At 66.6% G+C, this 45,393-nt stretch carries 35 protein-coding genes and 2 pseudogenes; 24 read left to right on the top strand and 13 right to left on the bottom strand.

What is annotated here, in order from left to right; translation table 11 throughout:
• Positions 1-403 (bottom strand): helix-turn-helix domain-containing protein (locus VJT49_RS20985; protein ID WP_324166572.1); only part of this gene is annotated, 403 nt, incomplete at its 3' end.
• A gap of 227 nt (positions 404-630) precedes the next feature.
• The gene (locus VJT49_RS20980) at positions 631-948 is read right to left on the bottom strand and encodes a hypothetical protein (protein WP_324166571.1); all 318 of its coding nucleotides are present in this window, start codon (positions 946-948) and stop codon (positions 631-633) included.
• A gap of 279 nt (positions 949-1,227) precedes the next feature.
• Between VJT49_RS20980 and VJT49_RS20975 the strand changes: the two genes are divergently transcribed.
• Both VJT49_RS20975 and VJT49_RS35365 read left to right on the top strand, forming a co-directional pair.
• Complete coding sequence (locus VJT49_RS20975) at positions 1,228-2,868, top strand: GMC family oxidoreductase (RefSeq protein ID WP_324166570.1); 1,641 nt, start codon at positions 1,228-1,230, stop codon at positions 2,866-2,868.
• Positions 2,869-3,177: 309 nt separating this feature from the next.
• Positions 3,178-3,501: a nuclear transport factor 2 family protein gene (locus VJT49_RS35365; protein ID WP_414636046.1), complete on the top strand. Its 324-nt coding sequence runs from the start codon at positions 3,178-3,180 to the stop codon at positions 3,499-3,501.
• A gap of 46 nt (positions 3,502-3,547) precedes the next feature.
• On the opposite strand, the gene VJT49_RS20970 is transcribed toward VJT49_RS35365, so the two are convergent.
• Complete coding sequence (locus VJT49_RS20970; protein WP_324166569.1) at positions 3,548-5,338, bottom strand: sigma-54-dependent Fis family transcriptional regulator; 1,791 nt, start codon at positions 5,336-5,338, stop codon at positions 3,548-3,550.
• 186 nt (positions 5,339-5,524) lie between these two features.
• On the opposite strand from VJT49_RS20970, the gene VJT49_RS20965 reads away from it, so the two are divergent.
• The 8 genes from VJT49_RS20965 (at position 5,525) to groL (ending at position 14,470) form a co-directional block, all read left to right on the top strand.
• Positions 5,525-7,162, top strand: coding sequence for a methane monooxygenase (locus tag VJT49_RS20965; protein WP_324166568.1), 1,638 nt, complete (start codon positions 5,525-5,527; stop codon positions 7,160-7,162).
• A 150-nt stretch (positions 7,163-7,312) separates the two neighbouring features.
• Positions 7,313-8,362 carry a 2Fe-2S iron-sulfur cluster-binding protein gene (locus tag VJT49_RS20960; protein WP_324166567.1) on the top strand — a complete coding sequence of 350 codons (1,050 nt, stop codon included), beginning with the start codon at positions 7,313-7,315 and terminating at the stop codon, positions 8,360-8,362.
• A 78-nt stretch (positions 8,363-8,440) separates the two neighbouring features.
• A complete protein-coding gene (locus VJT49_RS20955; protein WP_324166566.1) occupies positions 8,441-9,553 on the top strand; it encodes an aromatic/alkene monooxygenase hydroxylase subunit beta in 1,113 nt (370 codons plus the stop codon).
• The gene (gene mimD / locus VJT49_RS20950; RefSeq protein WP_324166565.1) at positions 9,550-9,900 is read left to right on the top strand and encodes a propane 2-monooxygenase effector subunit MimD; all 351 of its coding nucleotides are present in this window, start codon (positions 9,550-9,552) and stop codon (positions 9,898-9,900) included. The genes VJT49_RS20955 and mimD overlap by 4 nt, the downstream gene beginning before the upstream one ends.
• 100 nt (positions 9,901-10,000) lie before the next feature.
• On the top strand, positions 10,001-11,014 hold the full coding sequence (locus VJT49_RS20945) for an amidohydrolase family protein (protein ID WP_324166564.1): 1,014 nt from the start codon (positions 10,001-10,003) through the stop codon (positions 11,012-11,014).
• On the top strand, positions 11,011-11,757 hold the full coding sequence (locus VJT49_RS20940) for an iron-sulfur cluster assembly protein (RefSeq protein WP_324166563.1): 747 nt from the start codon (positions 11,011-11,013) through the stop codon (positions 11,755-11,757). The genes VJT49_RS20945 and VJT49_RS20940 overlap by 4 nt, the downstream gene beginning before the upstream one ends.
• Entirely contained in the window at positions 11,754-12,779 is a 1,026-nt protein-coding gene (locus VJT49_RS20935; protein ID WP_324166562.1) for an NAD(P)-dependent alcohol dehydrogenase, read from the top strand. Before VJT49_RS20940 ends, VJT49_RS20935 begins: the two co-directional genes overlap by 4 nt.
• A gap of 41 nt (positions 12,780-12,820) precedes the next feature.
• The gene (groL, locus tag VJT49_RS20930) at positions 12,821-14,470 is read left to right on the top strand and encodes a chaperonin GroEL (RefSeq protein WP_324166561.1); all 1,650 of its coding nucleotides are present in this window, start codon (positions 12,821-12,823) and stop codon (positions 14,468-14,470) included.
• Positions 14,471-14,763: 293 nt separating this feature from the next.
• On the opposite strand, the gene VJT49_RS20925 is transcribed toward groL, so the two are convergent.
• On the bottom strand, positions 14,764-15,258 hold the full coding sequence (locus VJT49_RS20925; protein WP_324166560.1) for an enoyl-CoA hydratase/isomerase family protein: 495 nt from the start codon (positions 15,256-15,258) through the stop codon (positions 14,764-14,766).
• 203 nt (positions 15,259-15,461) lie between these two features.
• On the opposite strand from VJT49_RS20925, the gene VJT49_RS20920 reads away from it, so the two are divergent.
• On the top strand, positions 15,462-15,683 hold the full coding sequence (locus VJT49_RS20920; protein ID WP_324166559.1) for an MmoB/DmpM family protein: 222 nt from the start codon (positions 15,462-15,464) through the stop codon (positions 15,681-15,683).
• Positions 15,684-16,601: 918 nt separating this feature from the next.
• Here the strand turns inward: VJT49_RS20920 and VJT49_RS20915 are convergent.
• Positions 16,602-18,614: an FAD-dependent oxidoreductase gene (locus VJT49_RS20915; protein WP_324166557.1), complete on the bottom strand. Its 2,013-nt coding sequence runs from the start codon at positions 18,612-18,614 to the stop codon at positions 16,602-16,604.
• A 160-nt stretch (positions 18,615-18,774) separates the two neighbouring features.
• Between VJT49_RS20915 and VJT49_RS35360 the strand changes: the two are divergent.
• The 4 genes and pseudogenes from VJT49_RS35360 to VJT49_RS20900 form a co-directional block, all read left to right on the top strand.
• Positions 18,775-18,969 (top strand): annotated as a pseudogene (locus tag VJT49_RS35360) (helix-turn-helix domain-containing protein); the annotation flags it as partial.
• Positions 18,970-19,278: 309 nt separating this feature from the next.
• The gene (locus VJT49_RS20910; protein ID WP_324166556.1) at positions 19,279-20,340 is read left to right on the top strand and encodes a GntR family transcriptional regulator; all 1,062 of its coding nucleotides are present in this window, start codon (positions 19,279-19,281) and stop codon (positions 20,338-20,340) included.
• Positions 20,341-20,523: 183 nt separating this feature from the next.
• Positions 20,524-21,777 (top strand): aromatic ring-hydroxylating dioxygenase subunit alpha, encoded by a 1,254-nt coding sequence (locus VJT49_RS20905; protein WP_324166555.1) that lies wholly within the window; start codon positions 20,524-20,526, stop codon positions 21,775-21,777.
• Positions 21,774-22,862: a hybrid-cluster NAD(P)-dependent oxidoreductase gene (locus tag VJT49_RS20900; protein WP_324166554.1), complete on the top strand. Its 1,089-nt coding sequence runs from the start codon at positions 21,774-21,776 to the stop codon at positions 22,860-22,862. Before VJT49_RS20905 ends, VJT49_RS20900 begins: the two co-directional genes overlap by 4 nt.
• Before the next feature lie 72 nt (positions 22,863-22,934).
• Here VJT49_RS20900 and VJT49_RS20895 read toward each other — a convergent pair whose 3' ends face one another.
• Positions 22,935-23,717 (bottom strand): IclR family transcriptional regulator, encoded by a 783-nt coding sequence (locus VJT49_RS20895; RefSeq protein ID WP_324166553.1) that lies wholly within the window; start codon positions 23,715-23,717, stop codon positions 22,935-22,937.
• A 214-nt stretch (positions 23,718-23,931) separates the two neighbouring features.
• Between VJT49_RS20895 and VJT49_RS20890 the strand changes: the two genes are divergently transcribed.
• The 3 genes from VJT49_RS20890 to VJT49_RS20880 are packed head-to-tail and all read left to right on the top strand — an operon-like array spanning position 23,932 to position 27,004.
• Positions 23,932-25,179, top strand: coding sequence for a betaine/proline/choline family ABC transporter ATP-binding protein (locus VJT49_RS20890; protein WP_324166552.1), 1,248 nt, complete (start codon positions 23,932-23,934; stop codon positions 25,177-25,179).
• Complete coding sequence (locus tag VJT49_RS20885; RefSeq protein WP_324166551.1) at positions 25,172-26,077, top strand: proline/glycine betaine ABC transporter permease; 906 nt, start codon at positions 25,172-25,174, stop codon at positions 26,075-26,077. The genes VJT49_RS20890 and VJT49_RS20885 overlap by 8 nt, the downstream gene beginning before the upstream one ends.
• Before the next feature lie 18 nt (positions 26,078-26,095).
• Positions 26,096-27,004: a glycine betaine ABC transporter substrate-binding protein gene (locus tag VJT49_RS20880; RefSeq protein WP_324166550.1), complete on the top strand. Its 909-nt coding sequence runs from the start codon at positions 26,096-26,098 to the stop codon at positions 27,002-27,004.
• Between the two features lie 171 nt (positions 27,005-27,175).
• Here VJT49_RS20880 and VJT49_RS20875 read toward each other — a convergent pair whose 3' ends face one another.
• A complete protein-coding gene (locus VJT49_RS20875) occupies positions 27,176-27,418 on the bottom strand; it encodes an alpha/beta hydrolase fold domain-containing protein (RefSeq protein WP_324166549.1) in 243 nt (80 codons plus the stop codon).
• Between the two features lie 179 nt (positions 27,419-27,597).
• Here VJT49_RS20875 and VJT49_RS20870 point away from each other — a divergent pair, with 179 nt between their 5' ends.
• Positions 27,598-27,744: a hypothetical protein gene (locus VJT49_RS20870; RefSeq protein ID WP_324166548.1), complete on the top strand. Its 147-nt coding sequence runs from the start codon at positions 27,598-27,600 to the stop codon at positions 27,742-27,744.
• Positions 27,745-27,964: 220 nt separating this feature from the next.
• Positions 27,965-29,041: a sugar ABC transporter substrate-binding protein gene (locus tag VJT49_RS20865; protein ID WP_324166547.1), complete on the top strand. Its 1,077-nt coding sequence runs from the start codon at positions 27,965-27,967 to the stop codon at positions 29,039-29,041.
• A 177-nt stretch (positions 29,042-29,218) separates the two neighbouring features.
• Here VJT49_RS20865 and VJT49_RS20860 read toward each other — a convergent pair whose 3' ends face one another.
• Positions 29,219-29,911, bottom strand: coding sequence for an acetate uptake transporter (locus VJT49_RS20860; RefSeq protein WP_324166546.1), 693 nt, complete (start codon positions 29,909-29,911; stop codon positions 29,219-29,221).
• Between the two features lie 36 nt (positions 29,912-29,947).
• Positions 29,948-30,964 (bottom strand): alpha/beta fold hydrolase, encoded by a 1,017-nt coding sequence (locus VJT49_RS20855; protein WP_324166545.1) that lies wholly within the window; start codon positions 30,962-30,964, stop codon positions 29,948-29,950.
• 89 nt (positions 30,965-31,053) lie between these two features.
• Here VJT49_RS20855 and VJT49_RS35355 point away from each other — a divergent pair.
• A pseudogene (locus VJT49_RS35355) lies at positions 31,054-31,281 on the top strand (transcriptional regulator); the annotation flags it as partial.
• A gap of 28 nt (positions 31,282-31,309) precedes the next feature.
• On the opposite strand, the gene lnt reads toward VJT49_RS35355, so the two are convergent.
• On the bottom strand, positions 31,310-32,854 hold the full coding sequence (gene lnt, locus VJT49_RS20850) for an apolipoprotein N-acyltransferase (protein ID WP_324166544.1): 1,545 nt from the start codon (positions 32,852-32,854) through the stop codon (positions 31,310-31,312).
• 794 nt (positions 32,855-33,648) lie between these two features.
• Here lnt and fxsT point away from each other — a divergent pair.
• Together fxsT and VJT49_RS20840 are read left to right on the top strand one after the other, a co-directional pair.
• Positions 33,649-38,115: an FxSxx-COOH system tetratricopeptide repeat protein gene (gene fxsT / locus VJT49_RS20845; RefSeq protein ID WP_324166543.1), complete on the top strand. Its 4,467-nt coding sequence runs from the start codon at positions 33,649-33,651 to the stop codon at positions 38,113-38,115.
• 4 nt (positions 38,116-38,119) lie between these two features.
• The gene (locus VJT49_RS20840; protein WP_324166542.1) at positions 38,120-39,436 is read left to right on the top strand and encodes a TIR domain-containing protein; all 1,317 of its coding nucleotides are present in this window, start codon (positions 38,120-38,122) and stop codon (positions 39,434-39,436) included.
• On the opposite strand, the gene VJT49_RS20835 is transcribed toward VJT49_RS20840, so the two are convergent.
• Both VJT49_RS20835 and VJT49_RS20830 read right to left on the bottom strand, forming a co-directional pair.
• Positions 39,433-40,152 (bottom strand): GNAT family N-acetyltransferase, encoded by a 720-nt coding sequence (locus tag VJT49_RS20835; RefSeq protein WP_324166541.1) that lies wholly within the window; start codon positions 40,150-40,152, stop codon positions 39,433-39,435. The two genes, VJT49_RS20840 and VJT49_RS20835, sit on opposite strands and share 4 nt — an antisense overlap.
• 574 nt (positions 40,153-40,726) lie before the next feature.
• Positions 40,727-42,145: an IS1380 family transposase gene (locus tag VJT49_RS20830; RefSeq protein ID WP_324166577.1), complete on the bottom strand. Its 1,419-nt coding sequence runs from the start codon at positions 42,143-42,145 to the stop codon at positions 40,727-40,729.
• A 224-nt stretch (positions 42,146-42,369) separates the two neighbouring features.
• On the opposite strand from VJT49_RS20830, the gene VJT49_RS20825 reads away from it, so the two are divergent.
• Complete coding sequence (locus tag VJT49_RS20825) at positions 42,370-43,218, top strand: cytochrome P450 (RefSeq protein ID WP_324166540.1); 849 nt, start codon at positions 42,370-42,372, stop codon at positions 43,216-43,218.
• A gap of 158 nt (positions 43,219-43,376) precedes the next feature.
• Here the strand turns inward: VJT49_RS20825 and VJT49_RS20820 are convergent, their stop codons facing one another.
• Positions 43,377-45,179: an FAD-dependent monooxygenase gene (locus VJT49_RS20820; RefSeq protein WP_324166539.1), complete on the bottom strand. Its 1,803-nt coding sequence runs from the start codon at positions 45,177-45,179 to the stop codon at positions 43,377-43,379.
• Positions 45,180-45,393 lie beyond the last annotated feature (214 nt).

Raw genomic sequence — 45,393 nt, 5'->3', positions numbered from 1 at the left:
GCCGCAACGCCAGCTTCAACTGGGTGCGCGGCTCGCCGCGAGCCTGCGGGTACAACGTCTGGCAGATCGTCTCGTACGACACCCGCATAGTGTCGTCATCGGAGAACTCGATACGCAACCGTTCCCCGACCTGGCGTGGCGACCATTTCTTTCCCAACCTCTCGTTCACCGCGTCGTGCAAACGTGTATTCGACTCCAGAACCCGGGTTTTCGGGCGCGACCGGCATACGTCGGCACGACGCTGCGCGTGCATCGCCCGATACTTCTCCCGGCCCCCATTCCGTGCGACCTCACGAGAAACCACCGAATGGTCCCGCCCCAGCAACCGCCCGACCGCACGATACGACTCACCCTTCGCCAACTCCCGGGAAATAATCTCCCGATCCTCCGACGACAACTCCACACCCCGCACCCCAGCAAACCCTTCACCTGACAGAGCCAGAAAACCAGTGACATGATCCTAAAGAACCTGTCGTGCACTGATTATATGACTTGCCCTGTATCGGCGGCTGTTCAACCCGGAGCTGTATCTGCGTGCCTACGGGAAGATCTACCGCAACGATGGTGCCATGACTCCCGGTGTCAACACGGAGACGGTGGACGGTATGAGTCTGAAGAAGATCCAGACGATCATTGAGGCGCTGCGGTATGAGCGCTACCGATGGACCCCGGTCCTGGCCGAGAAGATCCAGGATCAGTGGTCAAATCGGGGATCAGATCCGCGCCCAGCGCATTCATGGAGGCGGTGTCGTGCCACAACCGCTCGATGTCTTCCAGCCGGGTGCCGCCGCAGGCCACGTTATAGATCAGGTTCAAAACATGATCGGACTCGTGGTACGGCAGGTGCACCTTCACCAACTCGAGATCGTCGTTGATCCGATCCACCAGGCCCAGCCTGACCACCAACCGGTGCCGCGCGGCGATCCCCCCGAAACAGGTCGCGTCCACGTTCCCACCCACCTCGTAGGACATTTTCTGTGAGCCGAGCATCGGCGTGGGCTGCACGGCCCAATGCACGGCCCGCGCGTGACGCGCCGCCAGCCGGCGCCGCCGACATGTCGCGTTCCGCCGACTCCGCACATGCGGTATCTTCTTCACCACAAAGGCCTTTCTTGTCCGGGCTGTGTCGAGGTCGCAAACCCAGACGGGATAAGGCCTTTGCCTACTCGGAGCCGATCCCACACGACCGACACACCTACTCGAGGCCCCTAGCTCGAAAGGACGCTGATGTCCAGGACAAACCAGAACACTTGGCAAGATCCGGAAGAAATCGCTCGCCGGGTGCGGGACGGAAGTCTCACTCGACGGAACCTGCTCAAGTTGTTCGGTGTGTCGGCGATGTCGGTCGCGCTGGCCTCGACCACGGGGACGGCAGGCGCGGCATCTCGCCGCTACGACTACGTCATCGTGGGAGCGGGCTCGGCCGGGTGCACGCTGGCCGCGCGACTGCTGGCGGACTCGCGGGCGAGTGTGCTGCTGATCGAGGCCGGTGGTACGAACGACCTGCCGGAGGTGCGGGACTTCACGAAGGCGGGCACGCTGACGGCGCCGGGCTCGACGCTCATCTGGCCATACCAGTCGGAGCCGCAGCAGGAGCTGTTGAACCAGCCGCAGTCGTTCGTGTGCGGGAAGCTCGAGGGCGGCAGCAGCTCGGTGAACGGGATGGTGTGGGTTCGGGGCAATCCGGCTGACTACGACAACTGGGCCGCCCAGGGCGCTATCGGCTGGGACTACGCGAGCGTGCGACCGTCGCTGGACGCGCTGACCGGGCCGATCAAGCCGTCGAGTGAGCTGACGCAGCGCAACCTGCTTTCCCAAGCCACGGTGAACGCGGCCGTCGACGCCGGCTACACGTTCAACCCCGACTACAACGGCGCGACCCAGTTCGGTGTCGCTTACACGCAGCTCAACGTGATGGGCAAGATTCGCCAGGATGCGTTCACCGCGTTCCTGACCCCGTACCTCACCGACCCGCGCCTGACGATCATGACGGATGCGGAGGTCGCGCGGCTGACGTTCGATCGCCGGAAAGCGATCGACGGTGTCGTCATCAACGCGGGTGGTCGCCAGTTCACGATCCGGGCCGACCGGGAGGTCATCGTCAGCGCGGGTACGGTCAACACCGCTCGTCTGCTTCAGCTGTCCGGCATCGGTGCGGCGTGCGATCTGGGACCACTCGGCATCCCGGTCGTCGCCGACCTGCCCGGCGTCGGAGCCAACCTGCACGACCACCTGATCTCCGTGACGTTGAAGAAGCTCCGCGTACCCGAACCCGCGTCGCACCTCACCGCGATGGACGTCAACATCTTCACCGGCAGGGGGCGGGTGCCAGGGACGCCCGCGTACGAGTTCCAGGTCTACTACACGCGCGACGGGTATCCGCCCTTTCCGGGAAACTCGACGTCGATCGGGGTGATGAACCTGCACCAGACCAGCCGAGGGTACGTCAGGCTGCGGTCGGCCGATCCCGCCATACCGCCGATCATCCAGCCGAATTTCCTGCGGACCAAGGAAGATCTCGAGACGCAGCTCGAGGGCTACAAGCTGGCCCTTGAATTGATGAACTCGAAGGGACTGCGCGACTGGGTGACCGACGACGGCGCCATCCCCGGCCCGGCTGTCGACACCAGGAAGGAGCTGATCAAAGCGGTGCGTACCTATTCCCAGGCCGATTTCCACGCGGTCGGCACCTGCCGGATGGGCATCGACGCGCACGCCGTCGTGGATCCCCAACTGCGCGTGCGCGGCGTCACCGGCCTGCGGCTGGCCAGCGCCGCGATCATGCCCAGCATCACGTCGGGCAACACCAACGCCCCGTCGATGATGATCGGCGACCGTTGCGGGCGGCTCATTCTGGGCCGCGCCTGACGCCGAGATTCAAGACCTACGTGGAGTACCCGAGCGGGCAGCTTTTCAAAGCCGCCCGCTCGGCCTTGGGACAGGCGTCGGGCGGCTGATTTCGACCGGCCACTCACTGCGCGACCCGTCAGCGAGACCGTCTTTAGTAGCCGACCACCTTCATGCCGGGGACTTTGCGTCTTCTCCATGCACCACAACAGCATCGGCGTGTCACCAGGCACTACTACCCACCGTCACCGGCGGTTACGCGGAAAGGATCAGTGCCTTTCGGTCGCTTGACGACCGCGGTGGGGGCGGACACCGCCGAGCGCGTCATCGCTGATTTCTGTCAGGCGTACAAACGCGTACGACGCCGCTTCGGCAGCGGCGCTCCATCGGGACGACGGCACTCATCTGGACATGGCGATTGGCTCGAGCCGTTCGGGCCGAGCGGCGAGGCGAGACGGGCTCCGGGAGTTCTTCGGGACCTTCGGGGATCTGAGCTGGACGGTGAAATCCGTGCACGTCGGCAAGGAGCATCACGCCGCCGTCTGCGTCATGCGCGGCTGGACTGACGCGACGGTCGATCACTCTCACCGGGGTCCATACCTTCGAGTTGGACGGGCGAGGTACTGGTCGAGACTCGCGGCTACTGGAGTCTGAACGAGTTCCGGCGACAGATTGCCGCGCCGGCTCGTGAGCGGCTGGATCAGTGGTGCGGAACTATCCCGAAGGCGCGGATCTTGCGGTAGATGGTGGCTCGTGACATGCCGAGGTCGGCGGCCGCCCGCTCCTTGTTACCCTGGTTGGCCGCAAGGCTGGCCACGATGGCATCGCGTTCGATCGTCTCCATCTGGGTGAGCTGGCGGCGAGTGAAGGTCCGGCATTCCACGGGGAGGTCGGTGACCTCGATCGTCCCCGCCCGGCGGCGTCGGGCGACCTCGGCCAGCATGCGGTCGAGCTGGTGGATGTTTCCCGTCCAGGGCAGCCGCATGAGCTGGCGCATGCAGGCGTCCGAGACGGTGAGATCTCGGTTGTTCGTGTGGCGTGCCAGCAGTTTCGGCACGAGGCGGTGCAGGTCATCGACCCGGTGACGCAGTGGTGGCACCTCGACTGTGTGAGCGAAGAACGGCATCAGCCATCCTTCGAGGTCGGGATTGCGCGCCACATCGGTGAGCGTGACGGCCACCCAGGCCGGGGCCTGTCCGGGGGGAGCCGCCTGCCAGGCGGTGAGCAGGTCCGTGAGGCGTTGTGCTCCTTCGCCGGTCAGCGCGTCAGCATGCCGCAGGAGCACTACTGGCGAGTCGCCCCTGGCCACCTCGTCGGCCAAAGCATCGGCCCAGGCCGGGTGGTCGTCCGCGGCCTCGCAATCCCGCAGCACCAGCCGGCCGGTAGGCGAGTGCCGTCGTGTGACGGCCTGTGCCAGGGCTGTCTTCCCGGTGCCGCGTTCCCCGGTCAGGACCAGCCAGCTGCCGTTGAGAAAGCTGACCTCGGCGGCAGCGCACGCTTGCCGCCAGACCGGGCTGGCGCCGGCGACGCCCGGTAGTTGCGGGTCGATTCGACCGGCGGTGGGGCGAGGGGCGACCTGGTTTTTCACCCGGAACACCCCGCCCGCGAGCGCCGAGCCGCTGTAGACCGGCCGGTACTCCAGCCGGGCGACCACGCCGGAGGGCAGGTCGGCCAGGACCGTGACCGGCTTGGTCGAACCTGCCACGTCGGCCGTGTGGCCGAGCAAAGCCGCTCGGTCGGTCACGTCGTACAGCTCCCGGGCGTGGTTGTTGATCATCACGACGTCCTCGTTGACGGCCAGGATCGCGCCTGAGCCCCGCTGGCAGGAAGCGAGGTACTCGCGGAAGAGGGCCAGCTCACGGGCGCCGGTGAGGGCGAGCATCGCCTCCTCGATCCGCTTGGCCGTCGTGCGCGCCAAGGTCAGCAGGAGTGGGCCCGGGGTCCCCGGCCACGACGTCAGGTCGAGTACGCCGACGAGATGCCCGCGTACCGGATGGTGGATCGGCGCGCCGGCGCATTCGAAGTTCGCGAGGCGGCCGTTGAAGTGCTCGAAGCCGGACACGAGCACGGGTTGCTGGCACTCGAGTGTCGTGCCGATTCCGTTGGTCCCCACCGACTCCTCGGCGTAGCTGTAGCCGGGTGCGAGCAAGATCCGGTCCAAAGCGGAATTGAGGGACAGGTCCGGGGTGGACCGGTGCACCACCAGGCCGTCCGCGTCGGTGAGCAGGATGGCGACGGGATGGACCGCCAGGTCCCCGGACAGGTTGTCCAGGATCGGCGTGGCGCTGCGTACCAGAAGACTTTCCCCGTCGCGGTCGGCGACGAACATCGGGGCGGGTTCCTCGGCGTCGACCTGATGTTCCAGCGAGCGCCGCCATGACGCGCGGATGATCTCTCGCACACCTGGGAGCTCGGGCAGGGGTCGCGACAGGAACTTCTCCCGCAGGGTGCTGATCTGCTGCGGGTCCAACCGGCCTTCTCGTGTCGCCACCAGCGTCTCCTTTGACGTTGAGGTGCCATGGCAGGGTGCTGACCCGGCCTGCCGCACCCATCCTGACGGCGCCCAGCCGTCTCCGCAATCTCATATTGAGACAGAAGTTACCTGAGACAGGCAACACACTGCTCCCACGAAAGACGCACTGCCGAGCGCAGAGACCGCGGTCGCAAGGAGGCTTAATTGAGCAGGCAGAGTCTGACCAAGGCGCACAACAAGATCACCGAGCTGTCGTGGGAGCCCACGTTCGCAACCCCGGCTACTCGCTTCGGAACCGACTACACGTTCGAGAAGGCACCGAAGAAGGACCCGCTCAAGCAGATCATGCGGTCGTACTTCCCGATGGAGGAGGAAAAGGACAACCGGGTCTTCGGCGCCATGGACGGCGCGATCCGGGGCAACATGTTCCGGCAGGTGCAGCAGCGCTGGCTGGAGTGGCAGAAGCTGTTCCTGTCGATCATCCCGTTCCCGGAGATCTCCGCGGCGCGCGCGATGCCGATGGCGATCGACGCGGTGCCGAACCCGGAGATCCACAACGGGCTGGCCGTGCAGATGATCGACGAGGTTCGTCACTCGACGATCCAGATGAACCTCAAGAAGCTGTACATGAACAACTACATCGATCCGGCCGGATTCGACATCACGGAGAAGGCGTTCGCGAACAACTACGCGGGCACCATCGGCCGCCAGTTCGGCGAGGGGTTCATCACCGGTGACGCGATCACGGCGGCGAACATCTATCTGACGGTGGTGGCGGAAACCGCCTTCACCAACACGCTGTTCGTCGCGATGCCTGACGAGGCGGCCGCCAACGGCGACTACCTGCTTCCGACGGTGTTCCACTCGGTGCAGTCGGACGAGTCCCGGCACATCAGCAATGGTTACTCCATCCTTCTGATGGCACTGGCCGACGAGCGGAACCGTCCGTTGCTGGAGCGCGACCTGCGCTACGCCTGGTGGAACAACCACTGCGTGGTGGACGCGGCGATCGGTACGTTCATCGAGTACGGCACCAAGGACCGCCGCAAGAACCGGGAGTCCTATGCGGAGATGTGGCGCCGCTGGATCTATGACGACTACTACCGCAGTTACCTGCTCCCGCTGGAGAAGTACGGCCTGGTGATCCCGCACGACCTGGTCGAGGAGGCGTGGAACCGTATCACCAGCAAGTTCTACGTCCATCGGGTGGCGCAGTTCTTCGCCACCGGCTGGCCGGTGAACTACTGGCGGATCGACGGCATGACCGACGCCGATTTCGAGTGGTTCGAGGAGAAGTACCCGGGTTGGTACAACCAGTTCGGCAAGTGGTGGGAAGCCTACAACCGGATGAAGCACCCCGGCCGGAACAAGCCGATCGCGTTCGAGGACGTGGGCTACGAGTACCCGCACCGTTGCTGGACCTGCATGGTGCCCTGCCTCGTTCGTGAGGATCTGGTGGTCGACAAGGTCGACGACCAGTGGCGGACCTACTGCTCCGAGACCTGCGCGTGGACCGACAAGGTGGCGTTCCGTCCGGAGTACGAGGGCCGGGAGACTCCCAACATGGGCCGTCTCACGGGGCAGCGCGAGTGGGAAACGCTCCACCACGACCGGGACCTCGCCGATATCGTCAAGGACCTCGGTTACGTCCGTGACGACGGCAAGACGCTCATCGGGCAGCCGCATCTGGATCTCGACGACCCGAAGAAGCTGTGGACGCTCGATGACCTCCGGGGCATCCCGTTCGCCAGCCCGAACGTGACCCTCAACCAGATGACCGATCAGGAGCGTGCGGAGTGGGCGGCGGCATACCGCGCCAACCCCAACGTCTGCACCTCCTGAGGGTCTGAGAACCAGCGGACGGTGGTGATGACGACTCGGCCGTTTCCGGGCTGTCCATGTCGCCACCACCGTCCGCGCCCCTTGTATTCCCGAGCTGGGCACAGGTGTCCGTGTCCGTGCGTTGACGCCGACCCGAGAATCGAGTCTCTCATGGGCGATACCCATCGCATCTCTTTCGAACCGGTCAACATCGAGATGGAGGTCGATGAGGACGAAAAGATCCTCGACGCCGCGTTCCGGCAGGGCATCCACCTCATGCACGGATGTCGCGAGGGTCAGTGCTCGGCGTGCAAGTCCTATGTCCTCGACGGCGAGATCCAGATGGAGCGCTACTCGACGTTCGCTTGCAACGACGCCGAGGTCGAGGAGGGCTTCGTGCTGCTCTGCCGGGCGCACGCCTTCAGCGATTGCCGGATCGAGTTGCTCAACTTCGACGAAGACGAGCTGCTGAACTCGGCCCCGCTCCAGGAAATCACGACCGAGGTCCTCGAGGTCGTCCCGCACACGCACGACATCGTCGGCCTCAAGCTCAAGCCGGTCGATCCACCGGCGTTCGAGTTCAAACCGGGCCAGTACGCCGAGTTGGGCATCCCGGGCGGCGACGAGCGGCGGTCGTTCTCGATGGCGACGACCCCGGCCACCACGGACCACATCGAATTCCTGATCAAGAAGTACCCGGGCGGACGATTTTCGTCGTTACTCGAGGACGGGATCGAGGTCGGCGACACGATCGACCTCCACGGTCCGTACGGGAACTTCACCCTCAAGAAGGCGCATGTGCTGCCGTTGGTCCTGATGGCAGGAGGCGCCGGCATGGCACCGGTGCTCGCGCTCCTGCGACACCTCAGTGCGACCGGAGACCCGCGCCGGATCCGCTTCTACTACGGCGCCCGCACAATCGCGGATCTCTTCTACCTCGACGAGATCCGGGCGCTGGGAGAACGGCTGGACGACTTCGAGTTCGTTGTCGCTCTCTCGGAGTCCGACGAGGGCATCGAGGACCTCGACGTGACCGCCGAGAAGGGGTTGGTCACCGACGTCGTCGAGGCCAGAGAGCCCAGCTTGCACCGTGCCGAGGTCTATCTGTGCGGACCGCCGCCGATGGTGGACGCCGCGCTGGCCCTGGCCTCGCGGCAGGGGGTACCGGACGACCAGGTGTTCTACGACAAGTTCACCACGTCGGTTCACGAGGACGAGTAGGACGACGGAGGACGCGAGAAGACAGCGACGGACCAGGAGACCGGACAACCTCAGCACTCACCACAGTGGAGAGAGAACATGGCGAGCAGTGCAGCGTCTGCGCCCAAGGTGCGCAGCTTCCCGAAGGTGGAGTTCACCGACTCCGAAGCCGGCGCCTTGGAGTTCCCCAGCTCCAAGAGCCGCACGTTCAACTACTTCAAGCCGGCCAAACTCCGGGCGACCGTGTACGAGGACGTGACCGTCGACGTGCAGCCGGACCCTGAGCGACACCTGACCCAGGGTTGGATCTACGGCTTCGGTGACGGGCCTGGTGGGTACCCGCCGGAGTGGACGCGGGCGAAATCGTCCAACTGGCATGCCTTCCTCGACCCCAACGAGGAATGGGAACAGACCATCTACCGCAACAACTCCGCGGTGGTGCGGCAGGTGTCCCTTTGCCTGGAGAACGCGAAGCGTGCCGGCGCCTACGGCAACTGGAACACGGCCTGGCAGAAGTTCATCGCCCGCAACCTGGGCGCCTGGATGCACGCCGAGAACGGGATGGCGCTGCACGTGTTCACCTCGATCCAGCGCTCCGGGACGACGAACATGATCAACACCGCGGTGGCGGTCAACGCGGCGCACAAGATGCGGTTCGCCCAGGATCTCGCACTGTTCAACCTCGACTTGTCCGAGTCGCTGGGCACCTTCGACGGCTCGGTGCACAAGGAGGTGTGGCAGTCGGCCCAGGAGTGGCAGGCCACCCGCAAGGTCGTCGAGGAGCTCACCGCGGTCGGCGACTGGGCGGAGTTGTTGTTCGGCGCCAATGTCGTTTTCGAGCAGCTGGTCGGTCAGCTCTTCCGGTCCGAGTTGGTCATGCAGATCTCCGCCAAGAACGGCGACTACATCACGCCGACCATCGTCGGCACCGGGGAGTACGACTACAGCCGGGATCTCGCCTACACCCGGGCCTTGTTCCAGCTGCTCACGCGCGACGAGAAGTACGGGGCCGGCAACAAGGAGTTGTTCGGCGAGTGGCTCGCGACGTGGGTGCCGAAGTGCCTGGACGCTGCGCTGGCGTTGCAGCCGATCTGGTCGCAGCCGGCGGAGAAGGCGCGCACGTTCGCGGACTCGCTGGGTGCGACAAAGGAGAAGTTCGCTCAGCTGCTCGAGGAGATCGGGCTCGACGTACCGAAGGAGTTGGACAAGTGAGCGGTGCCATGGAGTTCGGTTCGCAGGCCGGGTCGTCGAACATGTGCGGCGTCACCCTGATGAACACCCCGATCGGCCGTGTCGTCGCCGACGTGATGGCGACGAAGGAAGGCGTTTCTCTCGTGGAGTACCCGTCCATGATCCGGGTGGACGGCACGAGGCTCCTGGAGTTCGACTACGACGAGCTGACCGATGCCCTCGGCCAGCCGTTCGACGGTTCGATCTTCGAGGAGATCAGCTCCACCCACTACGGCCGCATGGTGCATCTGGACGACCGCACGTTGCTCTTCGCCAACCCGGAGGACGCCGCCGAGCACATCGGCTTCGACCTGCTCGCGCACGGCTGAGGCCGAACAGCCCGAAACCACTGGTGGCGGGGCTTCGAAAAGGAGCCCCGCCACCAGTTTCCACAGCAAACAAGCATGACCGAAGGGTGAGGATTCTCTGATGTACGAGAAGGATGGCGAGAAATACTACGTCGTCGACGGGCACGTCCACATCTGGGACGGCCGTGGGTCGAACATCAAGAACGTGCACGGCAAACAGTTCATCGACTGTTTCTACGACTATCACAAGAACCTCAGCCCCGAGGAAGTCATCTGGGACTACGACACGTACACCTACTACGGTGCAGACCGCCTGATGAAGGACCTTTTCCAGGAGGGCCACGTCGACCACGCCATCTTCCAGGCGACCCTGCTGAGCGACTTCTACCACAACGGGTTCGGTCAGACGGAGGAAGCGTTCGGGCTCGCCCGTAAGCACCCGGACAAGCTGACCTACAACCATGCCTACGATCCACGCAACGGTGAGGCGGGGCTGGAGCAACTGCGCCGGGACGCCGAGCGGATGAATCTCAAGGGCGTCAAGCTCTACACCGCCGAGTGGCACGGCGACTCGCGGGGGTACAAGCTCGACGAGCCGTGGTCGCGCCGTTATCTCGAAGAGTGCATCGAGCTCGGTATCAAGAACATCCACGTCCACAAGGGACCGACGATCCGGCCGCTGGACCGGGACGCGTTCGACGTCGCCGACATCGACAAGGTCGCCACCGACTACCTCGAACTCAACTTCATCGTCGAACATGTCGGGTTGCCGCGCCTGGAGGACTTCTGCTGGATCGCGACGCAGGAGTCGAACGTCTACGGTGGACTCGCCGTCGCGATGCCGTTCATCCACGCGCGGCCGCGCTACTTCGCACAGATCATCGGAGAGCTCATCTACTGGATCGGCGAGGACAAGATCCTGTTCGCGAGCGACTACGCTCTGTGGACGCCGAAGTGGCTCGTCGAGAAGTTCGTCGACTTCCAGATCCCCGAGGACATGTCCGAGTATCCCCCGATCACCACCGAGCAGAAGAAGAAGATTCTCGGCCTGAACGCGGCCGCGTTGTACGACCTCGACGTGCCTCGGAAATTCCGGCTGCCGACCGAGGCGGGCGCGGAAGCCGGTGCCCGATGACCACGACCGCCCTGTCCGTGGAGGCCGATGTCCTCTCGGCACTGGCGACGGTGCTCGACCCCGAGCTGGACCAACCTGTGACCGAGCTCGGATTCGTCCGTTCGGTGACCATCGACGATCACAGCGTGGAGGTGCACCTGCGACTTCCCACCGCGTTCTGCGCACCCAACTTCGCCTACCTGATGGTCTCTGATGCCTACGACGCGTTGGCGGGCGTGCCGGACGTGGGCAGGGTGCGGGTGCTCCTGGACGACCACCATGACTCCGACAAGATCAACACCGGCACCGCCGCCGGGCTCGGCTATGTCGGAACCTTCGGCTCCGAAGCGGAAGACAGTCTCGACGAGCTGCGCCGCTCTTTCCAACGCAAGGCTCACCTCGCCGCGATGGAACGTTGCTGCCGGTCGCTACTGGCGAGTGGCGCCTGGACACTCGAAGAACTGCCGCTCCTCGAACTGTTCGACCTGCCCGAGAATTCGCTCAAGGCCGCGCTCCTGCGTCGGCGAGGGGCCCTCGGTCTGCCCAACCACTCGCACGCACGCGTGATGGTCGACCACGACGGCGACCCGATCGCGAAGCCGGACGTCGCGCTGAGGCTGCGACTGGCCACGGCCACCCGCATCTCCATCGAGGGCAACGCCCATTTCTGCCGCGGGCTGCTCGCCACCCGGTATGCCGACACCGGACCGGAGGGTGCCGCCGGATTCTCCCCGGTCATCACGAATTCCAGGAGCCACTCATGAAAGCCGCACAAGTAACCGGGTATCACCAGAACCTCGAGCTGCGCGACGTCGAGGAACCCAAGATCGCCGGGCCGTTGGACGTCGTGGTCAGGGTCGGCGCCGCCGGCGTCTGCCGGACCGACATTCACATCCTCGAGGGACAGTGGGCCGAGAAGTCCGGTGTCGCCCTGCCTTACACGATCGGCCACGAGAATGCCGGCTGGGTGCACGCGGTCGGCGACGCGGTGACGAACGTCGCGGTGGGGGACAAGGTGATCCTCCACCCGCTGATGACGTGTGGTCTGTGCCGGGCCTGTCGCCTTGGCGACGACGTGCATTGCGAAAATGCGCGCTTCCCCGGCATCGACACGCATGGTGGGTACGCCGAGTACGTGCTTACCTCGGCGCGTTCCTGCGTCAAGCTCGATGAAAGCCTCGAGCCGGCCGACGTCGCCGCGCTGGCCGACGCCGGCCTGACCGCTCAGCACGCGGCCGCGAAGGCGGCCAGGGTGCTACGCCCCGGCGATGTCTGTGTCATCATCGGCGCGGGCGGCCTTGGCCACATCGGGATCCAGTGTATGAAGGCGATGAGTTCGGCGACCGTCGTCGTCGTGGACAGGAACCCCAAGGCGCTCGAACTGGCCGAGCAGGTCGGTGCCGACGTCACGGTCGTCGCCGACGGATCCCACGTGAACGAGGTTCTCGAACTGACCGGCGGCCACGGTGCCGAGGCGATCCTCGACTTCGTCGGCGAGGGCGGGTCGACGTCCGAAGGTGTCCGGATGCTGCGGCGCGCGGGAAACTATTACGTCGTCGGTTACGGCGAGAACATTGACGTGCCGACCATCGACATCATCTCGACGGAGATCAACTTCATCGGCAACCTGGTCGGTTCGTACACCGATCTGCAGGACCTGATGGTGCTCGCCGCCCAGGGCAAGGTGAAGCTGCACACCGCCCGGTACCGGCTGGACGAGTTCCAGCGGGCTATCGACGATTTGAGTGCGGGCAAGGTACGTGGCCGCGCAGTTCTCATTCCCTGATCCCGGCAGGGTCCCCTCGCACGGAAAGGAAGTAAGGCATTATGGCGAAGGAGCTGCGGTTCAGCGTGGAGGCGCGGCGCCGGCTAGAGCTCGGCGTCAACACCCTGGCCGACGCGGTCAAGGTCACCCTGGGGCCCAAGGGTCGCAACGCCGTGCTGGAGAAGCTGACCGGACCACCGACGATCACCAACGATGGCGTCACCATCGCCCGGGAGATTCAGCTTCGGGATCCGTTCGCCAACATGGGTGCCCAGTTGGTCAAGGAAGTCGCGATGAAGACCAACGGGGCCGTCGGTGACGGCACCACCACGGCGACGGTGCTCGCTCAGGCCATGGTCCGGGAGGGCCTGGCCGCGCTCGGTGAGGGAGCGAATCCCATGCGGGTGCGCCGCGGCATCGAGGAGACCGTCGAGGCCGTCGTCGAATGGCTGCGCAAGTCCGCGACGCAGGTCGCCGGAGAGGTCGAGCTCGAGCGGATCGCGACCCTGGCGGCGAACGACGACGAACGGATCGGCCGGGTGATCGCGCAGGCACTGACCGCGGTGGGGCGTGAAGGTGTCGTCGAGGTGGAAGAGTCCGAAGACCCCGGCCTCGGCGTCGAAGTGGTGGACGGGATCGAGTTCGACCACGGCTACATCTCGCCCTACATGGTCACCGACCGGGAACGGATGGAGGCCGGCTTCGACGAGCCGGTCATCCTGCTGACCAACAAGAAGATCAGCCAGGTGCAGGAGCTGATGCCCACGGTCGAGGCGGCCCGCCGCGTCGACCGGCCACTGGTGATACTGGCGGAGAACGTCGACGGCCCGGCCCTCCAGCTGATCCTCAGCGGAAACGTGCACGGCACGTTCCCCGCGGTCGTGGTTCGCGCACCTGGCTTTGGTCATCGGCGGCTGGCCGAGCTCGAGGACCTGGCCGCGGCGCTCGGCGGACGCGTGGTCAGCGAGGACTCCGGGATCACCCTCACCGAGGTCACCGAGCGGGACCTCGGTCGCTGCGAGCACATCACGATCACCGAGGAAACGACGACGATCATCGGCGGCGCCGGTGACGAGGCCACGGTGCGGGCGCGGATCGGCCAGCTGGAAAAGCAGCTCAAGCGAGCCCGGATCGAGCACGATCAGGACAGCCTGAGGCTGCGCATCGCGAGGCTTTCGGGCCGCATCGCCGTCGTTCGTGTCGGCGCCGCGACCAGCGTCGAGCTCAAGGAGCGGATGCTGCGAGTCGAGGACTCGCTGGCGGCCGCGAAGGCGGCGTTGGAGGAGGGCGTTGTCGCCGGTGGAGGCGCCGCCCTGGCGCAGGCCGCACGTCGTGTCGAGCTGGCCGGCCTTGAAGGCGATGCCGCGCAGGGACGCGAGATCGTACGCCGGGCTCTGGGCGAGCCCCTGCACTGGATCGCGGCCAACGCCGGCTACGACGGTGGCGAGGTTTTGACACGGGTCGCCGACATGGAGAGCGGCTTCGGGTTCGATGCGCTCACCGGTGCCTACGGCGACCTGTTCGAGGCGGGCGTCATCGACCCGCTCAAGGTAACCCGCTCAGCCCTGGAAAGCGCGGCGTCCATCGCAGCCCTCCTCATCACCACGGAGACGGCGATCGTCGAGGAAGTGCTGGTCAACCCTGGCGCGATCGTCGATCCCAGCTTCGGTGATCTTGCGGAAGGCATGGTGCGCCCGTCCAATATCTATTAGTGCCCTGGCGCCACCGCGCCAAGATGGCCGCCGTCACCGCCAGGGGTGTGTGAATACGCGGGGCGGCGGTCAGGGAGACGACCGTACCGGGAAAGGACGACTGCCGTTCGGTGCGCGGTCGAACCGCGCGAAACAGCAGCTCCCGAACCGTGCGGTCGTCTCCCTGCCCGTTACCCGATACCAACCCTCCGCCCGAACTGACGCCGGGGCAGCGAGCGAGCCCGCGACCACGAACGGTCCCGGACCGCGGGGTATTTCGGCTTGGGCTCTGCCCGAACGGGGGCTGATCAGGGCTAACCGGGAACCGCGATGCGGGTGCGCTGGACGCCGACTTCCCGCATCGCCAGGCTGACCAGCTCCGCCGGCTCGCACCGGTGCTCGACCAACCCGGCCGCCACCGCCGCGGGTGCACGGTATCGCATCCCGCTCCGGGAGAAGGGCTGGATGACCCCTCCGGACATGATCCGGATGTCCGCCGCCTCGGCCAACTTGTATCCCGCGCCGATCGCGTCGCCGTTGATGGCGGCCACGACGGGGAGCCGATGGGAACGTATCCGGTTCAGTACTCGCGATAACCGGTTCGAGGCGGCGGCGCGGATCGGGCCCGGAGCCGGATCGAGGTCGGGCGCGAAAACGCTGCCGGCACCGGTGAGGATGATGGGACGGTCCGGCCCGATGTAGGCGATGGCCGCGGTGAGACCGTCGAGCAGTTCGGCTGTCAGGACTTGTCGTGGCATCGCCCGGATCCGGACCAATATCGCGGACTCCCGGTATTCCAGGTCAAGCATCGGGGACTCCTTCGGAACGGACCGGAGTGCTTTCGGTGCACAGAATACAAAGCCCGTGGTCCACTCGTTGTCTCATATTGAGACCGCCTGTGTGGCGCGACATCTCTGGTCTAGCACCGCCGATCGGGCTTCATGCGCTACCGTGAGTGCCTGGGCTGCTTTGTCCGAAATGGACATCGTGGACCTGAAGAGAACGTGCCGTGATGACGAGCAGGCAGTTCGGATCCAGTCCCACCGTGTCGAACATGTGCAGTGTGACATTGAGGAAGAACCAGCACGCCCACGTCGTGGCCGAGGTCATGCGCGGCAATCCGGAAGTCATGGTCGACGAGTCCAAGCCGAAGATCCGCGTCCGCGCCGAGATCGGATCGTTTTCAACCGGGGCGAGATCTCCGATGCCACAGGAATCGATTTTCCCAGTCTGATCTCGAAAAGATCAGGTCCGCGGACAGTGGGCGGATGGTGCGTCTCGACGCGGCTTGGTCCGGAAACGGGGCTGGCGGTGAAGATTTTTGGAAGTGCGGCCGCCAGGGACTCCCCGGCGTAAGAGGGCTCGGAACGGGCAGACAGTGCCGGCGGGAACTGGGGAGGTCCGTGCCACGATACGTGTGAGCCGCAGGGTGTGCTCGGCAGCGCGCAACAGGCCACGCTGACGTTGCGCGATCCGGCAACGTCGCTGGAGGGGCTTCGGCCGACCTCAAGGACGCGGCACCGGCGCTCACCTCGGCGCTGAACGAACGCCCCGCCACCATGGTGGATTTGCGCGGCAAGAAAGTCGGATACGATACGCAACCGTGCGGCATGCAGTCCGCTCGCCCGACGACCCTTCCCGGTTGTGCTGCCCCCGTGGGATGTGGATTCGCTCCGTCTCCCCGTGCGCTCCGGAATACCGCAACGGGCCGAGCCACGCGACCACTTCTGGTCTATCGGGCCCGACGCGCTCTACAGCGTCTGCACGGAACCAGGCGAACCCGGTATTGGTCAACTGTCCGAGTCCTGGCAGCACATCGAACAACTACTCAAGGACGACAGCGCGGCCATATGGACCTGATCCCCGACGGGGGCGGCGTCTCACGCCGCATCGGCCGATGGCGCACCCTGTTCTGACCCTGTCCGGGCAGCCGATCGACACGCGCACCGCCGTCGCCTGGGCCTTGTGGACGCTCAGACCTCGAGCGGGACCGGGACGCCCGGGCCGAGTACACCGCGCACTGGCCCTGAACCCGGCTGATCCACCGACCCCGTCCCCGCCACCAGAAAACACGGTCAAAAATTCGATCCGAACCCGGCACACCGGCCACGTCGAAAGATCCGGGGCAGGAAATCTTTCTCACCTCCGAGGATCAAATCGCGCTGCACAGGCGGAAGGAATCGAGGACGGCCGCATGGATATTGCGGCTGCTCACCGCGTCACCGACGCGGTAGATGCGGAATTGGCCGTCCCGGTTGTGAACCGATGATTGGGGCGACAGTGCCAGCAGCTCCTTGACATTGATCTCGCCCTGGTTGACCGAGGCGTCCACGAGAGCGTCGTAGATTTCGGTGACGGGCAGGGTTCCGTGCTCGATCACGATCGTGTCGGCGTAGCGTTCGATGGCCCGGCGAGCGCCGTCCACCAGGAAGGTCGCCTTCAGCCGTCCGTCGGCTCGCTCGAGGCGGGTGAGGCGATGCGCGGGGGTCATCGTGACGTCGTGATCGGCCAGCGTCTGCAGGTAGCCGGCCATCGTCAGCGCGCCGACATCGGGCGAGACGGTCCGCTCGGGGGTGACCAATTCGACCGAGGCCGCCGTGGACGCGAGGACCTCGATGGCGTCGAGCGCCTGGTGCCCACCATGGTCGTCGTAGACGAGCACGTCCCCACGGGGCTTGACCGCCCCCGACATGATGTCCCAGGTGTCGATCGCGAGCCTGCTGCCTTCGGCGACTTCGACGTTCGGCAGTCCACCTGTCGCGATCACGATGGTGTCGAAGCCCGCGTGAGCGAGTTCCTCCGGTTCCACGAAGTGGCCGAGCTCGAGATGAACGCCGAGCCGCTTGCACTCGTCGATCCGCCAGTCGACGATTCCGATCAGGTCGCGTCGTCGCGGTGACTTCGCCGCGAGCGCGATCTGGCCGCCCAAACGCGGGTTCGCCTCGAACAGAACAACGTCGTGCCCTCGTTCACCGAGAGTCCGGGCGGCTTCCAGGCCCGCGGGCCCCCCGCCGACGACCGCGACCTTCTTCGGCTCGGCCGCCTTCGCGACTCGATGCGGCAGGCGTAGTTCCCGGCCGGTCGATGGGTTGTGGGCGCAGTAGGCGGACCCGGAGGTGTAGATACCGTCGATGCACATGCTCGCGCCCACGCATGGCCGGATTTGATCCGCCGCTTTGGTGGCCACTTTGTTGGGCAGGTGCGGGTCCGCGATCAACGCTCGCGTCATCCCCACCAGATCGACGAGTCCTTCGGCGATCGCGTACCGCGCGGTCGGCACGTCCCCGATCCTGGCGGCATGCATGACCGGGACATCGACGTTCTTCTTCACCCATCCCGCGAACTCGAGGTGCGGTGCCGCGGGCGTGCCCATCGGGGGAATCACACGGGCCAACTCGGCGTCGGTGTCGAGGAATCCCTTGATCACGCTGATGAAATCGATCCCGGCCGCGGTCAGTGCGTGTGCGATCTTGAGTGCTTCATCGGGCTGAAGACCGTCGGCGCGGCCCTCGTCGAAGGTCATCCGAACACCGATCGCGAAGTCGTCGCCAACAGCGGCACGTATCGAACGGACGACCTGAAGCGGGAAACGCATGCGGTTGTCGAAGGAGCCCCCGTAGGAGTCCTCACGGCGGTTCCGGGCCGGCGTCCAAAAAGCGTCCAGCAGGTGCCCGTAGGCCATGAGTTCGACGCCGTCCAGCCCTCCTTCCTTGCACCTGAGGGCGGCGTCCGCGAAGTCACGGGCAATGCGATCGAGATCCAACCGGTCGGCCGGCCGGGTGAACGCCCGGTGTGCCGATTCGCGGATCGCGCCGACCGACAGGGCGGGAAGCCAGTCGTGGGTGTAGTTGCTGGTGCGATGAGCGAGGTGGGTCAACTGTGTCATGACCGCGGCGCCGTGTTCGTGTACTTCGTCCGAGAGGCGGCGCAGCAGCGGGACCGCCTCGTCCTTGAACAGCTGCAGATTTCCGAAGGCCGGTGCGCTGTCCGGACTGACGATCGCGCTGCCACCGATCATGGTGAGCCCGACCCCACCCTTCGCCTTCTCGACGTGGTAGGCCCGGTACCGGTCGCCGGGCAGTCCGTCCTCGCTGTATGCGGGCTCGTGCGAGGTGCTGACAATCCGGTTGCGAAGCGTGATGTTCTTGAGCGTGAAGGGACTCATCAGAGGGTCTGCGGACTGCATGTGTCTCTCCAGGAACGGCGGGCGGTCGTTTCTGGCAAGCGTGCGGCGGCGTCGGCCGACTCGGAAGTCCCCGCAGCGAAAGTCGGACCGATCGCGAGTCACCGAGTTACACTCTTGACCACCGGTCTCCAGGAGCGAGATGAGCAGTCCGACGCTTGACGACCTGGCACGGGATCCCGACGAGTCGGTACGACTGCGCGCGCGACTCGTACGGGACACGCTGTCGCTCGGCCCGACGCATGCCGCGCGCAAGCACGGCGTCACCAGGCAGACCGCCGCGAAGTGGACCGCTCTTTACCGTGCAGGCGGTACAGAGCGGCTGAGCCGGCCCACCCGACGACGGCGCACGATGGAGCAGGTGCGGCACGCCATTCTCACCGCGCCGCTGTGGATGCCCACCACCAAGTGGTCGAGTCGCTCGATCGCCGAAAGCCTCGCCATCAGCCAGTCATATGTGGCCCGCGCGTGGGAACCCATGAGATCCAGTACGCCGTTGATCGCGGACCTCGCGGCCAAGACCGAGGGGCGTCAACCGCGCCTCCTCGGTCTCCTGGTGACCTCGGAGTATGCCGTCCTCGCCTGTCAACTCAAGGCACCCACGAGACCCGCGGAATCGGCCATACCGGCACATGTCGACCCCGGGATGCGGCGGTCACTGCGCACGGTCCTGGCGTCTGACCTGATCCGCCATCGAATCCCGGAAATCGCACCCACCAACGCGAACTCTTTCTGGGAAAAGGTGGTCAGCGCGGCCGACCCGGACGCAACGGTCATGGCCGTCGCGTCGGAGAAGACGCCAATGCCCGCCGCGGTCGTCGTGCGAAGGGTCTGCCGTAATGTCGACGAGTGGCTCTCGCTCTTCTCCTTGTTTGAAAACTGGGGAACATTCGTCTCGCCCCGCTTACTGCAGGACCTGGAGAACGAAATACGCGAGTGGGCCAGAAATCCCCGCCGGACGTTCGCCTGGGTGGTGTCCACGACGGCCGCGCCGGATAGGGTCCACGGGCTCGGCGCCCGATCGGCGATGTCTCACCCGGGGCCGGAACGAGCCCTCGCCGACGAGATCATCACGGCGATCCGCCAAGGTGTCGCGGACGGCCGGCTCGCGGGCGGTGACCGTATCACGGAACGGTATCTGGCCGGGCAGCTGCGAACGACTCGAGGCCAGGTACGGTCGGCGATGCGCCTGTTGGAGAGGGAAGGGCTGCTCACCATCGCGACCGGACGTGCGGCCGTGGTTCCCATACCGACCACGAACGACGTGGTCGAGACCTACGCCGCCCGACGCTCCCTGGGAGCCCTGGTGATCCGCGCGGCCGTCCGATGGTCGCCGGGTGCCCGCCAGGCGGTGGTTCGTTCCCTTGACGTGCTGGAACAGCATGCCTCGACCGGTGATGTCTACCGAACCAGTGAGGCGGACATCGAATTCCAGAACGCCATCGCCGCGGCTTCCGGGCTTGTGCGAATCGCCCCCATGTTGCAAGTTCTCGCCGAGCATCTGCGAATGTTCATCGCCGTCATGGGGCTTGACTACGCCTACCCGATCGACGCCATCCTGCGGGACAACCGCGCGATTTTTGCCGCCATTGACGACGGTGACGGCGAGGCCGCCGTGGAACTTTGGCGGACAAAGATGAACGATGCCATGGAATACATGCTCGGACAGCTTGCTTTCGCGAAGCAGCGGCCCGCCGGCAAGGCCTGACGGCGGCCGCCGGAGGTCATGACCGCGCCAGCCGGCTCACCTCCGCCTCCTGCCAACCCGAACCTCTTGACGCCGCGGAGCCTCAGGGCTCATCATGTTGTTGCGCATAGCAAAACTGTTTCATAATACGATACAAGTCAAGTGGTCCCAACGGTCGTGATCGATGCCATGCCCGGAGTGAAGATGAAAGTCACGGCACCCGCCGATCCCCTGATCGATCTTGTCGCCAGACGCGCCCCTGGCTACAGCCTGCCTGCCGCGTTCTACACCAGCGCCGAGGTCTTCGACCTCGACATCAAAGCGATCTTCGGCCGGCACTGGTTGTTCGCGGCCGCCGAGGCCGAGCTTCCCGAGCCGGGCGACTACGTGACCGTCACGCTTGGCGGTTACTCGGTGATCCTCGTGCGTGACGACGACCACCACGTGCGCGCCTTTCACAACGTCTGCCGCCACCGCGGCGCGCGCGTCCTCACCGAGGACCGTGGCTCGGTCGGGAACATCGTCTGCGGCTACCACCGTTGGACCTATGGCATGGACGGGGCTCTGCTGCACGCCGAGGCCCAGGCGCCGGGATTCGACCCCTCGTGCTTCGGACTGCGTTCCGTGCACGTGCGCGCCCTCGCCGGCCTCGTGTTCATCTGCCTGGCCGACGAGCCGCCAGCGGACTTCGACGAGATCGCGCCCCGCGTCGAGCCGTACCTCGCCCCGCACCGGCTCGCGACCGCGAAGGTCGCGGCCCAGGTGGATCTCGTCGAGAACGCCAACTGGAAGCTCGTTCTGGAGAACAATCGGGAGTGCTACCACTGCTCGGGTCACCCCGAGCTCTCAGCCTGCTACTTCCCGATCTACGGCTACACCAGGGAGACCGTCCCGCCGACCCTGCAGCCGGCGTGGGATCGCTTCGTCAAGGCCACCGAGAACGCGCGGGCGACCTATTCGGCCCTCCGGTTGCCCTACGAGGCCATCGAGGAGCTCGACAACCGAGCGACCGGGTTCCGCATCGAGCGCGAACCGCTTGATGCGGCAGGAGAGTCGTACACCCTGGACGGGCGTGCCGCCTGCTCCCGGCTGCTGGCCGACTTTCCGACTCCACGGCTGGGGCGCCTGGCCATGCACACCCAGCCCAATGCGTGGTTCCACTTGCTCGCCGACCACGCGGTCACCTTCTCCGTCATCCCGCTCGCACCGGACCGGACGCTCGTCCGCACGACGTGGCTCGTCCATTCCGACGCCGTGGAGGGTGAGGACTACGACGTCGAGCGGCTGACGAAGGTCTGGCGGGCCACCAACGAGCAGGACGCGGCGCTGGTCGCCCGGGCCCACAAGGGAATCGGCAGCCCCGCGTACGTGCCCGGACCATACGGCCCGACCGAGTATCAGGTCGAGGCCTTCGTCAACTGGTACCACAAGCGCCTGAAGGTGTTTCTCGCCCAATGATCGACACTCTTCCGGCCTGGGCTCCCCGCCCGATCTGGGATGACCAGACCGACCCGGTCCTGGTGTGCCGGCACATCCAGCCGCTGACTCCGGACGTCTCGACCTTCGCCTTCGACTGTCTCCAGCCGCGGATGTTCCGGCACGACCCGGGTCAGTTCGTCACGCTGACACTGGATATCGACGGTGCGGCCGTGGAGCGTTGTTACACGATCTCCTCGGCACCGACGCGCCCGTTCCAACTCGCGATCACCGTCAAGCGGGTGCCGGGTGGGCTGGTCTCCAACTGGCTACACGACAACTTGCGTCCCGGCCGCACCGTCGGCGTCCGGGGGCCGCTGGGCCGCTTCTCCTGGGCGCACCACCCCGCCCCGAAGTATCTCTTCCTCTCCGGTGGCAGCGGGATCACGCCGCTCATGACGATGACCCGCACGATGTACGACCTGGGGTACCCGGCCGACGTCGAGTTCGTGCATTGTGCCCGGACACCCGGCGACATCATCTTCCGCGGCGAGTTGGAGCTGATCGCCGCGACTTCGCCGCGCATCCGCGTCACACATGTGTGCGAAAAGGACAGTGCCACCGAGTCCTGGACCGGCCACCGCGGCCGCCTGACCACCGACATGCTGCGCCAGATCGCGCCGGACCTGCTCGAACGAGAGATCTTCATCTGCGGTCCGGCGCCCTACCTGTCCGCTGTCCGGACGATGGTGTCCGATCTCGGTTTCGACCTGGATCATTTCCACCAGGAGAGCTTCGACTTCGCCGCGCCGACGGTCTCGGACATCGACGATGGGCGGCCGGCCGGGTCGCCGGAACAGGACGACGGGTTCACCGTCGAGTTCACCCGTTCCGGCCGGACGATCCCCTGCGAGCGCGGCAGCACGGTCCTTGCCGCGGCGATGAGGGCCGGTGTCAGCCTGCCGGTTTCGTGCGGGGAGGGCCTCTGCGGAACGTGCAAGACGACCCTGGTGTCCGGTTCAGTGGACATGCGGCACAAGGGTGGGATCCGTCCTCGCGAAATCAGCCAGAACAAGATCCTCTTGTGTTGTTCCTGGCCACGGGAGAACCTCGTCGTCGACGCATGACCGCCTCCGGGAAACGCCGGCTCAGCCAAGTCGCCGATGATTTCCTGCGACCGACGAAACCATCGGATGACGTCACCCCCGTTTGGGGTAGCCATTGCGCTGGGAAATCTTCGCGGCTGCCCCTACCACGTGCCCGGCGACAGTCGGAATCGTCTGCTCGTTCACTCGGAAGGTGGGGCCGGAGACGGCCACAGCGGCGACCACCTGGCCATCGAGTGAGCGGATCGGGGCGGCCACGGCGGCCAGTCCGATCTCATGCTCTTCAACGGTGACGGCGTAACCCCGGTCCCGGACCGCTCTCAGCTGCTGCCTGAGCAAGGCCGGTTCGACGACGGTGTGCGGGGTGTAGCGCTCCAGGTCCTCCGTCAAGATCGCGCCGACCTGCTCGGGGGGCATGTTCGCGAGGAACACCTTGCCGGCCGAGGTGGCGTGCATGGGCGTGTGCTGCCCGACCCAGTTGATGGTGGTGACCGCCGAGCTGCCCAGGACCTGATCAATGCTGATCACGTTGCGCCCGTCGTGAATCGCGACGTTTACCGTCTCACCCACTGCCTCGGCGAGCTCACGGCAAACCGGGCGGCTGAGGATGGACAGGTTGTGTTTGTTGGCCGCGCCGGCGGCGAGTTGCACCACGCCGTAGCCGAGCTGATACCGCCCGCGTTCGGCGTGTTGTTCGACGAGTCCCCGCGACTCCAGGGTGGCCAACAGCCGGAACGCGGTCGACTTGTGGACACCGATCTCCGCGGCGATGTCCGTGACGCCGGCCGCTCCGAGGCGCGCCAGCACCTGGAGGATCGAAATCGCACGATCCACCGACTGCACGGACCCGTCCCGCGAAGCGCGACTGTTAACCATATTGAAACAGTACCTTGAGTGAACACCCCGGCAGCCAGTCGCCCGCGAGCGGGCCCCGGTACTGCTCCCGGTACCTCCAAACCCGAACCCACCTCCCTCTGCCCGCGTGCCGATTCGCCGTCCAGTATTGACACTGCGCTATCAATGACGCATCGTACGTCTCACGTAGCAAGACTGTCGCGCAATATGAAACAGACGATCTCATGGAGCGGCGATGACGACCCCCGCGCAGACCGAGCGTCAACCCGTCCGCCCACGGACGTCGGCCGGCGAGCCGGTGATCGAAGCGGCCCGGCTCACCAAGGTGTTCGGCCCATCCCACGAGTCAGCACCCTCCCGCCGCCTTCTGGCGTCGCGGTGGGGCTCGCGGTCCGGGAGCAGGCAAGTGGTGGCCATCGACGACGTGAGCTTCAGCGTCGCGTCCGGTGAGCTCTTCGTGATCATGGGCCTGTCGGGCTCCGGTAAGTCGACGTTGTTGCGGATGCTCAACCGGCTTGTGGAGCCCACCTCCGGCGAGTTGCGCATGGATGGCCGAAACGTGGCGGCGCTGACTGACAGCGAGCTACGCGATCTGCGGAACCGCAAGGTGAACATGGTTTTTCAGCACTTCGCCCTGTTTCCGCACCGCACCGTGCTGGAGAACGCCGCATACGGGTTGCACGTGCGCCGGGTGCCGGCCGCGCAGCGGCTGGAACGCGCCAACTGGGCGTTGCGCACGGTCGGGCTCGCCGACCGTGCCGACGCCTTCCCCGGTGAGCTGTCCGGCGGCATGCGGCAGCGGGTCGGCCTGGCCCGCGCGCTGGCCACCGACGCGGAGATCCTCCTGATGGACGAGCCGTTCAGCGCGCTGGACCCGCTGATCCGCCGGGAGATGCAGGACCTGCTGCTGCGCCTGCAACACGAACTGCGCCGCACCATCGTGTTCGTCACGCATGACCTGAACGAGGCGATGCGGCTGGGGGACCGGATCATGGTGATGCGCGCCGGGCGGGTGGTGCAGACCGGCACCGCCGCGGAGATCCTGTCAGCACCAGCCGACGACTACGTCGCCGACTTCGTGTCCGATGTGGACCGTTCCCGGGTGCTCACCGCGGGCGCGGTGGTCAGAGAGCCGCTGGTGCTGGCGAACGAGGCCGACCATCCGAGGGACGTGTTGCGGTTGCTGGGAAACATCGAGGCGGTCGGCGCGTACGTGGTGGACGGTGACGGGCGGCTGCTCGGCGTCGCCCGGCACGACCTGCTCGCCCGTGCCACGGAGTCGGACTCCTCGCTGCGCGAGTGCCTGTGCGACGAGTACGAACGCGCCACTTCGGACACCCCGCTGTCCGAACTGTTCTCGCTGGTGGACAAGGGAATCGTGCCGCTGGCCGTAATTGACGGGAACGGGAAGCTGCTCGGCGTGCTGCCGCGCGCCGCGATGCTGGCCGCGCTCACCGACCCGAGGAAGGTGGTCCATGCCTAGGATCGACATCGGCGTCTGGGTTGCCAACGCGGTCAACTGGCTCACCGCGCACCTCGGGGCGTTCTTCGACTTCGTCACCTGGGTGATGGTGCACCTGATCAACGGGGTGCTGTTCGTGCTGACCGCCCCGCATCCGTTCGTGGTGACCGGTGTGTTCACGGTGATCGCGTTTTTGGCCCGCCGCTGGGGTTTCGCGGTGTTCACGCTGATCGCCTTCCTGCTGGTGCAGGGCATGGGGCTGTGGACGGACGCGATGCAGTCGCTGGCCGTGGTGGTGGTCGCGTCGATGATCGCCGTGCTGATCGGCGTGCCGGTCGGCATCTGGGCGGCACGCAGCCGGATCGCCAGCGTCGCGGTCCGGCCGGTGCTGGACTTCATGCAGACGCTACCGGTGTTCGTCTACCTGATCCCCGCGGTGTTCTTCTTCGGCATCGGCACGGTTCCCGGCGTGGTGGCGACCACCGTGTTCGCCGTGCCGCCCGCGGTGCGGCTGACCGAGCTGGGCATCCGGCAGGTGGACGCCGAGGTCGTGGAGGCCGCGCGGGCGTTCGGCGCCAAGCCGCGCCAACTGTTGCGCGAGGTGCAGATCCCGCTCGCCCTACCGTCCATTATGGCAGGTGTAAACCAGATGATCATGCTGGCGCTGTCCATGGTGGTGATCGCCGGCATGGTCGGCGCCGGTGGCCTGGGCGCCGTGGTGGTCAAGGGAATCAGCACGCTGGATGTGGGCACCGGCTTCCAGGGCGGGCTGGCCACGGTCTTCCTCGCCATTTTCCTCGACCGGGCGACCAGCGCGTTCGCCCGGCCGAGGCGCCGCCGCGGCGGCCGCCCGCGTGCCGCGACCGCCGCATCCATCGAGGCGGCTCCGGATACCGCGGAACTCTCCACAACAGGTTGAAGACGGGAGTTGGGTGAAATGCGTATATCGCGTCGACGGGCGGGTGTGCTTGTCTCCGCCGGCCTTGCCGTCGCCCTGACGGCCATCACCGGATGCAGCGGGCAGACCGCGACCGTGGGCGGCTCCGGCTCGGGCGACTCGAAGACGATCAGCGTGTCGCTGGTGGCCGGCTGGGACGAGGACACCGCCGCGACCTACCTGTGGAAGGAGATCCTCAGCGAGCACGGCTACACGGTCAACGTGCAGAGCCTGGACATCGCCAGCACCTTCACCGGCGTGGCGAACAAGCAGGTCGACCTGTACTTCGACGCGTGGCTGCCGAACACCCACCAGACCTACTGGGAGAAGTTCGGCGACAAGCTGGAGGTGGAGACCACCTGGTACCAGCCGGCCACCGACGACCTCGCCGTGCCCAGCTACGTCAACGACGTCAATTCCATCGCCGACCTGGCCTCGCGCGCGAGCGAGTTCGGCGGGCAGATCGTCGGGATCGAGGCGGGTTCCGGCCTGATGCGGCTCACCCAGAACAACGTGATGCCCGCCTACGGCCTGAACGGTGAGTACCAGCTGGTCTCCGGCAGCAGCCCGGCGATGCTGGCCGACCTGAAGACCGCGATCGACCAGAAGAAGCCGATCGTGGTGACGCTGTGGCAGCCCCACTGGGCGTTCACCCAGTTCCCGCTCAAGCCGCTGGCCGACCCGAAGGGCGCGTTCGGCCAGCCGGACCAGGTCCAGGTGATCGCCGCCAAGGGGTTCGGCTCCAGCCACCCGGAACTGGCCAGGTGGCTGTCCAAGTTCAAGCTCGACTCCGGCCAGCTGGGCAGCCTGGAACTGCTGATCCGGCAGAAGGGCCAGGGGCACGAGCAGGACGCCGTGAAGGAGTGGATCCAGCAGAACAAGGCGCTGGTGGACAGCTGGACGAGCTGACCCGTGCGCGACCGGACGGGGCGGTCACCGCTGGTGGCCGCCCCGCTCGTCTCCGGGTGGGACGAGGACAGGCTGTTCGCCGCGTGCGCGTCCGCGGCGCGTCGCCACGATTTTCGTCCCGATGGGTCGCACGTGATACGTGGCGCGATTCAGGGTCGGCTTGCGGCGGGCTCAAGGTTGCCCCCCCGCCGACCTGCCGCCGATGACGATCTCCTCGGGGCGGCGTTGTCGTAGGAGGGCCCGATAGGCGGCCAGGCAGTCGTCCCGTGCGGCAGGAAAGGGGTGATCGGGCGGCGTCCGGTAGTCGACCGCCCACACCCTGGCTCCCACCATCGCCGCGGTGCCCGTGGAGACCAGGTGGCACATCTGCCCGCTGCCCACGGTCCAGGCACCGCCGTGGATGTCGAGATACACGCGCCGGTCGTCAGGTGAGACGTCGGCGCGGTGGTGGGAGACCGTCTACGGCAGGGGGCGCGGGGCGGCACATATACAACCCGGGTCATGGCCGATCTCCGCGCGGCGAGCTGTAGGCCGCTCAACGAGTTTACGAGGACGCGGTCGTTGGCAGCGCGTCGGCACAGCTGATGCGACAGGTGACCGCCGAGTGCCGCGGGGCCGTGTGCGCGTTCCAAGAAGCCCACCGCCGGTACCGGGAACTGTCGGTTGAGACCGACGCCGGCGCGCACAGTATCATCGCCTACTACGGCATCACCGGCAATTTTCCCCACCTGCCCCGCTGATCTGATCGGCGGAGATCAGCGCGCGCCGGGCAGCGACGTGTCCTTCGGGCCCTCCACCGTCCGCTTGTTGGCGTGACAGTGCGTTCGCCGTGACGCTCGATCAGCGGCATTGGAATCCATTCATAGGCGGCGAAACATTTTTCCACACAGCTCTCACGGCCGATCGGTGCCAGTAGTAGGATCTCCCGCGAGTAAAGTCACCTCGCGGAGGGAACTGCCGATGGTGCGGCTTGACCGGGATCGAATGCCGGTGCGGTTCGCCGTGGTGACCTCTGTCGTGAGCGGCCTTATCCTGGCCGCGATCTTGAAAGCACTTCGGACCGGCGTCTCGGAAGGCGCCATGGTCGTGTGGTTCGTCCTGGCTTCCGGCAGCGTCGCAGCGATCTCCTGGGCAGCGATCTTAACGATTCGTCTTGTCCGAAGACGCTCGAAGAGAGCTTTTCTGATGACGTCGGCGTTCAGCCAGAAATACTACGTGGCAGCATTCGTACAACGCCTGCACAGCGCGCTCGACCGGAATGCCATCGACCTGGTGCTCAAGGTGCCGGACCGGGACTATGACGCAAGCGCGCAATCCCATCACCTGGGCAGGATCTTCGACAGGCGACATGGCTACATCGGCGGAATCATCATCGCCGGCGAGGTACACCGACTCCGCGACGACCTGACGACGTTCTGCCGGAAATCACGGCTGCCGGTTGTGTTCACCGATCTCGAGCCCTTCGAAAAGGAGTCCGAGTACCCTGAAAACAGTGCGTTCGTTGGCTACGATACGGGCGAACTCGGCGAGTTGGCCGGTAAGTGGCTGGCCAGGCACCTGGATGGAAAGAAACGCCCGCGCGTTCTCATCATCGCCAGCCGAGAGCACAGCAGTCGGCAACAGCGCTGCGAACAAGCCCTGCGCCGCGAATCGCCGGATGCGGTGATCACAACTGTCGACAGCTGCGGCTTCGTGCGTTCTCGTGCCTACGACGCGGTACGCGCCCATATCCGACAACTGGACCTTCGCCAGCGTCTCGACGCGATCTTCTGCACCAACGATGAGATGGCTCTGGGCGCTGTTGATGCCCTGTCGTCGTCCTTGCCGGCCACTCAAGCCACTGTCGTCGTCGGCGTCGACGGAGTGCTGGAAGCCAAAGCTCTGATCGACACCGCCACCAGCTCCCTGCGCGCCACGGTCGTCCAAGACACCCACCGCCTCGCGGTAAGTATCGTCGACCTCTTGGACAAGATGCACCGCGGCCGCACGGTGCCGAAGCGGACAATCCTGAATGCCGAGATATACGAGGCTGGTTGATCCTCGTCCGTCGACCCCGAGCTCTACCAGCAACGCCACGCGCCACGCCGTGGACCGCGGCATCAACCGGCTCTGTGAGCGCCGTGGACACCCGCTACGACCTCGCCGCACGCTCCGAAGCCACCGTCCACATCGCCGCGATCAACGAATGGCTCTGACCGACTTCGATACAGGCCCCTAGCGGGCCGTCCGCCTGCTCGGCCAGACCGGCAACAGGTACCGTCCGCTGACGTCGTTGAGCACCAGGGCTGAGCACAGGTAGAACGCGGCCAAGGAGTCGGCGAGACCCACCCAGCCGCCGGCCTTGGTGAGTGCGACCGCGGCAGGCCCCGACAGGAGGTTGGCGATGCCCAGCAGTACGTAGACCGCGACCAGCAGCACGAATGCGATGAATGCGGGCGCGTTGATCACCCGCGCTCCCACGGCCAGCATCGCGGTGAACAACGCCCAGACGATCAAATAGGCGCCGAACATGCGGCTGAAATTCGCCGGTCCCGCCGTGGTCGAGATCGTCGGTCCGTAGAACTGCAGGATCAGCGCCGTGGTGAGCAGGAAGCAGGCGTACGCCGAGCAGAACGTGGCGCCGAACAGGTTGTTGGCCCGGAACTCCCAGAGCCCGCCGACGAGCATGGCCAGCGCGCCCGTGCCCAATGCGACCGGAACGAACATCGTGGCGGTTCGCATGTCGACGATGCCGGTGTTGGCCAACGACAGGATCGTCAGCGAGAATCCGAATCCGGCCAGCGCCAGCGGTACCCCGCTGGCCGTGGGGGCGTAGCCGGTCGCGGCGGGTTCCCCCACCCGCGGGAGCGGTGGCCCCTGCGGCGCGGCTCCCGGGGGAGCTGGCCGCGCATACTCCGCGCTGGTCATAGTGTTACCTCCTGCGCACGCCAACGCTGTGGTGAATCAGACTTCCGTGCCGAGCAGTTCCTTGAGACCGTCGTCGATGAATCTCGTGTCGTCCGGGTTGAGTCCGCCACCGGCGAAATGGCCCCACGCTCCCGGGATGACTCGCAGTTCGGCGCGGTGCATGTGCTTGACCTCCCACTCGTTGTCCTCGGGCGGGAAATAGAGATCCTGTTTGGCCGGCATGACGATCGCGGGCGCCCGGATCTTCTCGAGTGCGTCCTCCAGGCTGTGGAACCCCGGTGTGCCGCCGATGTCCGCGTTCTGCCAGGTCCACAGCATGGCCAGCAGGTTGTTCGCGTCGCGCTTGAGGAACAGGCCCTCCCAGAAGGACACCAGGAAGTCTTCCAGCGAGGCGTACCCCAGCGGGTCCCGCTCGTAGCTCTTTTCCCGGTAGAACTGCTGGCTGAAACCCCACCCGGCGTAGACCCGCGCCATCGCGCGGAGCCCGATGTCGGGCTGCCTGTCGTACCGGCCGCCCTGGTAGGCGGCGTCCGCGGTGAGCGCCGCCTTGACGCCTTCGAGGAACACGACGTTGTGACGGCTGGTCCTCGCCGAACCGCAGAAGGGCAGTATCCGCTTGACCATGTCCGGAAAGCTGACCGCCCACTGGTAGGTCTGCCCGGCGCCCATGGACCAGCCGGTCACCAGTTCCAGCCGCTCGATGCCGAATCGCTCGGTCACCAGGCGGTGCTGGAACCGCACGTTGTCGTACATGGTCACCCGCGGAAACGACGCGCGATCGTGCGGCGCCGGAGTGTTGCTCGGCGAGGAGGACAGCCCGTTGCCGAGCATGTTGGGAATGATGATGAAGTATCTCGCCGGATCGAGCGCCATCCCCTCGCCGATGAGCCATTCGTTGTCGTAGTGCTGCCCGGAGTACCACGTCGGGTAAACGATCGCATTGCTCTTGCCGGCGTTGAGTTCGCCGTAGGTCTTGAACGCGAGCTTGGTGTCACTGAGTGTGGCACCCTGCCGCAACCGGACGTCACCCAGTTCGAAGATTTCGTAATCCATGAGAGCCTCCCTGCCGACCGCATAGGCCGCGAACGCGGGCTCAACAGCCTCTACGGTACGCCGTTTTCGCGGCGATTTTTCGATTTCGACGGCACCGCGGCGTGGGGCTTGTCGAGGGCTGCCGTTCCAGGCTCGACGGGCTCACCTCCCGGGAAGTCCTCGCGATCTTTGAGACGGGTGCTCCCAGAGCGCTCGCCGAACTCGGGCTCGCCATGGCGGTGTCGGCGGCACATGCCAAGTCCTGGCGATCCTCCCGGCGCCGCCGCGCGAGCAGGCGCAGCATCATCGCGCAGCGGTTCCACGACGCGCCGGGGTGGTCCGCCGGAGTCCGCGCCCTGCTCTCGATCATCGACGCCGACCTCGCGGGCGGCGACGCTCAAGGAGGCCGGGCCGGCGGGGCCCGATGGCTGGACCGAAGTCGCGGAGTGCGCGTGCGGCGCAGAAAAGAGTCGCGGCCGTGGTCACCGTGGTGGCGAGGCCCGGAACCCAGTCGCCCCATCGCACATAGGGTGTCCGCTCCCGGTAGATCGGTGCGGCGACCAGGAACGTCCCGTGCTCGTCAGGCGGAACCCACGCCAGTTGCCTACCCCGTGCGTCGAAGGCGGCGGAGGTCCCGCTCGACTCCACCAGAACGGCGGTCCGGCCGGACTCCACCGCCCGGACCGCCTCGAAAGCGGCCTGCTGCGGTTGGGCCCAGGAGCCGTGGAAGGTGGTGAGGGATCCCTGCACCACCGTCACCTCCGCGCCGCGCCGGACCACTCCGCGGCGCAGATCGGGAAAGATCGACTCGTAGGAGATGAGCGGACCGAGTAGCGTGCCGCTCACGCGGAGCGTCGTCAGATCGTCTCCGGTCGCCCGGTCCACCTTGGCCGCCTCGCTGTTGCGGGCGATCCAGCCGAGCAGCGGCCGCAGGGGGACGTACTCGCCGAAGGGTACGAGTCGCTGTTTGCGGTAGATCGCCACGAGCCCGTCGGAGCGATACTGGTGGGTCGATTTCGTGATGCGTCCGGTGATGTCACGGGCATCGACATTGGCGAGTAGATCGCTGCCCGCGGCTTCGGCCGCTTGGCGCAGTTTGTTCGCGACGTCGGACCGCTGCGCTGGATCGAGACCCACGCTGCTCTGGCCCCAGACCACGACATCCTGGCCCGCCCCGGCAAGACCGTGGGTCAAGCGGAGATGCGCCTCGAGCCCTTCGGTGACCATCCCCGGCTGCACCCCGGCGACCCGCACGAGACCCGTCACCTCCGGCTCGGGACGCAGCAGCCCGTAGCCCACCGCGGCCACGGCGAACACGACGGCGAGTGCGCCGCCGAGCAGCCGCCCTCCTACCGTGGCGTCCGGCATCACCACGCTTGCCAGCCCGGCGTTGACGGCGACCAGAACGAAACCGAGCAGCCACACCCCACCGACCGACGCCACCGCCAGCACCGGGCGCACCTGCCACTGGCTGAGCCCAAGGCATCCCCACCCGCCCCCGAGATGTTTCCACGACCGCGATGCCTCGATCGTCACCCACACCGACGGAAGAACCAGCACGACCAGGCCCACGCGTGCCGGCGCCACCGGGCCTCGCATGAGCGCGCGCGTGGCCACGCCAAACGGGATCCAGAACAGCCCGGCGACCGCGACCGCGGGGACGGCGAACACCCCCAGGTGCGGCAGCAGCCAGTGGTGCAAGGTGAGGAAGAAGCCCACCGCCGCCAACCAGCTCCGCCACGCCGCCTCGCGAGTGGAGCCTGCGCGGGCGAACAGCAGCAGGAGCGGAACCAGCCCGAACCAGGCCAGCCACCAAGCGTTGGCCGCGGGGAACGCCAACGCCAGGGCGCCGCCGAACGGCAGTGCGAGCAGCCGCCCACCCCACCGCCGCGCCCACCCCGCGCCAGGCACACCTGCACCTTACTGCCTGTCCAAGGCACGGCCTGGCGCCACTCCCGTGGTCAGCCGCTCAGCGACCCACTTCGGTCATGACGCTTCCGCGGGAGAGCACGGCTCCCGATACCTGAATACCCGAAACATCAAGGAGCGCACCGTGGCTGACCGCGACGATGAAGCCCGTCACTTCCTTGCCCGCCGCATCCCGGGCGTCACGTCGGGCCCGGTTCGGCGCATGGCGCTACTGTTCCCGCTCGTCCTGGCCGTGCGAGCGCTCGCCGGCGAGCTGTTCTCCTCCCGGCTGGCCGGCTTGCACGGGGCCTGGTCGTGGGGTTGGTTGCCGGCGAGGGGTCGGCCGGTCGACCGGGTGACACGTCCTGGCCCAACTTGACGGTAACATAGAACGTGAGTTCGAATTCAGGATACGGCACTCGCTGAGTCGGCGGAGCGGCGGGCGCTGGTGTTCGGCCGGCCACGGGCTCGTACCCGGGTGAATCCGACACGATCGCGTCGTGCCGAACACCGGTCGCGTTTTGAATTCGATGACGCCGTCGGCGGTCCGGCTTCGAGCTGACGGCCGGTGCGCGTCTCCTTTAGGTGGCGTCGATCAAACAGGAGAAACCCACGGCTACGTTCCGGAGGCCGGTAAAAGGCCGATTTCGTCGACGACGGCACCGGTCGGTGCGGAGCAACCGGGCAGGGTGCACACGGCCTGTTTGGTAACACGGCTCGTTTGGTAACACAGCTCGTTTGGTAACATCGTGGGCACCACGCGTAACAAGAGGGGCGCGGTGGTCGATGATTGGCTGATGAGCCGTGAACTCGAACCACCGTCCAACGCGGTGTCCGGTTCGGTGTCCGGTTCGGTGGTTCAGGCCGGGCACATAACCGGCGTCCACGTGAGCGGACCACCGGGTCGGCTGCCCTACCGGTTCGGCGTGGCGCCGCGACTGGCCGGCGCATTCCAGGACCGTGCTGACCTCGGCGTGCTCAACGAGGTCGGGCCTGACGACGGCGTGTCCACGACGGTCGTGTCCGGCCTGGCTGGGGCCGGCAAGACCCAGGTCGCTGTCGCCGCTGCCGAATGCGCGTGGGCCAATGGTGCGATCGACCTGTTGGTATGGATCAACGCCGCGTCGCGCGACGCGATCATGACGGCGTATGCGGCGTTGATCGCCGACCTGACCGGCATTTCGGACACTGAACCGGAGGTGGGCGCGCGGCGTCTACTGGCCTGGCTGGCCGAGACCTCGGCCCGTTGGTTGGTGGTTCTGGACGATCTACAGGTGCCGTCGGACCTGCGGGGGCTGTGGCCGCCTTCCGCGTCATCCGGTCGGGTGCTGGTGACTACGCGTCGCCGCGATGCCGCGTTGCTCGGCCACCGGCGCCGCTTGGTCGAGGTCGGACTGTTCACCGCCGCGGAGGCGCAGTCGTATCTGCGCTCCGCGCTGGCCGGGGCGCCGGAACTACTCGACGGCGCCAAGGAGCTGGCCGCCGATCTGGGTTATCTCCCGTTGGCGCTGGCCCAGGCCGGGGCTTACCTGCTCGACCGGCACATGTCCTGCGCCGAGTACCGCAGGCGGTTCGCCGACCAACGGTATCGGCTGCCCTACCTGCCCGAGTCGGACGCATTGCCCGACGAGCACCAGGCAACGGTCGCGGCGACCTGGTCGTTGTCGATGGAACGGGCCGACCGGTTATCCCTCGGGGTCGCCCGTCCCTTGTTGGAGATCGCCAGTCTGCTGGACGGCCGCGGCATTCCGCAGGAATTATTCGCGACACACGCGGTGCTCGACCTGCTCACCGACCGCACCGGGCGCACGATCGCAGCTGGCGAGGCACGCGCAGGCCTGGCTGGGTTGGGACGACTGGGCTTGGTCGATCTGAACCAGCATGCCTTCGTCCCGCTGGTGCTGGTGCATCCGCTGGTGCAACGCGCCACCCGCGACAGCCTGCCCGAACCGAGGGTGGCCGAGCTGGCGCGGCTGGCGGCGGACGGGCTGCTGGATCTGTGGCCGGAGATCGAGCGGGACACACCGGTCGGCTCGGTGATGCGCGCGAACGCCTCCTGGCTCAACCGGATCGCCGGAGACGAACTGTGGCGGGATGGAATCCATCCAGTGCTCGTGCGCGCCGGGCGCAGTTTGGGTGAGAGCGGTCAAGCCGCCGACGCGGCCGCTTATTTCGGTCAGCTCGCTGAAACCGCGTATACCCGCACGGGACCGGACCACCTGGGCACCCTCGCGATCCGGGCGGAGTTGGCGACCTGGCGCGGTGAAGCGGGCGACGTCACCGGCGCGGTCGCCGAGCTTGAACGGCTACTCGGTGACCGTTTGCGGGTGTTGGGTCCTGACCACCCCGACACCCTCACCACCCGCAACGCCATTGCCTACTGGCGCGGTGAAGCGGGCGACGTCACCGGCGCGGTCGCCGAGCTTGAACGGCTACTCGGTGACCGTTTGCGGGTGTTGGGTCCTGACCACCCCAACACTCTCACCACGCGCAACAACCTGGCCCAATGGCGCGGCGAGGCAGGCGACCCCGCAGGCGCCGCCGCCGCGCTGGCCGAACTGCTCGCCGATCAGCGTCGCGTGTTGGGTCCTGACCACCCCAACACCCTCACCACGCGCAACAACCTGGCCCAATGGCGCGGCGAGGCAGGCGACCCCGCAGGCGCCGCCGCCGCGCTGGCCGAACTGCTCGCCGATCAGCGTCGCGTGCTGGGTCCTGACCACCCCAACACCCTCACCACCCGACACAACCTGGCCCAATGGCGAGGCAGGGCAGGTGATCCAGCGCAGGCAGTCGCGGAGCTGGAACAACTGCTCCCGCACCAGGTGCGTGTTCTGGGGCCGGACCACCCCGGCACGTACGCCACGCACGCCAGCCTCGCACAATGGCTGGCCTACAACGGGGATTCGCGTCACGCTGCCAACGAACTGGAACGGCTGCTCTCCGGTTCGCGACGCACTTCGGACCCCGGCCACCCCGCGACGCTGGCGATGGTAACCAGCCTTGCCGCTGTATACCGTCAGCTCGGTGACTATCGGCGGGCTCAGGTGCTGGATGCGGAGACCTTCGATCGCCGCCGACAGCGACTGGGCCCCGACCACCCCGACACCCTGCTTTCCGCGACCAACCTCGCTGTCGACCTACGCCACCTCGGTGACTGTCGGCGGGCTCAGGTGCTGGATGCGGAGACCTTCGATCGCCGCCGACAGCGACTGGGCCCCGACCACCCCGACACCCTGCTTTCCGCGACCAACCTGGCTGTCGACCTACGCCAGCTTGGCGAATGCGATCAAGCCCTGGCGCTCGACCGCCAAACCGCCCGCCGAAGGCGGCAGTTGCGGCCAGAGCACCCCGATACCCGGCGCGCGGAGCGAAGCGTGGTCATCCAGGAGACCATCGGTCCACTGGCGATTTTCGTTTCCTATTCGGCACGCGACACACCGGCCGTCGGCGCGATGGTCGACGTGCTGCAGGCGAACGGCATGGTCGTGCGCACCGTGCGGACGTCGGTCGACCCTGGTGTGAAGGTCGGCGAGGCGATCGAACGGGAACTGGACCTGGCCGACGTGGTGCTGGCCGTGCTCACCGACGCCGGTATGCCCAAGGCGCAACAGCGCGAGATCGAGTTGGCGCTGCGCCGCGACGCCCTGGTAATTCCCGTGTTCGTCGGCTCCGTGCCGGGCGAAGTGGCACCGGGGCTGCCCTATGGACTCATTGACCGGCAGGGCATCCGGCTCGACGTGACCACGCCGGAGGCGTTGGACGTCCTCGCCACTGGTGTGCTCCGGGCCGTCGGCGCACGCCGGGAACCGGCCGTGATGTCGCCGACCGGTGTCGAAGTGACCGGGCAGGCGGCTGTGACGGCGATGGTGCGGGACGCGTTCGCCGCCGCGAATCGGCCGCTGCGCGTGGACGACCGCGTGCCGGGGCTACTGTGGCCGGGTCCAGTGTGGATCTCTGACGACGCCGGCCCTGCCGAATTGGACCGGTTCGCACGAAACCTGTCGCACGGGCAGCTCGGCTATTTCGTGCACACGGCCGGCCTGCCGCGCCACGCGCGGATCGCGTTGGACGAGATGCGGCTGAGCGGCACGCCGGTGATCGCGGTCAGCGCGCGGTCGCTACGCGCCGCGCACGCCGACCAGCGCGTCGACGGGTTCCTCACCGAACTCGAACGCGACTATGGCAACCGCGACAACCTGTTCGACACGAAGAACGCGCTGATCAACGAACGATTCCTGTTCGGCCGTGACCTCTTGCTCAACACGATCGGCAGCGCGCTGCGGCGCGACGAGAACGTCCTGATCACCGGCCTGCGCAAGGTGGGTAAGACGAGCCTGCTCAACATCCTGCGCCAGCGCCTGGTCGACCGTCCGGTGTGCTCGGTCGACCTCCAGCGGTTCGACCGGCACCGCGAGGACTGGCCGCGTAGCCTGTTCAGCCTCATGGTGGCCGCCTTCGACAGCTGGGGACGCGCCGAACACAAGGATTGGCCGTTCACACCGTCGTCGCCGGTCACCACGACGGAACTGGAAGCCGCCCTGGACAGCAGGCGGGCTCACCTGCGGTCGCAGGGCAGACCGACCACCAGCCTGGTGGTCATCCTCGACGAGCTGGAGCGGGTCTATCCCTCGCCCGGCGAGGAACATGCGGCGCGGCAATGGGTTCGCGCCAGCGGTGCGCTGCGGACCCTGGCCCAGAGCGACCGGCGTCATGTTGTGATCGTCGGCGCGGACCTGCGCCCCGGCGTCAATCGCGACAACGATCTCGGCCCCGCGGGCACCAACCCGTTCTTCGCGTTCTTCCAGGAAACGCCGGTGACGCTGCTGGATCGCGACGCGGTAGACCGGATGGTGCGTGAGATCGGCCAGGCGATGGCGATCGAGCGGATCAACGGGGACTTCGTCCGTGAGTTGTTCGAGCTGACGGGCGGGCATCCGTCGTTGATTCGCACCATCGCCGCGGAGGCGAGCCGGGGACGCGTGCACAAGCAGGCACTGACCGGGCGCGACCTGGCCAACGGCTTGGACCGCCTGCACAGCGACGATGCGATCGGCTTCTTCCTGCGTAACAACCTGTGGCAGCTCATGACCACCGCGGAACAAGCCGTCGTGCGCAATCTGGCGCTCGGACGGCCGATCCCGGCGTTCGTGCCGACGTCCGCACAGCGCGAGGCCCGCTCGGCGCTACGGGGGCAGGGGCTGATCAGCGACACCGTCCACATCGGACTGCTCCGCACCTGGCTCCGGGACGAGGAGAGCTGACCGGGTGCCGAATCCCTTCTATTCCGAGGAGCTGTTCGTCGGCCGGGACGCGGCGCTGTCCCGTCTGGCAGGCAGGCTGGACCAGGGCAGGTCGACGCTGCTCATCGGCGGGCGCCGCGCGGGCAAGACGACGCTGACCCGCCACCTCACACCCCATCTCGTAGGTCGCGGGCTCGTGCGTACCGACGTCAGCGGCTGGGATCTGAGCTCTGAGCAGGCGGCACTTGGCGCGCTGCTGGGCGTCGTGTCAGGCGAACAGGAAACCGTGCACAGCCAAGCATCCCGGCACGACGTGGTGATGTCGCTCCGGAAGGCGGCGCCACTCGCGCTAGTGATCGACGAGGCCGACAAGGTCCTGCTCGCCCAGTGGGGGCCGGGTTTTTTCGCATTTCTGCGCTGGCTCGACGACACGCACCTGCGCCACGACATCGGCATCCTGCTGGCAGGCGGTCCGGTGCTCGCGTCGTTTCGCGACCCCGACGACAAAGGGTCGCCACCACTGAACACCGCGGAGCCGCACTACCTGGATCCGCTCGACCGGGCCGCGGTGGAGCAACTGGCCGCCAACCTACCTGGCACCGACGTCGACAGCCTCATGGATCACTGCGGCGGCCACCCCTGGCTCACGACGCGCCTGCTGGCGGCTCTGTATGAGGGAACACCGGTGGAGGACGCGCTCGACGAAGTCTTCGACTTGGCCGCGAAGACGTTCCAGGTGTGGGAACGGCAACTCGGCGAAGGCGGGCGAACCCTGCTACGACGTCTACCATCTGAGGGCGTCACTCAGGCGCAACTCCGCGAGCACCCCTGGTCGAAGCATCGCGAGGCCGCCCGTCTGGGCCGCAGCATCGGCGCACTGCGGGTCGAGGACGGCCGCGTCCGGCTGGGACCAAAACTGTTCAGCGAGTGGTTCCTCGGCCGCGACCCCGGCGAGTTGCACTGGGACCTGGCCATCTCCTACGCCTCAGAGGACGAGGCGCTGGCCCGGCAGATTCACCGACGGCTGCGCACCGAGTTCAAGGTCTTCTACGCGCCCGAGGAGGACGCGCCGCTGTGGGGCACCAACCTCACCAGGGTCCTGCCCAACACCTACGGGGTGCGCAGCCGCTACGTGTTGGTGATCAGCACGGAGGTGTACGCGACGAAGTACTGGACGCAGATCGAGTACGACGCGGTGGCCAACGAAGCACCGGAACGGATTCTCCTGCTCGACTGCGGAAAGCTGCCCGACAACATCCCGGAAGGCTTGGTGTATCGAGGAAGCACGCCCGCACAGATGGTGGGCCTTATCGACGCGCTGCGTGAGAAGCTCGTCCCTTAGCTAACCTTACCGCTTCGAAGTGAAACCCTATGGAACAGCTTGGTCTTGTCGAGCTCCACGCCGCGCGCCGCGTAAAAGTCCTGCGCATTGCGGTTGCCGAGATCGGTCATCCACTCGACCCGGCTGCAGTTGTGCTTCCTGGCGATGTCGATCAGGCCGTCCATGAGCAGGTCGCCGATACCCGTCCGCCGATGCGCTTCCGCGACGTACAGTTCCTTGAGGAACAGCGACCGTGTGACCCGAACAGCAGGCCACAAGAAGGAGTAGCAGGCGGCCCCGGCCAGCTCGGCGCTTTCCCAGGCCAGCAGCGCGTACGCGGCTGGCGGGCCGACGAACAGCGCCTCCGTGATCTGCCGCACGCGGTCGTCGAAGGGCTCGAACTCGGGCCGTTGCAGCGATTGGACCAACTGCCGCGCTCGGCCATCGATGATGCCTTGCCGCTGCGCGTCGGTCAGCCCAACCAGCGTGTCCAGGGCTTGTGTGGCGGCAGCCGCTGGATCGCCGTCGCGGGCGAGGCACTCGGCGCCGTCGAGTTGCGTGAACGCACGGTCCATGAAGTCCTCGGCAGGAACCAGCTCAAGCGCGCGGTCCTGAGCGAGGCGCGCTCGTTTCGTGTCCCCGAGGTGGGTAAGGGCATTGCTCTCGTGGAGGCGGAGTTGGGCTTCGTTGTAGCCGAATGTTGACGCGAGGCCAGGCGCCACGCGATCCGAGAGCACCTGCTGCGGGACCTGGCACGCCGCTACCGCCGTGAGCCCATTGCTCCTGTTCGCCGCAGTGGTTCTGGGTACGCCACGGCTCTGGGCGGTAATGCTGCTCGCACGGGACCGGCTGATCACGCGCCAGAAGGCACGCGTGAACGATCGGACGCGTGTCACCGTCGCCGAATTGCAAGCGCGGCTCGAACGCGAGCGCGTCGAGCAAACGGACGATCTATGGAAACAGACCCGGCGGCTCGCCCGACAAGCGGGTTTGCCGCACGGGTGGGTCTGGCCGGAACAAGACTGGGATGCCGGGGAACCGCGCGTTACGTCACCTCGTCCAAGACCATATGCCCGGCGACTGAGGGAGCGTGTCGAGCAGGACGGGGCTACCGCACGTCTGACCCGTTTCCTACGAGTAAGCCCGGTTAGTTGATCTTTGACGTGGTGTTGATCTTGTCGGCGGGTTTTGGGTGTGCTGGTGGCCCGGGTGGTGCGCCGGGTTTGTGTGAGGAGCAGGGTCGGGTCGGGCCTCGGGGGGCGTGGTCACGGGTGGCGGGGACGTGGCGCGGCAGGTGACGGGGTGTCTGGCTCAGGTAGCGGGGATTTTCCGGAGTCTGGCGAGGATTTCGGCGAGCAGGCCGTGGCCGGGTGGGAGGCGCAGGATTGCTTGTCCTGCATGGGAAACGAGTCGTCCGGGGACGCGGATGAGCCGGTGGCGAAGCGTGGCGATCATGGCTTTGCCGCCGCGAATCCCATGCCCGATCAGGGTTTGCCCGTCCCGGTCGCGGCTTTCGGTGGCGGTGAGCTGGTGCAGCCAGGCGGCGATGTCGGCGGCCAGCAGCGCCCCGTGCATCCACGCTGTGTTAATTTCCTTGTAGCCGCTGGGTAAATGACGCAACGCGGCCCCGTGTTTGCTGTCCCGGAAGAGGTTCTCGATCGTGGTGCGTTGCCGGTACCAGTGTTCGACCGCGGCCGCCTTCGCGGGGGTGGACACGTCGATGTTGGTGCACACAAACGAATACGCATAGATGCTGTCGGCGTCGGCGAGCTCATCCAGCGGCAGGGCGCGCTGCTCGGGGTGCAGGGTACGGCGCCGCCTCGACCGGGAATCCGCGGACACCTGGGAGATATCGAGCTTGACCCGGCGGATGAGGATCTCCGTCTTCGCCGGCCACCAGGCTGGCCGATACGAGGCGACCGCGACCTGTGCGGTGTCCATGTCGATTGCGTCGGTCCAGTCCTGCTCGGACAGGCCTGACAGCAGCCGCCACATCGGCGCGATCCGTTTCGCGCCGATCGCGAACTCGATGCCCTCCAGAAACGCCACCCGGGCCAGCGTCCCGTCGAAATACCCCGTGTCGGCGCGCAGCCGCACCCGGCCCCGCCGGACGTCGCGCGGTAACCCCGTCAACGCCCGCTTGAGCATGCCGGGCGCGCTCGCGCGAGCATCGTCGTTGCCGGAGAACAACTCCGCCGCCAGCACGGTCTCCATCTCCGCCCAGCACGCCACATGCGGGCGCCCCACTCGCTGCCCCTGATGGTTGTAGGAAACCCCGCGCTTCTCCGATCCATATACCTCAACGTCCGTGGTATCCAGATCGATCGTCACCGACTCCGCCAGTCGCATCTGCCGCCGCACCGGCAACCGCTCAAACACCCGTTCCGTTATCCGCGCCACCCCGGCTTCTACAGCCCTCCATTGCGGATCCGTGAATCGCCGCGCCAGCCCGCCTGCCGTGGTCGAGGACAACCCCGCCACCGGCGAGATCTCCTGCCCCGCCACGTCCACGCGCTGCCGGTCCAGGCCCACCAGGAAATCCTCCCCGGCCAGCTGCGCCGACGCCAGACCGACCAGCAGTTCCCCCGCCCCAAACCCCCGGCACCGCTGCTTGATCCGGCCGACCGCCGCCTCCAGCAGCGTGATCATCCCCAAACGATCCACCAACTCAGTCACCGCTGCCATCCCCGACACCGCCGTCAACGACGGATCCGGCGCGCCGACCCGCACCTGCCGCCGCCTCCGATGACCACCACCTACACTGCCCACCAGATGGGTGTCCTCTCCAACGGAATGAAACCGGCCTCGCAACCAACATCATCCCAGGCCAGAGCGGCACCCATCACCATCTCCGAACGCGTGTCACCGCCCTACTCGCGGATTCGGGTCAGAGCCCGTTCACACCGCGTCGGGTGAAAATCCAGGCGGAGGGAATTCGGCGCAAAGCCGATACGGTGCTCGATCGGCTGGAGCGAGACGGCAGGGTCGAGTTTGTCGGTGACGTGGCATACCCACTGTCCTTTGCGGCGCTCAGTGAAGTCCTGGGCATTCCGACGGATCGGTTCGATCTCTTGGAGCGCGGGGTTGAGGCGACGTTCGCACTGCTCGCCGGCGGGTTGTCGGACGAGGCGGAGGTCCTCAAGGCGGCGCGGACGTGTGCCTACCTCTACGAGTACGTGTACGCGTTTGTCGAGGAGTGCCGGGCCCATCCGACGGACGACTTCACGTCGGTGATCGTCAACGCGCGACGGGAAGACGGGTCTCTCGAATCGACGCATGAGGCGCTCAAGCACGTGTGGACGCTGGTCATCGCCGGCTTCGAAACGAGCGCCAATGCGCTCACCAACGGGCTCCGGTCGCTGCTGACGCACCGCGATCAGTGGGACATGCTGCGCGCGGACCGCGGTCTCATCGGTGGTGCGGTCGAGGAAATGCTGCGTCATCGCACGCTGTTGAAGCGCATCTTCCGGCTCGCCAAGCGGGACGTCGTGGTTGGTGGAGTGACGATCCCGAAGGGTGCGCGCGTCGCGCTGCTGGCTGCCTCCGCCAACCACGACGACCGGGTCTTCGAGAATCCGGACGCATTCGACATCACCCGCAAGCAACCGCACCTCGCGTTCGGCAAAGGACCGCATTTCTGCGTGGGGGCACCTCTCGCCCGGCTCGAACTCAGGGTCGCTCTCGAAGCGATCCTGGACCGATTCCCCGATATCGCGATCGCGGACGATCAGGAGATCACCTGGCGCCCCAACCCGATGCTCGACGAGATGAACTCGCTCTACCTGAAGGTGGGCGGTACATAGGGTGTCTGGCCGTTCTCCGGCGGCCTGGCCCGATGTCACGGTTCCGTCCTGGACCTTGGATTGACTGTCAGTTGATCCGTGGTTTGGTGTTCCGGCTGGCTAGGCCGGTCGGTGGCCCATACAACGACGTGAAACGGTGGTTGGAAATCCGGCACTGCTCAGGTGGCGCTGACCCCCTCGGCCGTCGCAGGCACCAGCTGACGAGTGACATCGGTACGACCGTCGAGGCTGAGGGCCTGACGTACGGCCGCGCGCAGGACCGCTTCGGGGCTCTCGGGTCGACCGGCCGAACGCCAGGCGATGAACCGGTCCGGACGAACCAGCAGGGCGCCGCGGTCGTCGATTTCCCGAACCGCCTCCCACTCGCCGAGCACGTCGTCGTATTCACAGCGGTAACCCACGACATACACGGGTAGCTCGATGCCCAGCTCGGCGCTCACCGCTGCGGCGGCTTGAGCCCATGACTTCCCGCCGATGCCGGTGATCAGGCTGAAACGTCCGTGGCCGGCCAGGTCGAGGGTGGACACCTTGCGGCGCCTGTGCTCGACCCAGGCGTGCGGAAGGTGGGCACCCGGGTGGGTGGTCGGGTGGTAGTACAGGTCCGCATCGCGGGTGGGAGCCGGGAACGGCGTTCCGTCCTCGACCACTGCGCCCGAGGTGTAGCGCTGCCCGAGTTCCACGCCCTGCGCGTTGGACCGGTAGTGCTGGAGCGCGACCGCTTCGGCGAGTGCTTTTCGACGTTCAGCGGCCCCTTCGGCGTCGGAGGCCAGTTCGTTCAGTGACGTCCAGGCTTCCTCGGCGGACCGGTCCCGGCGCAGCCCGAGTACCTCCACGGCGGCTCCCATGTTCTTCAGGTTCTTAATCGCCCGGTCGACGACCTGCTTGCCCACCGGCTGGCGTTCCTCGTCGTAGCTGTCGAGCAGCTCCTCGCCGGCATGTCCGGACAACACGAAAGCCAGCTTCCAGGCCAGGTTGTACGCGTCCTGAATCGAGGTGTTGCTGCCCAGGCCGCCGGAGGGTGGATGCCGGTGCGCCGCGTCGCCCGTCAGGAAGACCCGTCCCCGGCGGTACTCGGTGGCGACGACGTTGTTGACCTGCCACTTGCTGGTGCCCTTGACGCGAACGTCCGCGTTCGGGTCGCCGATCATCGTGCGGGCGAACTCGATCAAGGCGGTATCGGAGGTGTCCGGCTCACCCCCGTTGGGGTCGTACTCCCGGGTCAGGACCCAGTCGTGGAACGGACGCACGCAGAGGAAGCTTCCCGAGCCCACCCATGAGTCGCCGCCCGGCTGGAGGATGGTGTAGATGACGCTGGGCCGGTACGCGGCATACTCGGTCAGGTCGACTTCGATCCAGGCGTTGAGCATGTGCTTCAGCGCCGTTTGCCCCTCGAAACCGAAACCGAGCTGCTCGGCCACCGTCGAGCGCCCGCCATCGGCGGCAATCGCGTAACGTGCCCGAATCAGGTACTCCTCCATGGTGTCCCGCGTCCGGACACGAGCCAGCACCGTGCCGTCGGACTGGTCGATGGCGACGAGCTCATGGGAGAAGCGAATGTCGGCGCCGCGCTCGAGGGCCGCGTCGAGCAGTATCGGCTCGACCAGGTGCTGTCCCGCGGTGAAGGGTTCGCATGGGCTCGCCGCGGCATAGTCCGCCAGCCGAGGCCCTGTTCCATACGACGGGTACCGGAAGATCTCCAGCCCGGTAAAACTGGTCGCAAGCACGTTGTTGCCCAGTGTCTTCAGCGGTTGGCCGACCTCGTTCAGCCGGTCCTCGATGCCGAGATCCCGCAGGATCTCCACCGTTCGCTGGTTGGTGTGCGTTGCTCGCGGCTGCGGTGCCGTGCCGGGATGTTTCGAAAGCGTGATGGCCGAAACTCCCAGCATGCTCAAAAGAGCGGACGACGTCAGACCGGCGGGCCCGGCGCCGACCACGAGGACGTCTGTTTCGAACGTTCGCATCGAGAACCTCCAGCTCTCCAGACGACATCCAGCTCTTCGCCGCGACCGGGCGCGAGCCGGCCGGCCAGCTCGGATCGCGACGCGGTATGTGTCGTTGATAACCGGAGTCGGCGCCGACCTGCCAGCATCGGGTTCCGTTGGGTGGACGCTGACGGCCTGACGCGTCGGAAGCACTCCATCCCTGCGCGCAGTGCGTTTCGGACCTGCTCTCCCG

This window comes from Amycolatopsis sp., assembly GCF_035276945.1.
GTDB lineage: Bacteria > Actinomycetota > Actinomycetes > Mycobacteriales > Pseudonocardiaceae > Amycolatopsis_E.
Note: the sequence above shows the minus strand (reverse complement) of the source record. Positions and strands in the feature narration are given on the sequence as shown.

Excerpts from the sequence above, each read along its gene's own strand:
- VJT49_RS20880 (WP_324166550.1), top strand. The coding sequence starts at position 26,096 with ATGCGTATATCGCGTCGACGGGCGGGTGTGCTTGTCTCCGCCGGCCTT.
- VJT49_RS20935 (WP_324166562.1), top strand. The coding sequence starts at position 11,754 with ATGAAAGCCGCACAAGTAACCGGGTATCACCAGAACCTCGAGCTGCGC.
- VJT49_RS20895 (WP_324166553.1), bottom strand. The coding sequence starts at position 23,717 with ATGGTTAACAGTCGCGCTTCGCGGGACGGGTCCGTGCAGTCGGTGGAT.
- VJT49_RS20925 (WP_324166560.1), bottom strand. The coding sequence starts at position 15,258 with ATGCTTGACCTGGAATACCGGGAGTCCGCGATATTGGTCCGGATCCGG.
- VJT49_RS20975 (WP_324166570.1), top strand. The coding sequence starts at position 1,228 with ATGTCCAGGACAAACCAGAACACTTGGCAAGATCCGGAAGAAATCGCT.
- VJT49_RS20905 (WP_324166555.1), top strand. The coding sequence starts at position 20,524 with ATGAAAGTCACGGCACCCGCCGATCCCCTGATCGATCTTGTCGCCAGA.
- VJT49_RS20885 (WP_324166551.1), top strand. The coding sequence starts at position 25,172 with ATGCCTAGGATCGACATCGGCGTCTGGGTTGCCAACGCGGTCAACTGG.
- VJT49_RS20865 (WP_324166547.1), top strand. The coding sequence starts at position 27,965 with ATGGTGCGGCTTGACCGGGATCGAATGCCGGTGCGGTTCGCCGTGGTG.
- VJT49_RS20955 (WP_324166566.1), top strand. The coding sequence starts at position 8,441 with ATGGCGAGCAGTGCAGCGTCTGCGCCCAAGGTGCGCAGCTTCCCGAAG.
- VJT49_RS20855 (WP_324166545.1), bottom strand. The coding sequence starts at position 30,964 with ATGGATTACGAAATCTTCGAACTGGGTGACGTCCGGTTGCGGCAGGGT.
- VJT49_RS20860 (WP_324166546.1), bottom strand. The coding sequence starts at position 29,911 with ATGACCAGCGCGGAGTATGCGCGGCCAGCTCCCCCGGGAGCCGCGCCG.
- VJT49_RS20910 (WP_324166556.1), top strand. The coding sequence starts at position 19,279 with ATGCGGCGGTCACTGCGCACGGTCCTGGCGTCTGACCTGATCCGCCAT.
- VJT49_RS20900 (WP_324166554.1), top strand. The coding sequence starts at position 21,774 with ATGATCGACACTCTTCCGGCCTGGGCTCCCCGCCCGATCTGGGATGAC.
- VJT49_RS20915 (WP_324166557.1), bottom strand. The coding sequence starts at position 18,614 with ATGAGTCCCTTCACGCTCAAGAACATCACGCTTCGCAACCGGATTGTC.
- VJT49_RS20820 (WP_324166539.1), bottom strand. The coding sequence starts at position 45,179 with ATGCGAACGTTCGAAACAGACGTCCTCGTGGTCGGCGCCGGGCCCGCC.
- groL (WP_324166561.1), top strand. The coding sequence starts at position 12,821 with ATGGCGAAGGAGCTGCGGTTCAGCGTGGAGGCGCGGCGCCGGCTAGAG.
- VJT49_RS20945 (WP_324166564.1), top strand. The coding sequence starts at position 10,001 with ATGTACGAGAAGGATGGCGAGAAATACTACGTCGTCGACGGGCACGTC.
- VJT49_RS20920 (WP_324166559.1), top strand. The coding sequence starts at position 15,462 with ATGACGAGCAGGCAGTTCGGATCCAGTCCCACCGTGTCGAACATGTGC.
- VJT49_RS20940 (WP_324166563.1), top strand. The coding sequence starts at position 11,011 with ATGACCACGACCGCCCTGTCCGTGGAGGCCGATGTCCTCTCGGCACTG.
- VJT49_RS20960 (WP_324166567.1), top strand. The coding sequence starts at position 7,313 with ATGGGCGATACCCATCGCATCTCTTTCGAACCGGTCAACATCGAGATG.
- fxsT (WP_324166543.1), top strand. The coding sequence starts at position 33,649 with ATGAGCCGTGAACTCGAACCACCGTCCAACGCGGTGTCCGGTTCGGTG.
- VJT49_RS20890 (WP_324166552.1), top strand. The coding sequence starts at position 23,932 with ATGACGACCCCCGCGCAGACCGAGCGTCAACCCGTCCGCCCACGGACG.